The organism is Bacillus sp. NEAU-Y102 (genome assembly GCF_054788175.1).
Genome location: NZ_JBTWFK010000004.1, coordinates 56,860 through 114,530 on the forward strand (window position 1 = coordinate 56,860; position 57,671 = coordinate 114,530).

Genomic DNA, 57,671 nt, shown 5'->3' on the forward strand with positions numbered 1-57,671 from the left:
TATTGTAGGAAAAGATGAAATAAGCCAAGAGTTTTTACAGTTATTAGAGAAAAAAGCATCTAGCGGAGTAGAAGTGAAATTGTCAGTCGATCGGATAGGCGGATATAAGTTGAAGAAAAAGGTAATTAGCCGATTAAAGGAAAACGGTGTGAAGTTTACATTTAGTAAAAAACTGAAACTGAAAAATGTGTTCTATTCTTTGCATCAACGGAATCATAGACGCATTGTTACCATAGATGGAAAGATATCATACGTCGGTGGCTTTAATATCGGAAAGGAGTACCTTGGACAAGATCCGAAGTTTGGGCCATGGCGTGATTATCACGTGCGCATCCATGGTGATGGTGCAGCGGATATGGAAAGAAAGTTCGCCGAAGATTGGAAAGAAGATACAGGAGAAAAAATGCCTATACATGAAAGTATACCTACATTAGGGAATGTGAAATATCAATATTTATTTTCAAATGGAAAAGGCTTATGGGAAAAGTATGGGGCACTTTTAAAAAAGGCTAAAAAGTCTTTAATTATCGCTACACCATATTTTGTACCAAGTAAAGAAATGGTGAAAGAGTTAAAAGCTGCATTAAATCGTGGTGTTAATGTAAAAATTCTCGTGCCATTTAAAAGTGATGCCATATTGTTAAAACAAGCTGCCTATCCATATTTGAAAGATATGTTACATGCTGGAGCGGAGATTTATCAATATCGAAATGGATTCTTTCATGGGAAAGTAACAATCATTGATGGAGAAATTGTTGATATTGGGACAGCGAATTTTGATAATAGAAGTTTTTATTTAAATTGCGAGTCTAACTGTATCATATATGATAAAACAGTTGTTGATGAAGTATGGAGTCGATTACAGGTAGACTTTCATAAATCAAAACGATTTTCTGAAGAAGATTTTGAGAAAATTAGTGGATGGGATTGGTTTTTAGCAAGAATAGCGAATGTTTTAGCATCATATTTATAGCATATGGACAAAAGAGAAGGGAGGCGCTTTAATGGACTGTATGAAAGAATTAATGAGATATAGTTATATGCTAATATACAAGGTTGGAGAGTATGCTGGAAAGGTCAGAGACGAAGAATTAAAAAATCTATTACAGCACCATTTACCATATATGTTACAAGCATATAATGAACAAGTAAATTTTCAAGAAGGAGAGAATGTGCAGCATATAACCTGTGAAACAACGGAGTTTGGTTTGCATGAAATGGAAAAGGAAACAGTTAGTAAATATACAGGGGATATTCATATTGCAACCTGTTATATTGCGCACTTGAAACGATTAGCTTTAAAGTTTGCTCAAGTTGCAGTGGAAGTTGCTAATCCGGAGTTTCGCTCATTTTTGGAAAATTGTTTCTTGAAAATGAACCGTTACGCTTATAGTGTGTGGCAATATGTTATGAAGAAGGAATATAAGATTACACATCTATATGAAAATGAAAAGTTTGCATGAGAAACTAAGGCGGAATGGTATGCGCCTTAGTTTTTTTACGTCCATTGAGAGGGGAAAACTAGTTTTATTGTGTATCAATTGGAAATGAAATATATAAATTTAAATTAGGTTTTGTTATCAGAAAATTTACAAAAATTTACCGTATATTTACTGTTTTTCAATCTCTTCTTTAAAAATAGAGAGTAATATGAGGTTGTACATATTCTATCACAAGGGGGAAACGCAAATGAATAAATGGGTTAAATCATTAACTGCTATGGCACTTGCAAGTTCTTTATTAATGGTAGGTTGTAGTAAAGGTGAGGACAAGAAGAAAGAAGACGAAACAACAACACAACAAGAGGACAAAAAGGATAAAGAAACAAGCGGAACTGAGAAGTCTACGGATTCTAAAGAAAAGAAATAATGTAATAATAGAGCTTCCTCTTTTATATGAGGAAGCTTTTTTGTTGTAAATTGATTGAGATTATTGAAAAATAGAAAGAGAATGAAAGAGGGGGAAAACAAATGAAAGTATGTATATTGGGAGCAACAGGACGAGTAGGTTCAAATATAATTAATTTAGCATTAAAGGATTCAGCTGAAGTGACTGCATTAGCGCGTGATTTAAATAGAATAGAAATACAACATGAAAGGTTACGAGTGATAGAAGGTAATGTATTGAACGAAGAGGATATAAAGAAAGCGATAGAAGGAAGTGATATAGTAATTAGTGCACTTGGAACGGATCAAAATAGAACATTAGCGAAGAGTATGCCACAAATTATAAAGCAAATGGAAGAAGCAGGGGTTCATAAAATTATTACAGTAGGAACAGCCGGTATTTTACAAGCAAGAACAAATCCAAATTTATATCGCTTCCAATCAACGGAATCCAAAAGGAAAACGACAACAGCAGCAGAAGATCATTTGGCTGCATACAAGGTACTAAGTAATAGTAATAATTTATGTTGGACAGTTGTTTGTCCGACACATTTAATAGATGGTGAGGCGACAGAGGTATATCGAACTGAAAAAGATATATTGCCAGAAGGTGGATCAAAAATTACAGTGGGTGATACGGCACACTTTGCATGGGATCTATGTAAGAAAAACATATATGAAAATAGCCGAGTAGGTATTGCATATTAAAAAACCATCCCGAAGTCGGGATGGTTAAAAGATGATATAACATACGAAGATGATAATCATAATGATTTGGAGAATTGCTTTCGCTACTGTACTGCTTAAAAAACCAACTACAGTAGCGACTCCAACTAGAAAGGCATCTTTTGGCGCTTTTTTATGCACTAGTTCTGTTATAAATACTGATAAGAACGGTATGATAATAAGTCCGAATGGTGGGAAGAAAAACGATCCAACAATGATAGAAATCATTCCGACACGTTCGCCCCATTTAGAACTACCGTATTTTTTTAAGAAATATCCATTTGCAATAAAATCAGCAACGAAAATGAAAAGAGTGAAAATGACTTGAACAATCCAAAAAGAAGTTGTTAATTCTCCTCCATTTATACCGAAATGGTAAATCAAATATCCAGCCCAGACAGCTAGTATGCCAGGGATAATTGGATAAATAAAGGCGAGAAATGAAACAATGAAACAGGCAATGATACAAATTGTTAATAAAACAGTCACTTTATAGCTCCTTTTTAATATCTAGTTTATGTACAGCAACTTTTTTGACTTGATGTCCATCAAGTTCTAATACTTTAAATTGAAAACCAGCATATTCAATGGAATAGCCAGCTTCAATATTTAAGTCAACTGCTTGAGAGAGAATCCACCCTCCGATTGTATCTAAATCACTATCATCAATATGTAGGCCAAACATATCATTTACTTCAGAAATAAGTACCTTTCCATCTACAACAGTAAGCTTAGGTGTACGTTTTTCAATCATAGGTGGTTCATCCGCATCGAATTCATCTTGAATTTCTCCAATGATTTCTTCAAGAATATCTTCCATCGTTAAAAGTCCGGCAGTGCCACCATATTCATCCATAACGATTGCCATCTGAACGCGATTTTTTTGAAGGTGGACTAACGTTTTACGAATTGGAACTGTTTCAAATACAGTTAGAACAGGATGTATATAAGATTCAAGTGGTTTATAAATACCTTTCGTTTGATCATGGAATACTTCTTTCGTATTGATCATCCCAATGATATCATCTTTATCTTTTTCAATGATTGGATAGCGTGTATATTTCTCAGTAGCGACGATATCCATATTTTCTTCTAACGTATTTTCAGTAGATAAGCAAATCATTTCGGTACGAGGAACCATAATTTCTTTCGCAACTCGATCATCAAATTCAAAAATGTTATTTACATATTTATATTCGGTTTGGTTTATTTCACCGCTTTTAAAACTTTCACCTAAAATGAGTCGCAATTCCTCTTCAGAATGAGCAAGTTCATTTTCTTTCGCAGGTTCTAATCCGAGTAGTTTTGTGAAAAATATAGCTGCACTATTTAGTAGCCAAATGAATGGATACATAATTTTATCAAATAAAATAAGTGGTCTTGCAAATTTGAGTGTGATTGCTTCTGCTTTTTGAATTGCGAAAGACTTTGGAACTAACTCACCTAATACAACGTGGAAAAATGTAATAACACTAAAAGCAATAACAAAAGATAAAGTGTTAGCCATTGTTCCAGTAATATTAATTTTTTCAAAGAGCGGTCGTAGTATATGCTCCACAGTCGGTTCACCAAGCCAACCAAGCCCTAAAGAAGTGATCGTAATGCCGAGTTGACAAGCTGATAAATAAACATCTAAATTAGATAGGACACTTCTTGCAGCTAAAGCTTGTTTATTACCTTCATTTGCAAGTTGGTCAATTCGACTTTTACGTACTTTTACAACAGCGAATTCTGATGCGACGAAAAAGCCAGAAATAAGAATAAGTACAAATATGAGAAAAATATTTAATATGTCCAAGTGTGTTCTCTATTCCAAGGTTTGGAATAAAGATGTCACCTCCTGCAATTATGTTATACTTTTATAATAAATCCAAATGAAAAGAATAGTCAAAGGAAAAGGGTAAATATTGGTATGTTTCTGTAATAGTTTTTGAATTTGCTGTTATTTTGTCCGCTATACAAAAGGAATAACCCCTTACTTTTAGATTATAGAGGGTAATTTCAAATTAAGGTTTTGGAACACTTCTTGTTAAAGTATATGACTGTTGCTTGGAGTAGTTTGTGGTCCATAGTGTTTGAAGAAAAGAAAGTATGCTATATGGGATATAGAGTAGTAATAAGCCTATTGTAACAATTATGGGTGAATTTCCGCCAAATTGAACGATAAATTGCAACAGTCCATTTGCATGAAAAATGCATTCCATAAAAACGAACGAAAGAATAATGGAACTTAAAATTGATTTATGATTCGAAGTAAGCGCTAAAAACAATGTATCTACAAGAAAAGAATCATATTTTATTTCATATTCATTTGTGTTTTTTAAGAAAGGAATCCATTTTTTTACTGCTTGCATAACGATAATCATGGAAGTACTACATACGATGATAAAAGATGAGTAGTAAGGAAGGCTTATAAATTGTGCGACGTATAGAAGTAGTAATAAGACTGAACATTGTAATACTACAGTGCAAAAAGAGTAAGGAATCCAATTCAATACGGTAGTAAACTTTTTAAAGGAGTTAGGTAATTTGAAAAATAAATGGCCGATACCCAAACTTATGAAAAATCCGATCGCAAGGGTAAAAGTAAAACGAACAATCGATATAAAATATATTTCCCATATGTAAGGGAATAATGGTGTTGAATGATTAGAAGTATGTACCATTTGGTTTGCTGAGAAAAAGATAGATTCATGCATCCAATCAACCTTTGGAATTGATAATGAGGAAAGCTGTGCGAAGTTTTGAAAAATGCTAATAAATCCATTTTGATAAGAGTAATTGTGTGTAATAAAAAGAGCTGGAATTGGACTTATGGCAAAAATAACAATAACACCAATTATTAATTTGTATATATGTGAGCGTAATAAGGACATATAACCACCTACTCTTGGAATATTCAGAAAATTCTTATTCTTATTTTAGCCGTTTTTGGAGCAAGTTACAATATATTTTTCTTCATGTATGGGCATATGGATAATTTTAAATTGTATTTAGAAATCTATTTTATGTGTGGAATATAAAGCAGAAACTGGTATGTAACAGTACAAATACAAAAAGCGTGAACAGTTTTGCATTTTCACGCTTTTTGTGTGGAATGAAGAGAATGTAGGGAAATGTTGAAAGGATTAAATAGATTTTTAAAATTGGAAAGTGATACCATAAAATTAAACGATGTTTAACTGATACATTCTAGAGGGGGGAATGAAAACGTATCAACGAAAGAAAAGATTTTAAATACAACATTGGAATTAATTAAAAAAGAAGGTTTTGAAAAGGTAACGATAAGAAAAATTGCGGCATTGTCAGATATAAATATAGTGCTAGTAAATTACCATTTTGGTTCAAAAGAAAAGTTAATTAGTGAGACGATTAGAGTTTTATTAATTGGCTTTCAAGGCACTTTTTCTATTTTAGATAATATTACAGTGCCAGCAAAAGAAAGATTAAAAATATTTTTATTGGATTATGTACTAGTAATTCGGCAATATCCGGAGTTAGTTAGGAAGATTATTGCAATGGGAACTACGGCATTTACATCTCAATACGAATATGGGGATTTTTTGAAGAGGCTAGGTTTTAGTAAAGTGAAGAATATTTTGAGCGAAATAACGAATGAAACGGATCAGGAAATTTTAATGATGATGACAGTACAAATATTTGGATCTATTTTTCTTCCCACATTAATGATGCCAATTCTCGAATCAGGGGTAGATATAAAAGTACCATCTGTAGAAAAACAGATTGATTTCCTATTTGAACGCTATTTTTATAAAAATTGAGATAGTGGGTGATAGAGATGGCTAGTTTCTTTAGAAAGCATTGGTGTGATATAGGATTAGTGGTCGCTATTGTTGTCGTAGTTTGTTTAGTCGCGAATTTGGGAGAAATGAGTGAAATAAAAGTACTGTTATGGTTAAGTTTTGTGGCCATTTTAGTGCATCAATTTGAAGAGTATCGTTGGCCAGGTTATTTTGCTGGTCTATTTAATGTAGTTATATTTAAAAGTGATATACCAGATCGCTATCCATTAAATACGCAATCTGCTATGGTAATAAATATTTTGATTACGTATGTTTTTTATTTACTCCCGGTTTTCTTTCAAAATATAATATGGCTTGGGTTGGCACCTATTTTAATGGGATTTTTTCAATTCATATGGCATGGTATTTTTGCGAATATAAAAGCTAAAACAATATATAATCCGGGATTAGGTGCGGTTGTATTACTACATGTTCCAATTGGTTATGTATATATGAGATATATTCTTTTACACAATCTGGCTACAAATTTGGATTGGTTATTTGGGGTGATCTACTTTCTAATAGCTACCTATTTTTTAATTATAAAAGGAAATATATTAATGAAAAGTAAGGAGACAAATCATTACTTTTCTAAAAAGCAACTAGGTCCGTACAAATGATACATTGAAGTGATTTAGAATTCAGAGGAAGGGTTTTAGATGCTGAAGAAAGTGCAAGTGAAGGATTCATGAATAAATTATGACAAGAAAATGAATAATTTTCAGAAAAATAAAATAAATTATTTATTTTTTTCTGAAAATATAATATAGTTATGGCACAGAAAGTATTTTAACATAAGGAGGTTTTTTATGAGGATTAAAGGGAATTACGTGCCGAAAAGGGAAGTTTTACTGTGCTCAAGTTCGATTACGATAGGGGAAGCGTTAGAGCATTTAAATAAAACGGGGTATCGTTGTGTACCAGTTTTAGATGAAAAAAAAGAGAAATTTTTAGGGAATATATATAAAGTAGATATTTTAGAATATAAAGGATCGCTTGATGAGAGTGTGATACAATTATTAAACGATAAAGAAGGATTTGTGAGAGAAGATTCATCTTTCTTTAAAGTATTTTTTACAATAAAAAAATTGCCATATTTATCAGTAGTTGACGAAAAAGGGATTTTCCTTGGAATTTTAACGCATAAAAAAGTTTTTGAGTTATTAGAGGATGCATGGGGCGTTCACTCTAGTAAATACTCTGTCATGATTGGAACGCAAGACTATAATGGAGCAATTCAAAAGTTATCGACAGTTTTAAAGAAATACACTGGTATTCAAAGTTTGATGACTTTTGATAATGATGCCTTATTAGTTCGTAGAATTATGTTTACATTAGGAGAAGAGTTTAACGACGGTGAATTAGAGACATTATTGAAAGATTTAGAAGATCACGGATTTAGAGTTGTGTATGTGGAAGAGATGAAAAATCCACGTGAAGTTGAAACGATAGAGTAACATACAAAAGCCATCTAATTATCTTGGATGGCTTTTGTTATGTTACGTGTGTAAAGTTATTTGAAAATAACGATAGGATAATAGGAGAGATTGTAACAATATTTGTGTAAGAGAATAAAAATTGTAGATAATTTCGATTTTCAAAAAAATCAATTTGAAAATATGTTTTTATTTTGCAACTAAATATGTTACTATATGTGTGATAAAAACAAAGAGGTCTGACAACTATACTCCACGTAATAACACTCTAATGATTTGAAAATTCAAAAAAATCAAAATTCGAAAATAACAATTGTATTAATGATTAGAGTAAAAATAAGGGGAATGGAGAAATTATGGAGAAAGACACTGCTTTGTAAGGGGCATATTTTATCATCTTGAGCAGAGAGGAGGATGCATAGCATATTGTAAAATATAGAGATAAACAATGGAAAAGTGCTATGCAAATGAAGAGCATGAAGGGACGTTTAAGGCCAGGTGATACGGTAGCAATTGGTTTAATGCTATTTGCATTATTTTTAGGAGCAGGAAATTTAATTTTTCCGCCAGTTTTAGGTCAACAAGCAGGAGAGAATGTTTGGATTGCTACAATAGGATTCCTTGTAACGGGAGTCGGATTACCCCTACTAGCTGTAACAGCTGTCGCGTTTGTAGAGGGGGACTTGAAAGCGCTGTCTTCTAGAGTCCACCCTATATTTGCGTTTATTTTCCCATTGATTAGTTATTTAGCAATTGGACCATTTTTCGCAATTCCGCGTACTGGAGCTGTTTCGTTTGAAATGGGTATGAAGCCTTTTTTATCAGAGGCAATGGTTTCAGAGTGGTACATGCTATTTCTTTTCACGATAGTTTTCTTCGGAATAACGTGGTATTTATCATTAAATCCATCTAAATTAGTGGATTGGTTCGGAAAGTTTCTTACACCACTATTGGTATTAATTGTCGCTGTTATTGTCGGAAAGGCAATTATTGATCCAATTGGAGAGCCGGCTGCGCCGTTAGCTGCTTACAAAGAAAATGCTTTCTTTGGTGGATTTATTCAAGGATATTTAACGATGGATGCAATTAGTGCTCTCGTATTTGGAATTGTCGTTGTACAAGTTATTCGCTCTAAAGGGATAAAAGAGAGTAGTCAAATTGCAAAAATAACAGTCGTATCAGGTATTATTGCTGTACTTGGTTTAACGTTAATTTATTTATCACTTGCTTATCTTGGTTCAACAAGTACATCACTTGGTGTCTCAGAAAACGGTGGTCTTATTTTAACGAATGTTGTAAATGAGCTATATGGGACGAGTGGTAAAATTTTATTGGGGCTTGTTATTATACTCGCTTGTTTAACAACTTCTGTTGGGTTAACATCTGCGTGTGCGGGTTTCTTTACAAACTTATTCCCAAAACTTTCACATAAAACGATTGTAACAATGGTATGTGTATTTAGTTTAATTGTATCTAACCTAGGTTTAACACAATTAATCGCCGTAACATTACCTGTGTTAATGATCATTTATCCAGTTGCAATTGTATTAATCGTACTTTCGTATTTCCATAAGTGGATTGGGAAGCGTAATACAATTTATATTGGAGCTATTTTAGGTGCATTGTTAATTAGTTTCTTTAACGGTTTAGAAAGTGCGAACATTAAAATTGACGTGATTTCTAATGTACTACAAATGTTACCGTTATATAACGAAGGAATCGGATGGTTAATTCCATCATGTATTGGCGGGATTCTCGGTTTCTTCCTCTATAAATCAAATGAATCAAGTGAATTACAAAAGAAAGGTGCTTAGGCACCTTTCTTTTTTTGAAGGGGATTTTTATATTTTGTCTAAGTAATAATTGGGAGGAATGATAAAATGGCTAATTTTGAAGATTTTTTAAATTTGGATTTGCGAATTGGAACTGTAATACATGCAGAGGAATTTAAAGAAGCGAGAGTTCCAGCGATTAAACTAGAAATTGATTTTGGAGAAATTGGGATAAAGCAGTCAAGTGCTCAAATTACGAAAAGGTATAGTCCAGAAGGTTTAGTCGGTCAACAAATTGTTGCTGTTGTAAATTTTCCGCCAAAGCGTGTAGCTGGATTTAAATCGGAAGTGCTTGTGCTTGGCGGCGTTCCTGAAGCTGATGATGTTGTGTTGCTTCAGCCTAATATGGAATTGCCAAATGGAACAAAAATTAGCTAGGGTGAAGGCAGGGGCTAATATGGATATCGGACGAGAATATTTACAATGTGCGATTTCGAACTTTAAAGCAACAAAGAAGCAAGGGGAACGGGCACTTTCTCAATTATCATACGAACAAATACAATGGTCTTCTCATGAAGAAACAAATAGTATAGCGATTATTATAAAGCATCTGCATGGTAATATGCGTTCTAGATGGACGGATTTTTTAACATCTGATGGTGAAAAAGTTGATCGTGACCGAGATGGTGAATTTGAAGGAGGCTATTCTTCAAAGAAGGAAGCCCTTGCAGCGTGGCAAGAAGGATGGGAATACGTTTTTAATACGATGAATACGATATTGCCGGAACATCTATTGAAGACGGTATACATTCGTGGTGAAGCTCATACGGTCCTGCAAGCAATTGAAAGGCAAATTTCTCATTATGCATTGCATATTGGACAGATTATTTACATCGGTAAAATGTTAAAAGAAAATGAGTGGCTATGTTTAAGCATTCCTAAAGGACAGTCAACTCGTTATGTAGAGAAAAAACGTTCAACATAATAATAAGAAAGAAACCGATAAAAAATGGGGAAAAAGAAAGTCAGCCAAATAATAGATGGTTCTGTAATCATAAGAATACTGCCAAAAATAAGTCCATATACAATAAGAAAGAAATTGAAAAGTGTATTCACAGGGAGAAACCGTGAGATGAACACTTGCTGTCGTTTAAAACAATCACTGTGAAATAAATAAAAGCGGAAGCACCATGTGGCTGTAATAAGATCTTTCTTTCTTACAATTCTTTTTTTGCATGTATGACAGATAAATGGTGGTTGCATTTCATTACGCTCCATTTTTTATTTTCATAATAATGTGAGACAAAAGTAGGTACAAAGTGTATGTTCCTATATACGCTCCTGCAATAAGGAAAAATGGATTCAGTAAAATTCCATGAATGCTTGTCATGAAAACTAAATCTTGTATTAAAACATCGTATATATTAATGGAAATAATTGTACCGAGTACATACAGTGCCAAGTACGCAGAAATATGTAGCACAATAGAGACTTTTGGATGCTTAGCGGACAAATAAAAAATGAATGATAGAGCGATTGGTAATATTCCTATTAATAGCTTCAATTCATTTCACCTCATTAACAATATAGCCGAAATTTTAACGGTCTATTCTCTAGGGCTTGTACATAACTTGAAATAGAGAGGTGATAGTATGAATCGGGGCTTTTTTTTTATGAAGTTTACAAGCATGCGTAAGTTAGTTTTATTTGTTATTACTACAGTGCTAGCGACTTTTTTTCTTATTAGTATGATGGTAACCTCTATGAAAGAGACGAAGTCAACGTATTTATATAATTGGTTAAATGAGTTATCGATGAATGGTTACATGTATGTACTTGGAAAAGAGAATCATTATTTTACACAGGAGTATCGAAATTTGAATCAAGATTTTTCAATTTCTTCTTTTCTCTTTTCCATGGCTACAAATATTCGCTTTAATGATGTACGCAGTTTTGTCGGGAAAGAGCTCCCTGGGTTTGGTAAGTACGATACAGAAATTGTTATTGCGGGTGAGGGTACAAATTATTCTAACTTACCGATAGAGTCGAGTGTCCCTCTTGAAGAAGTAGTGAAGGAACGGACTAGTGGAACTGGACAAGCACCTAAACAAGATACGAGTAAAGAGAAAAAACAGCCGTCCCAAACGACCGGGAAAAGACAAGTTGCGTTTATTTATCATACACATAGCTGGGAATCCTATTTACCTTTACTTAACTTAACGAATGACCCGAATCCGAATAAAGCAACGAGTTCTGTATCGAATATTTCTATATTAGGAGACCGTTTCCGTGAACAACTAGAAGGTGAAGGAATTGGCGCCACTAACGATAAGAGTGATGTTGGTCAAAAGTTAATAAGTAAAGGTTTAAATAGTAATAGTTCGTATAAGATGTCACGAGAAATTGTGCAGCAAGCTATGGCTGGAAATAAAGATCTTCAATACTTTTTTGATTTGCATCGTGATAGTGCCCGAAAGAATGTAACGACAAAAACAATTGGAGATAAATCATATGCAAAGCTTGCATTTGTAGTAGGGAAAGGAAATAAAAACTATGAAAAAAACTTACAATTAGCGACAGCTTTACATGAGGCGATTAATAAGAAATATCCAGGAGTGAGTCGTGGGGTCATTCAAAAAGGGTTCCAGACAGGAAATGGAATCTATAATCAAGACCTATCAGGACAAGCGATATTAATAGAAGTTGGCGGTGTAGATAATACAGAGGAAGAATTGAATCGATCAATTGATGCACTTGCTAAAGCATTTGGTGAATATTTTTGGCAGGCAGAAAAAGTGAATGGATAAAGTGAAATTTAAATTGGTGAGAGACCTCACCTGATGAAGATGAGTTCACAGTATTTTTGAAAAAACGTAAGTGTAATGCTTGCGTTTTTTCTTTGTAATGATGAGACGTCACAGAATAGACATAATTTGTCGTTGTTATAGTAATATCGAAATTTGTCAATTTATAGTAGGAGATTTACAAAGGGATTTTCGGGAAAGTAGAGAAAATCTTTTTATAAGGAAAACTTTTTATTATGAAACTGGTAGGGTGATTGAAGTGATTAGGGAAATCGAAATAGAAGATGCAGCATCATTTTTGCAATTAAGTAAGCAATTAGATGAAGAAACGAAGTTTATGTTATATGAACCAGGAGAAAGAAAAACTACAGCTGAGCAACAAGAAAAAATGATCCATCGCTTTATAGAAAATGAATATGCAACAATATTTGTAGCAGTTGAAGATGAGAGGATAGTAGGTTTTATATTAGTGAATGGAAATAACATTCAAAGAAAGAGGCATGTAGCAACCATTGTAATTGGTATTTTGCAAGAGTATAACGGGCGAGGTATTGGGACGAGATTGTTTAAAGAGGTTGAGAAGTGGGCAAAATTACATGATGTATGGCGTTTAGAATTAACAGTAATGGCCCACAATACAAGAGCTCAGGCACTATATAAAAAAGCTGGATTTGAGAAAGAAGGTGTCAAAAAAGCTGCTCTTATTATCGATGGAAAGGGCATCGATGAGTATGAAATGGCCAAATTATTAAAATAAGAGGTCGTTATATGAAAAAAAGATGGGCACTACTTGGTATCATAGCTGCAATAATTATTGTTGGAGTAGCAGGAATCAATTATAAAATGTATAAGGATAAGCAGGCGCGGGAAGTAAGTGTAAATAGCATATTTCCGAAAGCAAAAGAAACGATTGCTAATATGGATGGGGATATTGCGGTAATTAATAATCCGAATTCAATGCTTGTACTTGTGAATAAAAGTAGGCGTTTACCAGATGGGTATAGACCGCCAGATTTAGTTATTCCGAAAGTGCGCTACTCTAGTGAAGGTGATCAAGAAAAGAAAAAGATGAGAAAAGAGGCAGCGAGGGCGCTTGAGGATATGTTTCAGCAGGCTGACAACGAGCGTATTTTCCTGTTTGCAGTTTCTGGATTTAGATCTTTTGATCGACAAAAAGCATTAAATACGATGTATAAAAAACAAGATGGAGAAGCAAAAACAGCAATGTCTAGCGCGGTTCCTGGTACAAGTGAGCATCAAACTGGACTAGCTATGGATATTACGTCTCAATCTGCTAAATTTCAGTTAGAGACGGTTTTTGGGGAAACGAAAGAAGGTCAGTGGCTTTCTGAAAATGCCCATAAATTTGGTTTTGTGATTCGATACACAAAAGCGAAAGAGACGATTACGGGCTATCGGTATGAACCATGGCACGTAAGGTATGTGGGAAATCCACAAGCTACATATTTGTATGATAATCAACTGACGCTTGAAGAAGTAACAGAGTGAACAATTGAGGGGAGAGGCGTACAATGACGATGTTATATAAGAAAAAAGTACATGCATATATTACAAGAGAAAAAGAGGGGGTTATGCAATTACTTGTTTTTAAACATCGTGATATACATGAAGCTGGTATTCAAGTGCCAGGGGGAACGGTTGATGAAGGTGAAACGTTAGAAGCGGCTATATTGCGTGAAGTACAGGAAGAATCCGGATTGCGTCATTTATGCATAGAGCGTTTTTTAGCAGATTACATTATACATATGAAAGAAAAACAGGAATATGAAAAACGCCACTTTTTCCATGTAACTTTACTAACAGATGTAAAGGATACTTGGGAACATATTGTAAGTGCTGGTGAGGAAGATAAAGGATTAGTATTTTGCTACGAATGGATTAATATTGCAAAATGCCCTGAATTAGCTGGGAAACAAGGTGAGTTTTTACATTTGTTAGATGAAGTATACGCACAGTAATGTAAGAGTCTGAAGCGAAGGTTAATCCGTTTCAGACTTTTTTTATTTTTCGGGAAATTAAAGGTGTTTAAATAAGGAAATTGAATTTCTTTAAAGGGATATTAATTTAGGATGTGTTGAGGTGAAAAAATGAAAAAGTAAGGGGTATACGCTAAAAAAGTTCATATAAGGGAGAATATAAATGGAAATTCAGTTTAATCCAATCTTAAAAAAGGAACTAACAATTCAAGATATTCAAAATGAAATGGAATCTGGAAAGTTAACTTCAAAAGAGCTAGTGATGTATTATCTCTATAGAATCGCAAAGTATGATCAAGACGGACCGAAAATCAATTCAATTTTAGAAATCAATCCAGATGCTATTTTTATTGCAGAAGCGTTAAATCATGAAAGAAAGACAAAGGGTGTAAGGGGTCCGCTACATGGTATACCTGTTTTGGTTAAGGATAATATTGAAACGAATGACTCCATGCATACAAGTGCAGGTACGATTGCTCTAGAACAAAATATAAGTAGTGAAGATGCATTTCTCGTTACTAAACTGCGAGAAGCAGGGGCCGTGATAATAGGAAAAACGAATATGACAGAATTAGCAAATGCAATGTCTTTTAAAATGTGGGCTGGATATAGTGCAAGAGGTGGTCAAACAATTAATCCATACGGAACGGGTAAGGATGGTATGTTTGTTGGGGGCTCAAGTACAGGCTCTGCGATAGCAGTTGCCGCTAACTTTACAGTAGTATCTATTGGGACAGAAACCGATGCTTCTATTTTGAGCCCCGCTGTTCAAAACTCTGTAGTTGGCATTAAACCGACTGTCGGTTTAATTAGTCGTAGAGGAATTATTCCATTCACTTATTCGCAAGATACAGCTGGACCATTTGCTAGAACAGTAACAGATGCCGCTATTTTACTAGGGAGCTTAACTGGAGTGGATGAGAAAGATGTAGCAACTCGTAAAAGTGAAGGTAGGGCATATCAGGATTATACATCTTACCTTGATGCTAATGGTTTAAATGGAGCGAAAATTGGTGTGTTTAACGACGCACCAAAAGATTATTACGAAAATGGTGAGTATGATGAAAAATTGTTTAAAGAAACGATCCAAGTATTACGTAATGAGGGAGCGGCAGTAGTAGAGAATATTGATATTCCTTCTTTTCATAGAGAATGGAGTTGGGGAGTTCCGCTTTATGAACTGAAGCATAGTTTAGATAACTATCTTTCTAAATTACCTTCTACTATTCCGGTACATTCTATTTCGGAGTTAATGGAGTTTAATGCAAACATAGCAGAAAGAGCTTTAAAATATGGACAAACTAAGTTAGAGAGAAGAAAAGATTTTCCTAATACGTTACGAAATCCAGAATATTTAAATGCGAGATTAGAAGATATATATTTTTCTCAAGAACAAGGCATTGATTTTGCATTGGAAAAATATAATCTTGATGCGATACTGTTTCCTTCCTATATAGGTTCTACTATATGTGCGAAAGCGGGTTATCCGTCTATAGCAATACCAGCAGGGTATATGGAAAGCGGGAGACCTTTTGGAATTACGATTGCAAGTACTGCCTTTAGTGAAGGGATATTAATTAAGCTAGCTTACGCTTTTGAACAGGCGACAAAACATAGAAAAATCCCGAACTTGTCATGAACAGAATAAACAAAAAGGAAAGGGAATTCCTGTCCTTTTTGCTGTGTTGACTACAGTGATAGATTATTCTACTCTGGTTTATAATATTTTAATAAACTGAAAGATAAACAAGCGGAACATAAAATAAGAATAGAAGCGATTATATAAATTGTACGGACACCGAACATATCAGTAATAATGCCAACGCTAAGCATAGAAAGACCAGAAGTTGTTGAAAGAAGGGCGCCATGTGCTGTATACATTTTTGATAATAAAGAAGGGGCGACACTTGATTGTAAAACTGTCGTTTGAGAAATATCTCTAATTTGATAACATGGTCCCATTAGAACACATAGAAAAAGCGCAATAAATCCGCTGCTCGTCATACCATATAAAAATGTAAGAATGCTAAACATAAGAGAGCCAATCGACATGGATCGTATTAAATTGTTTTGAATATAGGAACTCATTTTCCATGCTAATAGACCACCGATTAACGTACCAACATAATAACTTGTATTAATATATCCCCACCATTCTTCGCTTTTATGAAGAATAGACGTAACATATGCCATTGTAATAGCACCAATCCATATTGTCCCTGCGAAAGTTTCAATTAAGTCCATATATGTAACGGTACGGAGAGAAGGATTTTGAAATAAGAGTTTCCAACCTTCCGATAAAGCAGTACTTTTTGAAGAGGGAGGGTCTGCTATTCGTTCAGTATGTATGGTATGTAATGAAAAGTGTAATGCAATGCATCCAAAAATCATCAACATGTTATTAATCATGAGTGTAGATGTAGCGCCAATGAGAAGAACGATAACACTCGTAAATGAATAAGCGGCGGCTTGCGCAATTTGTGTTGAAAAGGAAAAGATACTATTTACTTTTACTAATTTTTCTTTTGGTGTAAGGCGCGGAAGAATGCTGTATAGTAATGGAGCACTCCATCCACTACATAATGAAATGAAAAAAATAAAAGTTAATAGAGCTATAATGTTTGTGGATAAGACCGGAAATAAAATCATTAATAATAGTAAAAAGACTGTTTTTAGCCATTGTAGCGTATATAACAACGTATAAGGTGGAAAACGATTTACTATAAGAGGTGCAGAGATGTTAGCAATTAGATTTGTGATAACTTGTAATAGTGGAAAAAGAGCAGTAATAGTAGCTGATTTAGTTGCTATATAAATATGAGTTGTAATAATCATTACATATACGATGTCAGCAAGAGTAATGCATATTTTGGAACCTAAGTAGTAAGTTAGTGACTGGTTTTTCAATAAGAATACCACCTCTAAAAAATAGTATTTAGTAATTAGAATAATTGTAGTTTAAAAATTAAAATTTTTAAAGAATTTCATTTTTTGTCACTTTTTGAAAGGAATTTTCATGTATAATGAAGAATATATTGATATAGTATTATATTAATAATCATTGTAACAGTGAATATGTACAATAGCTTGTAGCAAACGCCCAAGAGTAAGAAAGGGCGGATAAACCATTCTTTTCTTCATATACATATAGAAAATGAGAAAGAAAGTGAGGGTTGCATATGGCTGCTTGGGTAATTTGGTTTATAATAGCTGGTATTTTATTTATCGCAGAAATGTTGTCGATTACATTTTACATGCTTTGGCTTGGAATTGGAGCTGTTGTCGGAGGTCTTATTGCTTTGTTTGCTCCTGATGCACTACTGTTACAAGTTACTGTTGGTGCAATTGTAAGTTTAACTTTGACATTCTTTACGAAAAGAATTTCAAAAAACTTTCGAGAAGCAAAAGGTTTTACTGATACAGTAGATATGCTTGTTGGTAAAAAAGGGATTGTTATGCAAGCGATTACAAATGAAGCGAATGGTATTGTAAAGGTGGATGGAGATACTTGGACAGCTATTGCAGATTCTTCAATTGATGCTGGAGAAAAAGTCGTTGTTATAAAGAGGCATAGTACTATATTACAAGTGAAAAAGGAGAGTGAATAAATATGGTAGCATTAACGTTAACGATTATATTCGCACTAATTGTAGTTACATTTATCGCATTAACAATTAAAATTATTCCTCAGCAAAAAGTTGGGGTTGTTGAAAGATTTGGTAAGTTTCAACGTATCATGCACCCTGGGTTAAATATTTTAATACCAATTGTAGATCGTGTCCGTGTATATCATGACTTACGTATTCAACAAACGAATGTACCACCGCAAAAGGTAATTACGAAAGATAATGTTCAAGTAGAAATTGATACAATTATTTTCTATCAAATTGTTGAACCAGAACTTGCGACATATGGTATTTCAAACTATGAATATGGTGTTCGTAATATTACTTCAGCAACGATGCGTCAAATCATCGGTAAAATGGAACTAGATGAAACGTTATCTGGTCGTGAAAAAATTTCAACAGAAATCCGCTTAGCGCTTGATGAAGCAACAGAAAAATGGGGCGTACGTATTGAACGTGTCGAAGTTGTTGATATTAACCCGCCAAAAGATGTGCAAGCATCAATGGAAAAACAAATGAAGGCTGAGCGTAATAAACGTGCGATTATTTTAGAAGCTGAAGCAGCAAAACAAGATAAAGTTCTTCGCGCTGAAGGGGAAAAGCAAAGTAAAATCTTGATGGCTGAAGGGGATAAAGAAGCGCGTATTCGCGAAGCTGAAGGTTTAAAAGAAGCGAAAGAATTAGAAGCGCAAGGGGAAGCAAGAGCAATTGAAGAAATCGCAAAAGCAGAACAAAACCGTATTGAATTGCTTCGTGAAGCGAATATAGATGAACGTATACTTGCTTATAAATCATTCGAATCATTAGAAGAAGTTGCAAAAGGACCAGCAAATAAAGTCTTTATTCCGTCTAATGCAATTGAAACACTTGGTACTCTTGGGGCAATTGGAGAAATATTTAAAGAAAAACAAGCGAAGAAACTACCTTCAAATGATACAGGAAAAGAACAATAAAAGTGAGGAAGAGAAATGGGATACCATTTCTCTTTTTTTGTGCGTATATTCCGAAAAGCTTGTACATATCCATGTATAAAGAAGGTGATGCAGTGAAAAAGTATGCAACTCGAATACATGGGAAGAAACTAATTTCGTTACTCCTTTTATATGCGCTAACAGTAATTATAATAGCGTCGATTCTGACGTCACTTTTACATACAATGAAATCGAATTATGCAAATCAATGGTTTGGAAAAGTATCGATGCAAGGTTTTGTTCAAATGATAGAAAGTGAGAATCGCTATTATGGATTTGATTATTTTAAGCAGAATAAACGAGAGTCAGTTGGGAATTTAATGTTCTCTATTGCGACAGATTTGAAGATTAAAGATTTAAGAACATTTGTCGGTAAAGAAGTACCTGGTATGTCAAAGTATTATTCTAACATTATCGTAGCTGGGGAAGGGACAAACTTGACGAATATCCCAAATGAATCTAGTGTACCGATTGAAGAAGTAACGAAAGAGCGGAAAGTAGCAAAAGATAAAGTTACAGAAGCGGAAAAGAATAATCCGGTTCAGAAAAAGAACGGAGCGAAAAAAGGTGAGAGTGCAGTATATATTTATCATACACATAGCTGGGAATCCTTCTTTCCATTATTACCAGGGGCAACTGATCCATCTAGCCCAGATGTAAATGTGTCCTTACTAGGAAAACGTATGAAGGAACAACTTGAGGGGCAAGGAATTCCAGTAATTCACGATAAAACGAATATGGGTGATTTATTAGCGAGTAAAAAGTGGGTATGGTATCAGTCATATAAAGCGTCTCATGAATATGTAAAAGAAGCATTAGCACAAAATAATAAAATTGCGTTTCCGATTGATATACATCGTGATGACCAGCGTAAGAAAGTAACAACAAAAGTAATTAACGGGAAATCGTATGCAAGATTATATTTTATAATTGGGATGGAAAATGAAAGGCGTGCTGAAAATGAAAAAATTGCAAGAGCAATCAATAGTTATTTAGATGAAAACTACTACGGATTAAGTAGAGGGATTTTTCCAAAGTATAAAAAAGATGGAAATGGCGTTTATAACCAAGATTTATCGAAAAATGCGATGTTAATTGAAGTTGGTGGTGTTGATAATACGTTAGATGAATTATATAACACAATTGATGTGTTAACAGAAGCGTTTAGTAAATATTATTGGAATGATGCGGAAAAAGTGAATGGATGAGGGACGGGAGACCGTTCCTTTTTTATTTTGAAATCTTAAAATGTGATATAATGGAATTTTATGAATGTTAAATAAAGGGAGAGAGAAACATGCAAATACTACTAATACGCCACGGAGAATCAGAAGCTGATATTTTACATGTGCATGAAGGACGAGCTGATTTTGAGTTAACTGAAAAAGGGAGACAACAAGTACAAAAACTTGTACAGAAAGTGAAAAAAGATTTTGCACCAGATTTCATTTGGGCAAGCACATTAAAACGCGCTCGTGAAACGGGTGAAACATTAGCAGAAGTAATTGGTTGTCCAATTCAATTAGAAGAGGAATTAATGGAGTTTAATAATGGAATACAAGCTGGCTTATCATTTGAAGAAGCAAAGAAATATCCAGAACCAAAGTTTCTTCATGACCGTTTTGAAAACGGAGAGTCATTTATTGAGTTTCGAATGAGAATAGAAGGGATTTTTTCTAAAATTGTGACAGAGAATACATATGATCGAATTGCGATTGTTACCCATGGAGGCGTAATTAATAGTCTATTACGTGCATTTTTCAATATGCCAATTTCAATGGACTACTATTTCAAAATGGGAGATACGGGAATAAGTTTAATTGAAATTGAGGGTGAACAAAAAACGGTGCATTTCATTAATGATACGAATCATTTGGACGGGATGTAAAGACTTATGTACAAAGTTGCATTTTTTGATGTTGACGGTACGCTTTTAAGCGAGATTGATAGAAGTATGCACGAAAGTACAAAAGAAGCGGTACAAAGATTAATAGATAAGGGGATTCACGTAGTTGTTACAACAGGGAGACCATATAGTTTATGCTCACAATTTAAGGGGTTAGGCATAAATACGTATATTTCTGCAAATGGTGCACATATAAAATGTGGGGAAGAAGTTATACATAAATCAGTACTTTCAAGCGAAATCGTTCATGATATTTCAAATTTTGCTGAATTACATGGTCACAGTGTTTCTTACTTTACAGAAGAATTTGCAATGAATGATATTGCCTCCAAAGATGAACGTGTCATACGAGCGTTAAATGAAACTTTAAATTTAGAGCGGTATCCTGACAAAGTTAAAAACTTGTCAGATGAGATGTATTGCATATGTCTGTATGCCGATGAAGCAGAAGCTCAAAAATTCATTGAAAGATATCCAGCACTTACGTTTGACCGTTTTCATGGTTACGTTATAAATGTATTGGAAGATAGTAAAGTATCGAAGCTAACTGCAATTCAAAAAGTATTGGAACATTTAAATATTAGTAAATCAGAAGCCATTGCTTTTGGTGATGGTGGAAATGATATTGAGATGTTGCAGTATGTAGGGTTAGGAGTTGCGATGGGAAATGGTGGAGAGGAGTTGAAGAGAAGGGCTGATTTCGTGACAACGAAGGCGAGTGAAGGCGGAATTTCTTATGCCTTAAAGAAGTTACGCATTATTTAAAACTGATAGCTAGTCAGTGTGAAAAATCCTGTTTTAATAATAGGATTTTTTTGTTCAACAATGTGCTTGCAATAAAAGGAAAAATATGAGTATAATGAGAAAGTGATTAGGTAAGCTAATTATTTAACGAGAAAGGAGAGTGAAGATGAATGGATTCAAGAAAAGATTCTCTTCCTTTAGGGATTGAGCCGTACGCAGAGTTAATCAAAAAGACAGCATCAGCGGAAACGGATCCAATCGCAGCAAAACTTGGTTTGTTAATGTTATGGACGTCTGATAATGTTCTTGATGCTGTTGACGTAGATTTAGCTCCACTTGGTATTTCAGAGAGTAAATTAGATTTTTTACTATTGTTTATTTTGCGTGAAATGGAAGCGAATGGGGAAGAAGTGAACATGAGTCCTTCGGATATTGCGAGTCGATTAGGGATTACACGTGCTTCTGTCACTGGCTTATTAGATTGGATGGAGAAACGAGAGTTAATCGTAAGATTCCACCATTCTAAAGATCGAAGAAGATTAAAGGTGAAAATTACTCCGAAAGGAAAAGAACTAGTTACACATTCTTTACCAACTTTTTGGTTATCTTGCGCTTCGTTAGTTGATGGCTTTAATCAAGAAGAGCGTCAAGTTTTAGAAAAGCTATTAAATAAAATGCAAGCAACTATGCAGGTGAAATTAGGAGAAGGTAGGTAAATAAGTTGATTATGAAGATCAACTTATTTATTTGGACATATAATTAGCTTGCCTTATTATATGTTTAACTAAATTATATGTTTAACTAACTTTTTGCACGGTGATAATTTTTGCTATGTAATTAAAATAAATAAGAGTTAAAGGAATGCTATTTTAGTGATCTAGAGGTTTTAAACTAATAAAAATAAATGGTAATAAGGGAGAGAGTTTATGATGGAAATAGGAAAGGAAGTAAATAGTGAAAAGAATTATACAATAATGACAGCTGTATTATGTTGGTCGGGTATGGTAGTTATGTCTAGCCTATATGTAACAATACCTTTAATCTCTCTATTTTCAAACATTTTTAATACGTCATTAACACACTCGGCAGCTACAGGAAGTATATTTTCTGTTGGCTTTGCTATAGGGTGTTTGTTATTTGGGGCAATCTCTGATAAATATGGACGAAAAAAAGTGATTTTTATTGGATTGCTTGCACTGTCGATAGTTTCTTTTTGCTTAGGGTTTGTAGATAGTTTATTTTGGCTTGTTATTTTTAGAGGTATACAGGGGATAGCCGCAGCTACATTTTCTCCAGTAGCGTTAGCCTACGTTGTAGAAATGTTCCCAGTAGAAAAAAGGGTTACAACAATAGGGTTTGTTAGTACCGGTTTTTTAGTAGCTGGAATTGTAGGGCAGGTAATAAGTACTGCTGTTAGTCAGCATTTTGGATGGCATATGGTTTTCTTTCTTCTTAGCATTGTCTATATAAGTACTGCTATATGGGTTTATTATTCTCTTCCGAAAGGAGAGACGTCTCAATCCTATACTGATATTTTGGGACCAATTAAACAGATGGGTAAAGTTTTTACAAATAAAAGCTTAGTATTAAGCTATATAATTGCATTCGTTTTATTAATGGCTTTTGTTAATATGTATACTGTTTTAGGGAATTATTTGAGCTCTCCTACTTACAATTTAACTGCGGAACAAATCCTTTATTTTCGCTTAGCAGGGCTGTTTGGTATGTTGCTGTCACCACTTGCAGGTCGTTTAACAAAGAGGTTTGAAATAAGGAAAGTTCTTCAAGGAGGATTGTTGATTGCTATTTTTAGTCTAAGTTCAATGGGCTTTGTTTCGTATCTATTTCTACTTGTAATGATGAGTGTCTGTTTTGTAATAGGTATTGCTATATCCGTTCCGTCTTTAGTTTCTCTTGTAGGTCAATTAGGAGGGAAAGCAAGGGGAATAGCGGTATCTATTTATACTTTTATTTTATTTTTAGGTACTAGTATAGGGCCTATCATTTCTATTTATCTTATGAAAATAGGAGGTTATGCTCAAACATTTATTTTATTAGGAATGATACTTTTTATTGGTTTTGTAGCTTCTCTATTTATAATTAATGAATGAGTGGAAAATCACTCAAATAAAGGAATGCGAGGATCTTTTATATGCTCGCATAATAAAATATGAATTTGTCCACGATGATGATAAAAGTGTGCAACGATTTCAAGTAACCATTCAAAGCGCGAATAAGAAATCCCCCAATAGGCAGTCATAACTTCTGCTAATTCTATTTGGGAGTAGGAAAGAAATGTTTTAGAGAGAAGGTTGTATCCTTCAATCATCGTTTGTTGCATGTGAGCAACTGTTACGGGCGTATGTTCTATATAAAAGGTATGTAATTTTTTTCTGAAATACCATTTAAAATGAGTAAATCAGCATGACAAATAAGAGAAAGATGTGCATACATTTCAAATAATGATCGTTTTGAGTGAATCGGTTGTATTTTTAAATCGTTTTCACTATATTGGTTAAGCATATCAATAGAAGTATCAATAGCAACTTTTAGTTGATGTAATGCAGATTGAACAAACATTGTAATTCTCCTCGTCTCCGTATATAATAGTTTCTTGAGGATATTATATCATACTCAAAATTCCGAAAATTCTAGTAGTTTGACTAGCATAATGAAAAGTATTATATTGTAAAAGGTCATATGAAACGTGAAATAGAATGGAATGCAATTATTGAGTTAGGAGTTAGACCAATGAGTTTGAAATATGGAAGAGATACAATTGTAGAAATTGACTTAAATGCTGTAAAACATAATGTAAACGAATTTAAAAAACATGTAAATGATGAAAAAATTAAGATGATGGCTGCTGTAAAAGCGAATGGGTATGGCCATGGGGCAGTTGAAGTTGCCAAAGCTGCAATTGAAGCAGGAATAAATCAACTTGCAGTTGCATTTGTAGATGAAGCGATAGAATTAAGAGAAGCAGGAATTACTGTGCCGATTTTAATTTTAGGATACACACCAGTTGCGGCTGTAGAAGATGTAATTCAATATGACGTTATGATGACTGTTTATAGAGTAGAAGATTTACATGGTATAAATGAAATTGCAAACCGTCTTCAAAAGAAAGTACAAATTCAAGTGAAAATTGATACAGGAATGAGTCGTATCGGTTTACAAGAAGAAGAGGTTAAACCATTTTTAGAAGAATTAAACCGTATGGAGTATGTAGAGGTAGTAGGGATATTTACGCATTACTCTACGGCAGATGAAATCGATAAATCATATACGAATATGCAAACAAGTTTATTTGAAAAAGCTGTTAATACAGCGAGAGAATTAGGAATTCAAATACCATATATTCATAGTTCAAATAGTGCAGGATCAATGGAATTAAGTAACACATTTCAAAATATGGTACGCGTTGGAATAGGAGTATACGGTATGTATCCGTCAAAAGAAGTGGATCATACAATCGTTTCTTTACAGCCTGCGTTGTCGTTAAAATCAAAAGTAGCTCATATTAAACATGCGAAGAAGAATCGCGGTGTAAGTTATGGGAATACGTATGTAACAACTGGTGAAGAATGGATTGCGACTGTACCAATTGGTTATGCTGATGGTTATAATCGTCAATTATCTAATAAAGGCTATGCGTTAATTAACGGGATTCGAGTACCTGTTATCGGCCGTGTTTGTATGGATCAGTTAATGCTGGATGTTTCAAAAGCGATGCCAGTACAAGTAGGAGACGAAGTAGTATTCTACGGTAAACAAGGTGAAGAAAATATCGCAGTAGAAGAAATAGCGGATATGTTAGGTACAATAAACTATGAAGTTACATGTATGCTAGATAGAAGAATTCCGCGTGTCTATAAAGAAAATGACGAAACAACTGCAGTTGTAAATATATTAAGAAAAAACTGAATCATTTCGATTCAGTTTTTTTATTTTTGGCAAGTGAAAAATGCTCTATTTGTACCGTGGAATTGAATGTTCTTAAAACCTACGGATTCCAATGAAGAAATTATTTCTTCATTGGAATAACAAGCTTTTTCAAAAGAAAAGTCACTTCTTGTCCAATTATTATCTATGTCATGGTGAAATAGTATAAAGTTCATTTCTGCTTTTTTATTTTCATTATTATATGTAGAATCAATCGTACAAACATATTCTTTCTCTGAAATATGAAACGAAGCAATCCAGTTTTTAAGAAATCCTTTTTCCATATTCATATCAAATGCGAATATACCCTCGTTATGTAATACGGAGTAAACTTTCTGAAACACACTTTTTAGTTCATCTAAATTCATAATATGGTTTAAACTATCACCGGCAGAGATGACGTAGTGGAATTGCTCATTTATATTGAAATAGCGAGCGTCATCAACGATAAAGGTTGCATCTGGCGCATTTTTACGTGCATACTCAATCATTTGAGTAGAACCATCTATACCAGTTACTACAAAATTATGATCAAGTAGTTTCCTAGTAAGATGACCAGTCCCGCAACAAAGATCTAAAATATGAGAACGTGGTTGTGCATATTGTAAAACGAGTTGTTCAAAAGCTGGATAGGAGTGTTCAGAAAAATGTCCCCAATGTTTATTATAAATAGATGCGAAAATATCATAATTAGAATAAATAAGTTTTTTAGACATAAATATTCTCCTTGCTATTCATTAAATTATAATAATCATGCTTCATCATAATTTCAAAACCGCATTGTGTATAAAGCTTCAAAGCATTGTTATTCTTTGTTTCAACTTGTAATTCAATTGTTGTAGCACCATTTGTGAAGAGCTTATGTGTCATATAGTTTAAAATAGCTTTACCGTAGCCTTTACCTTGATAGGAAGGGTGGACAGCGAATCCTGATAATATAGTAGAATGATCTTGCTCAGTAACTGTAATCGTTCCTATCATTTTTTTATCGACAAGAGCACTGTAAACTTTATGAGAAGGTGAAGTCATCATTTTTTGTAACCATGTAGCCGTATTTTCTACTGAATCACCAAAAGCTTTACTAGAAATTTCAATAAGATCAAGAAGTGATTCTGAAGTTGCAAGAGTAAGCTGTATATTATTATCTGTTGTTTTTTGAAGTTCGTTTGTCTTGAACTCCATACTATATTCACTATATAAATATGGTAACTTCATATGTTTTACAAATTCATTCCCAGAAATAGAATCCCCATTGATAATAAGAAGAGCTTCATCTGTCTCTCTATTTTGTATTTCTTTCATTGCAGTTTGTAAAAGGATAGTTCCGAAACGTTGTTTTCTAAAATGAGGATGTACAAAGCCTATTAGTTCAAGCTTTGTTGGTCTTTCAAAATCATACATATTTAAAGCGCCAATTAATTGAGTGCCGTTATAAAGAAGAAAATCGTTTATATAATCTTCATTTCGATTTTTTAAAAAGTTGATATGTAAATCTGAAGAGTAATCAAGGTTGTCTTGTTGCCCGCAAATATAAGCCAAATCCTTCATTTGCTGTATTTCACTTTCTGTTACAGAACGCTTTTTCCGAATATCCATTGTATAATCCCTCTCATTCGTATTTAAAAATAGGATGGGTGACTTAACCATTTCTTTAATTCCACATTACCTTGCACAGATAACAGTCGGTATAAATAACGATAAGGCTGTCTATATTCTTCTAAGTGAGGAATAGACATAATTGTTTCGTAACCACTTTGAAAGGCATGTGCTTCTTTTTCGGTAAGTACATATTCTAGTCCGATAAAATCAAGCTCTCGCGGAGCAACAGCGTAAGCTTCAGTATCTACTAAACCCGTAATAGTTGTACCGTCAGATAAAAATTGAGTAGGATCCATATCAATTAAGACGAGTGTAGATTCCTTTGGTACGGACAGGGAAGAAAGTTGTGATTCAAAGGTAGGGAATGCATTTTGTATGCTTTCATCATCAGAATAAAACATATTCACAAGCTCTTTACTTACGTTTAAAATATGTGATTGGAATTCATCTAGTGGAACTTGGAACGTGCCTGACGGATTTCCTATGAAATCGGCTTTAAATTTATGTATTTCTGCAAGTCCTTTTCCTAGGCTGAATAAAATAGAATCTGGTTGCTCGATAAAAGATTGAACTGTGTTACCTACTAACTTTTCAACCACCACAAATTCACGGCCATTTAAAACATGTTTTTCTAATATTGTTGGGATAGGAAGATTCGTATGTTCTTGCAACAATGTATGTACCGTTTCTAAATGATGGACGTTCCTTGGATCAATTCCAAATAAATTTTTACATCCCCACCAAAAATCATTATTTGGTTCTTCATTCATTTTAGAAGCACGAACGATAACTTCTGTATCTTCTGTTTGAACGAGAAAAACATCACTTGCATGATCTTCATAACCTGGGTGCAAGGCTTGAACGGATAGAATAGGTGAATTGAATAGTTGTTGTAACATGAAAAGACCTCTTTTTCTGTAAATTCTATAAATTTATTATATAACAGGTGATGTGTTATGGGGATAAAGATAAAAAATTGAAATCATAGTTACATTTATAGTGAGAACTTATTAAAAATATTATATTTCTCCATTTTTGTGTGAATTGTCAAAAAAAACAGAGTGATAGTATTTGAATGTAAAGCTCGTATCTTTAAAGCTATGAAGAGTAAAAGTAGAATTAAGCATTCGTTTATAAGATTGTGAATCATAATAATGTAGACTATTGAAAATATTTCTCAATAATAAAATGAAGAGAAAAGCATGAAGAAGTAGAATGCATTCATTTATAATAGATTTAAATTAATTAATATAATTAATTGTTAATTTTATTATATTAAATGGATAGGAGAGAATATTATGGCAAATGTACTCGTAATAAATTTCCCTGGGGAAGGTCATATTAATCCGACTTTAGCTATTGTAAGTGAGTTAATTCAGCGAGGGGAAACAGTTGTTTCTTATTGTATTGAAGATTATAGAAAGAAGGTTGAAGCAACAGGTGCGGAATTCCGAGTGTTTGAGAATTTTCTCTCTCAAATTAATATTATGGAACGAGTAAATGAAGGTGGGAGCCCTTTGACGATGCTATCTCATATGATTGAAGCATCAGAGCGTATTGTTACTCAAATTGTAGAGGAAACAAAAGAGGAAAAATACGATTATTTAATATATGATAATCATTTTCCAGTAGGACGTATTATAGCGAATATTTTACAATTACCAAGCGTTTCATCTTGTACAACGTTTGCTGTTAATCAGTACATTAATTTTCATGATGGGCAAGAATCGAGACAAGTAGATGAAATGAATCCATTATATCAATCTTGTTTAGCGGGAATGGAAAGATGGAATAAGCAGTATGGAATGAAATGTAATAGTATGTATGATATTATGAACCATCCTGGTGATATTACGATTGTATATACTTCAAAAGAATATCAGCCGCGTTCAGATGTATTTGATGAATCGTATAAATTTGTAGGTCCATCAATTGCTACTCGAAAAGAAGTGGGGAGTTTTCCTACTGAAGATTTAAAAAATGAAAAAGTAATTTTCATTTCTATGGGAACAGTTTTTAATGAGCAACCTGCTCTGTATGAAAAGTGTTTTGAAGCGTTTAAAGATGTAGATGCGACAGTCGTATTAGTCGTTGGTAAGAAGATAAATATAAGTCAATTTGAAAATATCCCGAAAAACTTTAAGTTGTATAATTATGTCCCGCAATTAGAAGTTTTACAGCATGCTGATGTATTCGTGACACATGGTGGTATGAATAGTTCGAGTGAAGCGTTATATTACGGTGTTCCATTAGTTGTAATTCCGGTAACAGGAGATCAGCCATTCGTTGCAAAACGATTGACTGAAGTAGGGGCAGGCATAAGACTTAATCGTAACGAGTTAACTTCTGAATTGTTATGTGAGACTGTAAAGAAAGTAATGGATGATGTGACGTTTAAGGAAAATAGTCGTAAAGTGGGAGAGTCGCTTAGAAATGCTGGTGGATATCAAAGGGCAGTTGAGGAAATACTTGAATTAAAAATGAAGCCGTACGTAAAGATTAAATAGATGTTAAAAACACACTTACTTTTAATTGGTAAGTGTGTTTCTAGTATTACGCGCTAAATGTGTTACATAAAAATAGCGATAAAGGTGAAACTTTTGTGTATATAAACTGATATCTTTGTCTTAGCAGAAAAATTACGTTAAAATAATACTAAGAAAATATATAAGCTTTGGGGGTAATGAATGAAGAAAGTATTTGAATACGTATTATTAACAATTGGCTCAATTATAGTAGCAGGTTCATTAGAGCTTATTTTAGCACCTAATGGATTAGTAGATGGCGGGGTAACGGCTATTGCTATTATGGCAAATAAAGTTGCAGGATTGCCGCTTTATGGCGTTTTCTTAGGAATTAATATCCCAATTTTATTATTTACTGCAAAAGTAATGGGAAAGAAATTTTTTATCCGTACATCTTATGCGAATGTAGTTACAACACTCGGATTAATTTATTTAAAACCATTTCCAGCAATTACGACTTCTGAGTTATTAATTGTACTTTATGGTGGAGTGCTGTTCGGAATTGGTGTTGGGATTGTTGTTAAAATGGGTGGAGCAATTGACGGTTCGGAAATGTTAGCAGTTTGGATGAATAAACACTTTAATGTACCAATTAGTACATTTTTACTTGCAGTAAATGCAGTTATTTTCATCTTTGTTGCAATTTTATTTTCAATCGAACAAGCGATGTTCTCATTAGCAATTTTCTATATTGTTACGAAGATGATTGATTTTATATTAGATGGTATTAATCAAGGTAAGAGCGTTATGATTATTTCTGGTAAGAATAAAGAAATAGGCGATTTACTTATGAAAGAATTGCAACTATCTGTTACGTATCTACATGGAGAAGGTGGTTTTTTAGGGGAGCATAAGAGAATCATTTATTGCATTACAAACCGATTCATTTATCCGAAAATGAAAGATCTCGTTCTCTCTGTAGATCCAACCGCTATAATTGAAGCTTCCTATTCAACAGAAACGACTGGTGTGAAACGTCCGGGAAGGAAAGCTAGGTCAGGTGAGTAACTAGAAGAAGGCTGTCCAAAAAGTTATTTTGGAACAACCTTCTTTTTTATTTTGTTGAATTGTTAGTATGTTACAAGTTAAACCCACTGTTAACAAGTTTCCTTGCAACTAGGGAACCAAGCGTCTTTCAATAATGTAGCCAACGTCTCAATTTTATTTTCCGGAATACTACCAAAACCGAGTAATACATATGATTCCTTGCGTAAATCATTCATGAAATCATATGGAGAAAGTGGGTATAATTTAACGCTTTGTTTTTTAGCGGATTCAATCAGTTCATTTTCATTCATACTGTTATGTACACATAAAACAATATGAAGTCCGGACTGTTCGCCAAGAATTTGAACATTAGCCCCCATTTCTTTCATAATGGATTTTACTAACGCATGATGTTTTCTTTTATATAGTGTACGACTCCGATTAAGGTGACGTTCCCAATTCCCGCTTTGTATAAAGTTAGCAAAAGCAAGTTGTTGTATTGTAGCCACTGTTTGTTTAAAAATTCCATGCAGTTCTTGATATATTTTTAAAAGATGTGGTGGTAAAACAACATATCCCATTCGTAAAGAAGGTAAAAAAGATTTTGAGAAAGTCCCCATATAAATAACGCGTTCATTTGAATCAAGACTTTGTAAAGAAGGAATCGGCTTACCAGCGTAGCGAAACTCTCCGTCATAGTCATCTTCAATAATGTATCCATTGCAATCATTAGCCCACTTTAACAATTCTAATCTTCTAGGTAAAGGCATAATAATCCCAAGTGGAAATTGGTGTGATGGTGTAACGTATGCGACATTGGCATTTGTATTGTATAAGCTAGAAATATTAATCCCTTTTTCATCCAATGGTATGGGATGGATTTGTCTATCACAGCTTTTAATGATTGCGTGTATACGGTGAAATCCAGGGTTTTCAATGCCGTATTCTTTTGTAGGGCCAAGCAGTTGAAGTAGTAACCAGAGAAGTGGCTGCGTTCCGGCACCGATCACAATTTGATCAGGTGAAGAATGTACACCGCGAGAATGATATAAATATGTTGATATATGCTCTCGAAGAGCGAATTCACCTTGAGGGTCTTCTTTGGCAAATAGTGCATTTTCGTATGTAAGTATGGATTCTTGTAATGCCCGTTTCCAATTTGTAATCGGAAATTTATTTTGATCAATAAGCCCTTGGCTACAATCGTATTCGAATTTTTCGTCTATCAAATTGCTCGTCTTCTTTGCTGCATTTCGTTTTTTATTTGGGATAACGTCAATATCGAAATTTGCTACAAAAATACCACGTTTCGGTTTACTTTCTACATAACCTTCAGCTAATAATTGTTGATAAGCTGATTCAACAGTAATGCGGCTAATATTAAGTTGTGATGCTAAATTTCTGTGTGAGGGTAGACGTGTGCCAACAGAAATAGTCCCTTGTATAATTTCAGCTTTTATATATTCGTAAATTTGCAAGTAAATAGGTGTGTTACTTTGTAATTGCAATGGGATAGTAAAATCCATATAAAACTCTCCTTTAAAACTGACCTTATAAAAAATACTTAAACTGCCACTTAAGTAAAGGGCAGTCACTTTCTATAATAATGATATAACATTTAGAAAATTAAATAAATAGTTAAGGGAGAGTTAAAAATGAATGTTAAAGAAGTAGTAACAGAAGAGCAATTACATGAAGTATTACCTGTTTTACAGCAATTACGAACACAACTTTCAAAAGAGGAAACAGGCACTTTATTTCGAAATATGAAAGAAGAAAATTATAAACTATTCTCGCTGCGTAATGAAGATGATGAAGTTGTTAGCCTTGCAGGTGTAGCGATTTGTACGAACTTTTATAATAAGAAGCACGTTTTCGTATATGACCTTGTAACGGCAGACGCACATCGTTCAAAAGGACATGGAAATGTATTACTTTCGTATATAGAGAACTGGGGAAAGGAAAACGGATGTGAGTCTATCACCCTCACGTCAGCATTTTCAAGAATTGATGCTCATCGTTTTTATGAAAGAGAAGGGTATGATAAGGTGAGTTATTCTTTTCATAAAGAATTATAAATAAGAAGAAGAAGCTGTCTCGAAAAGTTGGGAACAGCTTCTTCTTATTATTATTATTATTTCTCAAGTTATTATTGAACCGTAAATAGGTTGTAAGTTATGGTATATGTATTTGAAAAGGTTATATAGTGTTATTGTATCGAATTGTTTTAAGTAATAATAAAGAGAATGATTGGAGCGCTTATACTTGAAAAAAATAAAGAAACTATCAATCCCTAATGATGCTAGAGTTATTGTCATATCGGATATTCATGGAGAATTAAATCTTTTAAAAGAAGCACTACATAAAGTTAACTTTAAAGATGAAGGTTATTTAATTATTAATGGAGATCTTTGCGAGAAAGGACGAGATAGCGTAGGTGTAGTAAACTACGTTATGAATCTTGTAAAGAACAATTCAAAGGTTCACGTTGTTGAAGGGAATTGTGAAGTTTTAGTTGATGCTCTTCTAAATGAAAATCCTCGTCTTATTAATTATTTATGTACGAGGAAGCATTCAATTTTTAATGAATGGCTAGAGCAATTGGATTTTTCAGTTCATGAAGGTACTTCAATTCGTGAAGTGAAAGAAGCATTGCTAAGTGAATTTTCACAAGAACTATATTGGCTAACGGAGTTGCCAACAGCGATTGAAACAGAAGATTATATTTTTGTGCATGCAGGGCTAGAAGATAGAGTAGATTGGAAAGAAACAGAGCGCAAAAATGCGATAGCAATGCCGGATTTTTTTTATAAATCACATAAAGCAAATAAGTATGTAATAGTTGGTCATTGGCCAGTCGTGAACTATTCTGAAGAAGCACCGTCTAACAATCCAGTTATTGATGAGGAGAAAAAAATTATTGCAATTGATGGAGGAAATGCAATTAAAGAAGCAGGACAATTAAATGCATTTATTATTCAGAGGAAACAAACGGGCGATACATTTTCTTATACATATGTAGACTATTTCCCACAGTATGAAGTAATAGCGGATTTTAATGCGAATTCAGAAATGCAGGGCGGAGTGACATATCCGTATTATTACATAGAGCCTATCGAGAAGATGCAAGATTACACCGTATGTAAGCAAAAGGAAACGAATAATTTGCTCACTGTAAAAAATGAATATATGAAACAACTTGAGTCAGGTGAATATACAGTGAAAACCGATATTTCTTGTGCGCAAATAAGCGTTAGGAAGGGAGATATCGTTTCTCTCATTGATGATAGCTGTTCAGGATATGATTTAATTAAAAAAGATGGCGTAGAGGGTTGGATAGAGAAAGGGATTTTGCTTGAGGTGAATAAAAAGGGAAATAATATATTGAGCTGAAATAGGAGGGGATAACCTCCTATTTTTTATTACCTATTTTACAATCACATATTTCAATTAACCTTTTAAATTAGTGGACTGCTTGCTGTCTTTAATAAGTAAATAAATCGTAGTCGGCAGAATGATAAGCGTCATTCCTAAAAGAATTGCTAGTATGCCATAACCACTATAGGGAGCAGAAACGATAAAAGGAAGTATCGCTAAAAAAATCCCTGCTATCATCATTGAAATACTACTAATATTTAAAGCTCTTTTTTCAAGGTGCTTATCATTCCATTCTAATGAAACGGTTGATTTAGTCGTATCAATTTTGGAACTGAAATAACCTATTAATATAAATAAAAGCCCTAATGCTAAAAATATGAAATGATCAAGAGGGAGTGAAAAGCCAAGAGCAATGAGGGCGATGACAATATCGACAAAAAATAAGAATAGTAATATTGTGTTGCCGATCCAATGGAGAAATTTCTGGTTACTCGCTGCTTTAGATAAAGCTAAAAATATAAAGAATAAGAAGAAATATAGAATAATATTTGTGGTAACAATAGTGAGAAATAAAGCAATACTAAATCGATTATTCACTGAATCACCAGCTTTCTAAATCAATAATTAGTATCTAATAACAAAATTATACAATATAATATATGATATTAGTTTTGATTTTTCTGAAAAAACATTATAATTATATATGAAATAAAGAGGAATGCAGGAGGGAATTATGCAAAACGTTGTATTAAAGGGGAAGAAAGTTACAATTCGTACAATAGAAGAATCGGATATAAAAACATTATGGAATATCATATTTAAAGAAGAAAGCCCAGAATGGAAGAAATGGGATGCGCCATATTTCCCGTTCTCAATGCAAGAATACTCTTCCTATAAAGAGAAGATGCAAAATCGTTTGAAAGAAGAACCACTGTCAAATTTAATTATAGAAAATAACGGTCAAATCATTGGGACAGTCGGGTTTTATTGGGAATATAAAATGACGCGTTGGTTAGAGATGGGAGTTGTGATTTATGAGCCAACATACTGGAATGGTGGATATGGTACAGAAGCATTGAAATTATATAGAGATTTGCTATTTGAAAAAATGGAGATTGGTAGAGTAGGAATCACGACTTGGTCTGGCAATGAACGAATGATGAAAGTAGCAGAGAAAATAGGAATGAGCTTAGAAGGTAGAATGCGAAAGTGTCGTTATTATAACGGAACATACTATGATTCTATTCGAATGGGCATGATTCGTGAAGAATGGGAAGCGCTATGTGTAACGAAGGGGTGAGAAAGATTGTACGCTATCATTGCTACATTTGATCGTGTGTTTACTAATAAAATTACAGAATTACAAAATAAATTAACAAATGTAATTGGAACAAATCAATTAGCTGGAGTAGAACCTCATATAACGATTGCGGATTATAATGAGTTGGATGTTAATTTGTATATTGAAAAATTAAAGGAATTTGTAGCTATTCAAGAAAACATGTCTGCAGTCACTTTTCCTTCTGTTGGAACTTTTCCTACTAACGGTACGGTTTTTCTAGCGCCGACTGTTACCGATGATTTATTGAGACTTCATCATTTTTATCATGATCATTTCAAAACTTTTCATGATAATTCAAATTCATATTATGTACCAGGAAAATGGGTTCTGCATTGCACGATTGCGAATCATTTGAATTCAACTCATTTTTTAAGTGTGATGGAGTATATATATGAGAATTTTGATGTTACAACAGCTTCGATTGAAAAGTTAAAATTAATTAAGGTCAATTATGAAAATGGTTCTGCCGTTTCTTCTAGTATATTAGCAGAATATAATTTAAAGAGAATGGAGACATCGAGATGACATATATAATTAGAGAAATGAAGCAAGAAGATATTCAGGCTGTACAATCAGTAGCGAAAATAGCTTGGCATGATACATATGAAGGCATTATCCCGAGAGAGATTCAAGATAGTTTTTTAGACGAGGCATATTCTGATGAAAAAATGAAATATCGCCTTAAAAATACACATTTATTCGTTGCGGAAGAAGAGGGAGAAGTAATAGGATTTGCGAACTTTTCACCTGTTAGACTACAAAACGAAGCAGAATTAGGGGCAATTTATTTGTTACCAGATCAGCAAGGAAAAGGGATCGGAAGTGCTTTATTACAAAGAGGGATTAAGGCATTAAATGGGATACGGAAATTGTACATACATGTAGAAGCTGCAAATGAAAAAGGAAAACGCTTTTATGAAGCGAAAGGTTTTGCTGAATTAGAGCAATTTGAAGAAGACTTTGAAGGACATATGATGCAGACAGTAAGGATGGTTTTATACGTATAAGGAGGACTAGTAATGAAAACTTTTGATTTTAGTGAAAAAGTAGGAAAGCACTTATCAGTATTTCAATCTAATTTCATCATGTCGAAAATAGTAAACCATCAAGGAAATGTACATATCGGTGCTATGCATTTACAAGCCAATGGAATAATCGGATGTCATGAAGCAGTTGTATCTCAACTGCTTCTTATTGTGGACGGAGTAGGATATGTGTGTGGGGCAAATAAGGAAAAGGTAAAGATAGAGGCGGGACAAGCTGTGTTTTGGGAGAAGGGAGAGCTTCATGAAACAAGTACAGAACAAGGATTAACGGCAATTGTTATGGAAGCGGAGAATCTTGAACAAGGGATAGTAATGCCTATTATTCAAGGGGAGTTGTGAAAAATGATAATTAAGGCGAATCAAGAAGATACCAATGAAATATTAAAATATGCGGCTCAATCGCTTTTTGAAGGGACGAGAGGGAATTGTCAATTAAGTACCGAGAAAGCGATTGAAATTACAAAGCCGATTGTAGAAAAAGGAGCATACTATTTAATCATTAAAGAAGAAAATAAAGTAATGGGATGGATATTAATAGGGGAAAATACAGACTATTTTTCTCGTGAAAAACTTGGATTTATATATGAATTGTACGTTTTCCCAGAATATCGCGGGAGAGGATTATCGCGAGAACTGATGGAAGCTGGTATTAAGGAATTAAAGGAGAAGTATTCAGAAATTAGGTTGAATGTATTTGCTGGGAATTTTGCAAAAGAGATGTACGAAGAGTTTGGGTTTGTTGAAAGGCAGGTAATTATGACTTTGAAGTGAGTATTATAGTCGGAATGGGAGAAGAGAAAATAATGATTTAGTGGCTACTTTATCGCTGGAATTTAAAGCCAATAAGTCTTTATAAATATATAAAATAGATGGTTTGCCTTTATTTTATAGTAGATTGATAGAGTATGCTTAAAAAATAAATAAATTACTATTATACAATATATCGTTATTATAGTAAAAGATAAATTTTGGAAAAATATCATTTTTTTGTTTAGAAATTTTTAAATTATTGATATAATCAATTTGTAGAATTGATTATTGGTTAATTTTACTATTTTTAAATTTTAAGGGGGATTTAATAATGGCAGGACAAATTCGTATGTCACCAGAGGAACTTAAATCGAAAGCTACTCGATATGGACAGGGTGCAAATCAAATTGAGGACATTTTACGTCAACTACAAAACTTACAAAATGAATTAAGAGGAGAATGGGAAGGTCGTGCTTTCGAAGGTTTTGACCAACAGTTCAATCAATTAAAGCCAAAAGTACAAAACTTCGCACAGTTATTACAAGAAATTAATATGCAGCTTAATAAAACTGCAGAAGCTGTTGCTAGACATGACGAAGATCTTTCTCGTAATTTCGGTCTACAATAAGACAGATAAAAAGAAATATATAATTTAGCCATGCAACCATACGTTGTATGGCTAAATTACTTTAAAACTAGAGTAAGATACGAAGTCTTTCATTAGATAGACTCGCAGTCGCAGGAGTGATAAGTTGTGAAAAAGTTCAAATGGAGCATCTTGTTGTTTATTATTTTAGCTCTTGTACTATCAACAGGGGTCTCCTATTTAGCATTAAATCAAAATGTTAAGAAAGCTAATGAGAATACTACACCAAAAATGACAGTTGCGTTGGTAAATGAAGATCAGGGCACTGTTTTTGAGGGCAATAAAATAGCGTTTGGAGATCAATTTGTTAAAAATGTAAATAAAAATACGAAACAAGAATGGTACGTAGTTAGTCGCGGGGTAGCAGAAAATGGATTGAAAAATAATAATTACAATATGATGATTGTTATTCCAAATGATTTTTCTAGGAAAGCAGTTGCGATTGATTCAGAGATTCCGGAGAAATTAACGTTAAACTACAAAGTAAATGCAACTGGGAATAAGGATTTGAAAGCTGAGGCAGAAAATACAGCTTCTGTTATTTTAGAAGATTTCAATAAGCAAATAATCGACGTTTATTTTGCGAGTATTATCGGTAAGCTACAAGGTGCACAAGATAATATAGGTAAAATAATTGAAAAAGGAAACGTTCAAACAACTATGTATAAAAAAGATATACATAGTCCGTTAGCAAATTACACAAATCAATTTAAAACAGTACAAGATTATACAGGTGTTTCTGTTAATAGTTTCAAAGGATTTCAGGATGTTTTAAAAGGTTTCGGTCAAGCGTTAGATGAAGGGAATAAATCTAACAGTACGTACTTAGATGGTTTTAATAACTTTCAAAAAATGCAAACTGATAACAATTTGTTAGCGAATAATTTCACAAATCAATTCAATCAATATATGAATGATATGAATACAGGCGATGCTTTAAAGCAATTAAGTGCATTGGAATCAGCTAATAAAAGTATTTCAAATCAATTTACGTTTTCAGAGAAAGAACCAAATATTTTAACTGATGCTTCAGCAGTTCAAAAATATTTAGCGGATGTAAAAAAACAAGTATCTGAATATGATACAGAACTTGCTGGAAAGTTAGAAAGTGATATTCAAGAGACGGTAATTAAGAAGTTAAAGCAATCTATGTCGAATGATGGAAAGCAAGAAATCTTCATAAATACATTAATGAAACAACCAGATGCTCGAATAAAGAAACAAATCGAGAATTTAATTGCGAAATTACCTAGTTTAAACATGGAAGAAATCGGTCAAAGTGATTTACCAGATGCAACGAAATTACAACTGCAAAATGTAATTCAATTTACAAAAAAATATAATAAAGAAAATAATTTTTATTATGATCCTGTAAATAAAATATCTTTAGGAAACGCAATTAAAGAAGTGAAGGATAGACTTTATACAGAGAGAATTACATTTAGTGATACTGCGAAAGTAATTAAAATGGAATCGCCGCAAATTTTGAAGATAAAGATTCCAGAAGAATTTAAATTAGATGGAAGTACAGAAGCTTTATATATTGATGATGTGGATCGTACAAGTGACTTTCTACAAAGCGAAGCAGGAGAAATTACAATAGCTCCTCGTAATGAAGGGGATATAAAGATTGATCTGCATGTGAAGTTAAAAGATCCAAACATCAATATAGATGTTTTCTCTCCTGTAATGTGGCAATGGGAATTGAGTGGGACTCATACAAAAGAAACTAGTCCTGAGAAAGAAGAACCTAATAAAGAAGAACCTAATAAAGAAGATAAAGGAACACAAACGGAAAATAGCAAGGTGGAAAATGTGGTTCATAAATCACAGTATGGCATAATGCCGTTAGTACACAATGCTAAAAAACCTATTATCAAAAAAATGGAAAACACAACAGGCAATAATGAAGGAAACCAAGGAGGCGGAACAGGGAAAGATAACGGAACTGAAGGAAACCAAGGAGGCGGAACAGGGAAAGATAACGGAACTGGAGGAAACCCAGGAGGCGGAACGGGAACAGGTAACGGAACTGGAGGAAACCCAGGAGGCGGAACCGGAGGAAACCCAGGAGGCGGAACGGGAACAGATAACGGAACTGGAGGAAACCCAGGAGGCGGAACGGGAACAGATAACGGAACTGGAGGAAACCCAGGAGGCGGAACGGGAACAGATAACGGAACTGGAGGAAACCCAGGAGGCGGAACGGGAACAGATAACGGAACCGGAGGAAACCCAGGAGGCGGAACGGGAACAGATAACGGAACTGGAGGAAACCCAGGAGGCGGAACGGGAACAGATAACGGAACTGGAGGAAACCCAGGAGGCGGAACGGGAACAGACAACGGAACCGGAGGAAACCCAGGAGGCGGAACGGGAACAGATAACGGAACCGGAGGAAATCCAGGAGGCGAAACGGGAACAGATAACGGTAAAGTTATTGAAAGTACAACGAATCAAGTTATACATCAAAAAACAGAAAAAATAACAGATATTACTTCTAGTGTATTAATAAAAGAAGCAGTAGATACAGTTGAAAGTTATCAAGGTTTAATGAGCCTTTACGAAATGTATTATGGGATTGATTTAAGAACGAAAGATGTAGGTCCTAAGTTAGAAGAGGGAAGTTTAGATGCAATTGCGACGGACCAATCTTTGTACTACGTATTAAATAAACAAAGCTTAATCGATTTAATTTCAAATCTTGTTTCATCAAGTATTACTACAGAAATAAAGCAAGATATGTCAGGTTTAAAACAAAAAATAAACTCTTATCAACAATCTATTACTAGTGCGGATCAAAATTCTATGCTACTAGCGGAGAAATTAAATGGAACGACGCAACAAGCAACTAGTATGAATGAAAATTTAGGAGAGTATGTAAAAGGTTTAGCGAAATGGCGTGAGAATAGCTTAAAGCTAGTTGAAGAGCAGCAAGTAGTAACAACAAATCATGCTGGTGAGCAAACGGCTGTTTTATCGTTAGATTCTGGTATTAAATCATTAATGATGCAAAGTCAGTCATTGGTCGAAAGTTCGAAGCATAGTTTAGCAACTTCAGACGATGTATATAAAACATTTGATCAAATTAATGGACAAGCAAAAGAAATTCAAGACAGCGGAACGACAATTGTTTCAAAAGCTGATTTATTATTAAATGACTTTACAAAGAAAATGGAAGATGATAAATCATTCTCCAAAAACTTTACGAAAATTTTAGCGAATAGTCGTATTGGAGATCGTCAAAATGAAATGCTATATGACTTTTTAGCTAGTCCAGTTCAAAAGCAAAATGATGGAGTAATTGTAGCAGGTAATGCTTTTACACCGTACTTAATTGTATTAACTTGTTTCATTGTTGCATTATTTACAGCATACGCAATTGCGAATCAAGAAAAGAAACGAATGCAATCGGATCATTTTGAAGAGAAATTCTCATTAATTGATATGAATGTACCAACTACAGTAGTAGCTTTCGGTATATCAATTGTGGAAGGAATTAGTATAGGTATCATTTCTGGGCGTCTTTTAAAGTTCGGTCAGGATCAAAGTTTACTATGGATTGCGTTCATCACATTTATTATGATGGCGTTTGTATTGGTCTCAACCTACTTATTACGACAAATAAAAATGGTAGGAATGTTTATACTATTAGTATTTTTAAGCATGTACCTATTTTTAACTGAGGCAGTTGGAAGTAAAGTAGATCAAATGTCTTCTGTCGGAAAGATACGTCAATTCTCACCGCTTCAGTATATAGAAAGTTTTCTAAATGATTTTATTAGTGGTAAAGATACTGGGAAAGTTATTTTTGTCGTATTGTTTGTAATTGCCATTATTGGATTGGTTAGTAATCTATTTGTATGGCATAAGAAATGGGAGGAAAAAGAAGTAAATGATCAAACAATGGAGCATAGTGGCTAAGTTATCATTTCTCTCTATCCTTTTACTGTTTGTCGCGCTACCGATAAGGAGCGCGGCTGACAGTTATCTTGGTGATGATGGGAAGATTAAGTTTAAAGTGGATCGACTTGAAGAAAGCGACCAAGAAAAAAATAAAAAGGAACATAAGGAAACAGAATTAGATAAAGCATCAATTGAGTTATTTAACCAAGATATAGAAGAAGAAATTGAGAAAAAGAAAAAGAAAGAACAAAAAGATATGGAAGCTCTGCGAGATTCTCTTTTTATAAAACAAAAAGAGAATAATAGTGTTAAAGATACGAAAAATAGTTTGTTTAGCAGTGAATACATTGTCAGAAAAAGTGCAGATGAAGTAGCGAGTAATGAAACAATGAATGAAGAGCCAATTAGTATAACAATAATATTATTATTTGGCGGCGGCATTCTACTTATTTGCATCGGTATTTATACGGTTCTTCGTAAAAGTTGGAGGTAAAGCGATGGCAATACAAACACATATTAATGTCACAGTAGATTTTAATAAATGGAATGGAAATACATACGATTTGCGTATTCCGAATCACCAATCTATTAAATATTTATTGAAAAACTTATTAGATACGCTAAAGATTGATAATCATGAAGGTTCACATTTTGTAATTAAAGTGAAAAATAAGTCAATTGTTTTAACAGATAATGATCGTTTAATTGATCACCAAATAACAGATGGAGATATTTTGCAAGTTTTATAAAGAATATTTTTTACTTTTAGTTATTTGAAAATAAGTTATTACGGGTTATAAAGAAAAGGAGAAGAGGATAAACATGACGGAAAAAATAATTCAAATTGATGCAATGAACTATCAATTTCAAATAGAAAAAGAAAATTGGAAATTGGAGATGACCAAATCTCAAACACGTATAAAAGACTTCCGTCAATTCGATATAATTACGGGCGTATCATCTGAATTTGTACCATTAACAATAGAAGAAGCGGATGATATGTTTACGTTTCTATATCAAGTAGATAAAAAATTATATAAGTGGGACAATCTTAGCCGTTTTGGAAGAAATGAGAAATTAAGACTACTTCGGAATGTTGCGCAGTTTCGTAAATATTTGAATAAACGAATCACGTTCTTTTTACATCCAGACAATATAGTTTTTAATGCTAATTTAATACCAAGTATTATACATAGAGGAATTCGAGATATTGTTCCACCAACCCCGTTATCAGAAGAACAATTTTTAACACAATATAAGTGTCTAATTATTGCTTTATTCTCCCAAAAACATAACTTTGATGATTTGTATGCTGGGTTACTAAAAGATGCAAAAGAAACAACATTTGAACAGACCGTTGCTCAAATGGAAAGCTTAGATGCATTACTGCAGTTTCTTGATGACAGCTTTGAGAAGGAACAAACAAAAACAGAAAAAAATATGCAGTTAGTACCTAAAAAAAGCTATAAATCATTTAAATACTTAGCTTTTTCCTTCATAGCGGCGACAGTTATTTTAGCTGCTCCTTTAATATATTTCACTTTTATAAAATTTCCTTATCAAAATAAATTGTTAGAAGCAAATGCAAGTTTCATAGCAACTGATTATGACAAAGTCATTACGCAATTGAATGAAGAGGAGTTTGAATCATTACCGATTGCATCTAAATACGAGTTAGCATTTGCATACATTACAGCTGAAAAACTAGGTGAAGCTCAAAAAAAATCGATTATGAAAAACATTAGTTTGAAAAGTGATGAAAAGTATTTGCTGTATTGGATGTATAACGGAAAAGGTAATTTTGATAAATCATTAGATTTAGCTAAGACACTTGATGATCCTCAGCTTATTATGTACGGCCTTGTTAAACAAATTGAATCACTGAAAAATAATCCGGATTTATCAGGGGAAGAACGTGATCAAAAGTTAAAAACATATGAGCAACAATTAGATGAATATAAAAAGAAATATGGCAATTCATCAAACGATAAAAATTTGTCGGACACAGAGAAAAAAGAGTAAGCACTTGATGAGACAGTTGAAAAGGAGCAGTGAACACGGATGGAGCAACTATTAGTATTGACTTATGGAGACAAAATATATAAGTGCACATTACATCCAAATGAGCAATCAATAGTGTCGATTGGAAAAGAGTGGACAAATGATATTACGAATCCAAGTTTAGAACAAGAAATAGAGTTAAAGTGGAATAATGAAGTAAATGCTTGGATGGTACAGGATCAATTAATAGAATTTAATAAGGAAATTGAGATTGAGAAAACAAGAGATGTGAGCTTGAAAATCTTTATATCTATTGTTGGCACAACTAAAGTGTTTGATATCGGAACGAAACATTCTCTTACAGTGAGTCAAAACGATTACGATGATATTTCTATTACCGGGACTAGTGTAGATTTAATGCTATCTCGCGAAACGTTGTACGATTCTTTTAAAGTGAACGTGTATGGCGGGGATGTATTTCATAATTATACGAAGTTAAAAGATAGCGTTATGTTGGAATCAGGAGACGTATTATATTTTGATGGTATTTTATTGGAGATTGGTAGTGAAGACATTCAAGTACTTTCTTCAGAAGATAAAGTGAAATCTGCGTTACCTATTTTAGTAGAATCAGAAACGAATTATCAAAGTGGTTATCCAGACTATCATCGTTCACCACGTATTATTTACCGTGAACCAGAAGAGAAAATGACAATTGCAAAGCCTTCAAGTATGCCGTCAAAACCGACTGAGCATTTAGCAAGAATCATTGCACCTTCACTTGTCATGATTGTCGTAACTGTATTACTTGCTATTTTCATGAAATATGGAATGTTTATTATCGCATCGATTGCGATGACATTAGTAACAATCATTGTTTCTGTCACATCGTATATTAAAAATTTGAAGCAATATAAAGTCGACATTGTTGAACGAGATAAAAGCTATAGAGAGTATATAAAACAAAAAACGAAAGATTTACATGCAGAAAGTGAAAAACAGCGTCACGCATTACATTATCACAATCCAAATGTAGAAGTAATACGTAATATGGCAGTTCAAGTAAATCCTCGAATTTATGAAAAAACAATGTTACATCATGATTTCTTAACATTTAGCGTTGGAACAGGACAAGCTAATACGAGTTTTGAAATTCAATTTAATGAAGAAGAATTTAGTCAAACGAAAGATGAATTAATTGATATAGCACGTGAACTAAGACAGCGTTATCTATCATTGGAAGATGTACCAGTTGTAACAGATTTAATGAATGGACCAGTCGGTTATATTGGTCAACGCTCTTTAGTGTTAGAGCAATTACAATTATTAGTTGCACAAACGGCTTTATTCCATAGTTATTATGACTTGCAGTTTATTACTATTTTTCCGGAAGAAGAAAAAGAAAAATGGGATTGGATGCGCTGGTTACCTCATGGAAGTGTTCGCGATATAAATGTACGTGGATTTGTATACCATGATCGTAGCCGTGATCAAGTGTTAAATAGTTTGTATCAAATATTGAAAGAACGAAAATTAAAACTAGATGAAAAAAGTTCTACTAATGAAAAAATGTACTTTGCACCGCACTATGTCGTTCTCATTACAGATGAAAAACTAATATTAGACCATGTTGTTATGGAATTCTTTAATGATGATCCGAGTCAATTAGGTGTATCACTTGTATTTGTACAAGATGTTATGCAAAGTTTACCGGAGCATGTGAAAACGGTAATAGACATAAGAGATGCAAAACAAGGGAACATCATCTTAGAGCAAGGAGAACTTGTTAACCGTCAATTTAAACTAAATCATGTGCCAAAAGGATTCAATTTAGAAGATATTTCACGGGCATTAGCACCATTAAATCATTTGCAAAACTTAAAAAATAGTATTCCAGAAAGCGTAACATTTTTAGAAATGTACGGCGTTGAAAAAGTAAAAGAACTGAATATCACAAGTCGTTGGGAGAAAAATGCAGCGCATAAATCTTTAGCTGTACCACTTGGACTACGTGGTAAAGAAGATATCGTAAACTTAAACTTACACGAAAAAGCACACGGACCACACGGATTAATAGCAGGTACAACCGGTTCAGGTAAATCCGAAATTATACAATCGTATATATTATCTCTAGCAGTAAATTTCCACCCGTACGAAGTAGCCTTTTTATTAATTGACTATAAAGGCGGCGGTATGGCGAATTTATTCAAAAACTTACCGCATTTATTAGGAACAATTACGAACTTAGATGGAGCGCAAAGCATGAGAGCGCTCGCATCAATTAAAGCTGAATTACAAAAAAGACAACGATTATTTGGTGAAAATGATGTAAACCATATTAATCAGTATCAAAAACTGTATAAAGAAGGCTTAGTAAGTGAGCCAATGCCACATCTATTTTTAATTAGTGATGAATTCGCGGAACTGAAGTCAGAACAACCAGAATTTATGAAAGAGTTAGTTTCAACAGCGCGTATCGGTCGTTCACTCGGAATCCATTTAATATTAGCTACGCAAAAACCGAGTGGTGTTGTAGATGATCAAATTTGGAGTAACTCGAAATTCAAACTAGCACTAAAAGTTCAAAATACGTCAGATAGTAATGAAATTTTAAAAACGCCAGATGCTGCTGAAATTACATTACCAGGACGTGCTTACTTACAAGTTGGGAATAATGAAATTTATGAACTATTCCAATCAGCTTGGAGCGGAGCAGACTATGTAGAAAACAAAGAGGATAAAGAACATTTAGACGCAACAATCTATGCAATAAATGATCTAGGACAATATGAAATATTAAGTGAAGATTTAAGTGGACTTGGTAGCAGTAAAGAAGTAATAAGCGTACCATCTGAACTGGATGCTGTTATTGACTACATTCACGATTACGCAGAAATAAATGAAATTAAAGCATTAGCAAGACCGTGGTTACCACCACTTCCAGAAAGCGTATATTTACAAGACTTACATGCTATTCAGTTCAAAGAAGCATGGACGAAAGAAAAGAAACCATTACAAGCAACAATTGGTCTACTAGATCAGCCTGAATTACAATCACAAACACCATTAACACTAGATATTAGTAAAGACGGACACGTAGCGGTCTTCTCAAGTCCAGGCTACGGAAAATCAACATTCTTACAATCAGTCATTATGGATGTAGCTCGTCAACATAGTCCGGAGCATTTGCATGTGTATTTATTAGACTTCGGAACAAATGGTTTAATGCCATTAAAATCTTTACCGCATGTGGCAGACATCATTACATTAGACCAAGTTGAAAAATGCGAGAAGTTTCTTCGTCGCATAGAAGACCTATTAAAAGATAGAAAGCAATTGCTAAGTAAATATGGCGTTGCGAGTCTTGAAATGTATGAGAGAGCTAGTAAAGAAGTATTACCAACAATATTAATTACATTAGATAACTATGATGCTGTTAGAGAAGCTGGATTTGTCGAAGATTTTGAACGCATTATTGCACAAATTGTACGTGAAGGGGCAGCGGTAGGAATTCATTTAATGCTTACAGCTACACGTCAAAATGCATTGAGAGTACAAGTAAATACAAATATTAAACTACAAATTGCTCTATATATGATAGATGAGGCAGAATCTAGAGCGATTGTAGGAAGAACAGAGTTGAAAATTGAAGAATTAGCAGGACGTGGTTTAGTTAAAATTGACGAACCAACAATCTTCCAAACAGCTTTACCGACAGATGGAGAAGATGTCCTTACTCGAATTGAAAATATACAAGCTGAAGGAAAAGAGATGGATTCCTTCTGGGATGGAGAAAGACCGAAAGCAATTCCTATGGTACCTGAAGTTCTAGAATACAAAGAATTTATTGCATGGCCAGAAACAAGAAAAATTATTGAAGCAGGCAAACTAACATTTGGTGTAGAAACAGAAAGCGTTACACCTCTCGAATTAGATTTAACGGAAGCGTCTAATATTGTTGTAGGGGGAATCAAGAAAGATGAAGTTGAAAATGTAGTTCATCAATTCCTTCAACAGTTAGCAGACAGTGGACACTTTGACCTAGGTTTAATTGATACAAGAACACGCAATTTCTCAAACTATAGAGAGAGCGCTGCTTTATATGTAGCTGAAAAAACAGGAATTGAGAAAACGATTAAACAAGTTACAAATGCTTATAAATCGAGAGAAGCGGCGTTTAAAGAGGAACAGGAAGCATCAAGTGAAACAGTGAACCCGGCAGAATTTATTAAGAAATTTAAGCCGATTGTAATCGTAATTGCAGATGTAAATGATATTTTAAGTAATTTAGAGGATAGCGATATATATAGTTTAGCGGAATTAATAACAAATGGTGCATTTATGGGCATCCACTTCGTAATTGGCTGTGATGTTGATTCAATTGACAGTCGATACGACTTAGTTTCAAAAACAATAAAAACGCAATCTCATGTTATTTTACTTAGAAAATCATCAGGCCAAATGGTCTTCGATGTATCTAATAAAGATTTAAGTAGTACAAAATTAAATCCATTTGAAGGGTATTTTGTTGAAAATCGTTTTGCTACTAGAATTAAAGTGCCAACTATTTAAGGGGGGATTTGCATGGGGATAGAGGAATTAAATAGTCAAAAATCTGGTTTATTAAGTAGTATAAGTTATCAACAAGGGCAATTGGCTGAATTACAAATGAAACTAAGAAGAGTAATAACGGCAAAAGGGAACTTTGTAAATAATCTTGAAGCAATTAGACAAAATCAAGAGCAGTTTAAGTCTTTAGAAATAAACGAAAGTAGTTGGAAAGGGCAAAGAGCAACTACTTTTAAAGAAACGTATGAACAACAAGTCATTTCGAATTTAGGGAAATTTATCGGAGAACTAGGAAGAGTGCAAGAAGACATCGATCAAGCCATACAGCGGCTTGAAAGAGAAATCGCTGCATGTGAGTCAAGTATTGCTTCTTTAAGTAGAAGTGTTTCAATGGTTGACGCTAGTATTCAAGTAGAAGTACAGAAGGCGGGGAAATGATAAATGGGGGAAATTAAATTAAATAAAGGGGTATTTGATGCGAAAGTAAGTGAATTGAAAAGTAGTGCTAGTGATTTAGGTAAGACTAAATTTAATGGTATGCAGTTACATCGTACGAATTTAAGTAAACTGAAAAAATATTGTGAAGCGATTGAAAAACTTTCTCAGAAAGTTCAGCGATATGAGAAATTGTTAGAAAATGATATAAGTAGAGTACAAGAAATTGGAGCAAAAATGGTAGAGAAAGATGCAAAACTTGGGCAAGAACTAAAAGTTGGTATACAGCAGCACTAGAAAAACATTCTACGTAAAAATGAAATAAGGGGAGAGAAACGTGGATAAAAATATTGAATTACAAGAAGTAAACGAATTACAAAAAAGATTTCAAACAAGTGCTGACGAACTAAATCAATATTTTGAAACTTTATTAGGGAAAATAGATGATTTGAACCAACTTAATTCTTTTCAAGGGAAAGCAGCAGATGAAATAAAGAGGTATTTTTCTAGAGTACATGGTACTACGATTGCTGGATTTCAAATTGCAGCGGAAGAGCTGAAAAATGAATTTCAAAAAGCAATAGAGAGTTTTAATAGTACAGTTGATAGTGATAGTGACACAAAGATTTATGGGAACTATTTAGATAATGTAAAGAAAAAAATTAATGGATACAGCAATGAATTTGATCGTTCTAATGAAGAAGCAAAACAAACTATATCGACTATAGCAGACATTGTCCCAACTCAGTATCCATCATCTTCAGGAATATCTGAAGGAATCCAAAAAAGTCAAAAGGAAATTAGTGATACGCTAGAAAAATTAGAAACGTATAATAGTCAGCAAAATGAACTTCAACATTTTAATGAAATGTTAAGTTCATTAGACAAGGGAATGAAAGAAATACAAGCAGCCAATGGAGATTTTTCTAGTAAGATAGTCGAAAAAATTATGGCTGGTGGATGGAATGGAAACTTAATAAATGGTATTTCGAATCATATGACGGCGTTTGATATACAACAAAAAGGAACAAAATTTTTAATAGCTGCCTTTGCTCGTATGTATTATGCTAAAAAGAATTATGATTTTAAAGCAATTTTTGATCCTGATTCTCGAAAAGGAAAAGGGAAGTTTACACTATCAACACGTCAAAAAGAAGATTTAGTGGAAGTATTCAAATTACTAAAGATGGATAGTAGTGATGATAGTATATTTCGTTACGTAAAAAATGGGCTTAAAATGGATGGTGTAGAAAATTCGAGAATCACGAATGAACAAGTAAGAAAAGCAAGAAAAGGAATTTATAAGTTACCGGAATTTCAAGATTTTCACAAATTTCATCAGGATCGGAGTCAAAATGGATTAACTACTGCAATTAAAGAAAGGGGATGGAGTTCGTTTAAAACGGAGTATGTAAAAGGGTTAAAGGATTTACATCCTGGAAAATGGAAAGAAGCCTTTAAAGAACTTGGGAAAACTGGTAAGTTTTTAAAAGGGGCCGCTATATTTGGAGCGGTTGTGTCAGTTGGAAATAACATTGCAGAGGCTCAAAAAAATGGATGGCAGCGAGAGGATATAGTTGATATAGCAACAGATTCAGCAGTAGATATTGGAGCAACTGCTGGAGCAGCAGCAGCTGGTGCAGTAGCGGGATCATTTTTCGTTCCGCCTGTTGGCACTGTTGTAGGAGCTGGGGTGGCAGTTGGTGCTACTTGGTTAATGAATTATAAATGGGGAGGAAAAGACAATGCAATCGATTATGCGAAAAATGGAGTTAAACAAATAACGAAAAAGATTTGGTCTTTATTTTGATAATTAAGTTATATAGCATAAAAGGAGTAATTTATTGATGTGGAATATAAAAGAAGAGGATTTATATGAGTTTCGAATGACATGTAAAAATCGCCTAAGTCCTGAAGGGGCTACAGGTTTTATGATGGGAGGAATACTCTTTAGTTCAATTGCTATATTTTCTATCGTACTAGGAGGTGGTTTGGATTACAGTGCACTTCTTTTTGATATGGCAATTGTAAAGTTGCAAGTTTTTTTATATTGCTTGCAAGTAATCTTTTTAATACTATATTTATTTCCAAAAGCTCGTTTTAAATTTCAAAAGTTACAGACCCTTGTGGTATTATTATATGCATTTCAAATGGCGACTATATTACTTACAGTCCTAGTTGTTTCTGAAATAGCTAATAATTCAATGGATCAAATTACATTAAGCTATGTAGGGTTATTATATTTTGGAGGGATAATTTTTCATATCGTTACAACTATAGATACTTTTAAGCAAGCAAGTGAAGGTGCATTTAGTACGGATGAGAGGTCGCGGTCATTTTTTAGTAGAACAAAAGGGAATATGATGACTGGTAGCTTTATATATGTATTAATACTTCTTATTTTGATTTATTTTCATAATGACTATACTTTCGATACATTTATGGGATATATAATAGGGAGTGTTTTATTGTACGCAGTAGCCTTAGGTGCAGCTGAATTTCAGCTTCTAGTGTACTGTAAATTTAAATTTAAATCATTTAATATGACGTGGGAAGAGAATGAGAGAAAACGTCAGAGATTTAGAAAATATAATAAAAAAAACAAATCAAAAAGTAGATAATAAAAGAAATGAATTTTTGCTATAGCATAAGTTGTTAATTTATGTGTATGAAATGAGAAGTTGCAAGTTTCTATTCGAATTAGAAAGAAATAAAGATAAGGGGAGTAGATGTTGTGAAAGTTCAATATAAAGCATTATCACTATTAAATTTAATTAGTATTACTCAAGTCGTCAAAAAAGAAGATTGGTTACTACCTGCTATTGCGCTGAGAAATCAAGTTATCCGTAATGGGATTTATGCAGTAGGACCGGTTCTTTTTAAATATAAACCACTTGAAAATGAACCAGCATATGGTGAATATACATATTGTGTTCCGGTAAATGAACGTGTGGAACTGGGGGGAGATTCTGCATATGAATACATTGATGGTTTAATAATTGAAGATGCTTTAAGTGTGCGTTTTACGGATGAAGATGGTGATATTGAAGATGTGTATAATTTAATACACGAGGTGGCAAATCAAAACCATATTAAATTAGATAGTAGTTTTTATCATGTATGCTTAGATGTATACGGTGATACTTGGTTAGATATTTACGCTCCTATTATAGAAGTAGGTGAAACCGTAAAATGATTATAGAAGGTCAAAGTATTGCATATACAAATGTTGTTTCAAAAGAATACTATATTCATTATACCTATATGAAAGATTCGATTGACGATTTTATGCTAGAAATAGAAAAAGCGAACTTAACAGCAAAAGGTCCACTATTTTATGCATTGAAAAATGTTCCTTCAGATGAAAATATGTATATTGAATTATTTATGCCGATATATGAGGATAAAGTTCCACCATTAGAAACAATGAAATTTAGAAGCTATTACTATGTAGATGACATGCTTGTGAAACGATTGACAGGAGATTATGAAACATTAACCGAGTATGCATATGCTGAGATGCTTCAGTATATGGAAGATAATGAACTTGATATGATTTCACCTATTTATCATATTTTTAGCGGTGATGAAGAGCTACAGTATGTTGAAATAAAAATTGCAGTGGATACACAATAATAATTTAGTGTACTTTTAATTCTGGAAATATGAAAAGTAAAAACCAGATTTTAGTTTCGTTTTATAGAAGAATAATATAAAGGTATTCTTGAATTAAGAGTTCTAATTGTTGTTTTTAGTAGGAAGGGAGTCTACATATGTGGCTATTTTCAAAAGAAAAAACTGTATATTTTCAACAAGAGTGTGAGGATAAAACTGGGGAATTAATTAAGCAGCAAATATTGGAGAAAGTATCAATAGATGATTGCATAATAGCTGCTGAAATGATTGATGTATTGTTTATATATCCTGAACTTGCAGAAGAACTTGCAAGGGTTTTATATATGAGTAATAAAGAATTATTCCGAACGGTTGCTATGTTCGTTGGCACATTTGAAATTTTTGTGCAAGTCTCAAACACAACGAAAGTTATTATCCAATGTATTCCGGTAGATGAAGAAATGGAAGAAGAAGTGTTTTCGGATATGAAAGTGATTGGTTTTAAATATAAGAAAAAGTCCACTGATGAAGAGATAGAAGAAATAGCAGAGTGGATGCTGGAATATAAAAAGATGTGTAAAAAAATAGCAGAGCACTATGAAATAGCTCAAAAAGAATCATTATTATAATGTAAGAATATCTGAGATTGATAAAACCTTCTCTTCTGGTTAGAATGAGGAGGTTTTTTATTCTAAGATTTATATGTAATTGATTGAATAATTCGACATGAGATTTTTCAGTTGGATCAATCAGAATGGGTAGTAGTTACGTTCTGCAGTTCGCTCTGTTCTTATGTCGAAAGGGAAAATTTACTCGAAAGTCAATTTGTAAAAAGGGGAAGGTGTTATTTTGAATAAGGATCGAAATGTTTTGGAAACAGAGAAAAGTTTTTTTGAAAGGAAAATAGTATCTATCTATAAAGTGTTAGAATTTATAATGAAATATACAATGATTCTAATAATAATAATGTCAATATTTGTGATAATTGCTGCTGTTTATTTTAAAATATATGAGGGTATAGGGGCGGGTGTATTCCTCGTAATCTCGTCATTATTTGCATATTTGGTATTTTTTAAGAAAAGTAAAAATGCCTAAATTAATAGCGGAAATAAAAATCCAAAAATCAACAATTATAATACGTTATTTGAAGAGGGGAAATTTTGTATATAGCATGAATATATAACAGCAGGAAAACCTTCTTTTTTCGTTAAAATGAGAAGGTTTTTATTTTTAATCTACATGATTTAAATGAATGTTGTTAAAGGTGGGGCACTTGAATGTGGAAAATAAAAGAAGAAGATTTAGATCAATTTAGGGTAATATGTAAACGTCGATTAAGCCCTGAGGGTGCTTTAGGTTTTATGATAGGGACAATAGTGTACGTTTCAGTTATGATGTTTTTTCTTATAGGTACTTTAGTAACGTTTGGTTGGGACTACTATACTACTTTATTTGAAAAAACAATTGTTCAAATTGAACTTGTGCTATATAGCTTGCAAATAATTTTTTTAATTCTATATTCATTTCCAAAAGCTAGATTCAAATTTCAAAAGTTACAAACGATTGTCGTATTATTATATGCATTTCAATTAGGTACAATATTATTCACGGCTTTAATTCTTCCTGGAATGTCGGATTATACAATCGACGGAATTACATTGGTATATGTAGGTTTCTTATTTATAGGAGCAGTAATTGTTCATATTGTGACAACGATTGATACGTTTAAACAGGCAAGTGAAGGTGCTTTTAGTATGAATGAAAGACCCGCTTCTTTTTTTAGTAAAACAAAAGGAGCTATGATGAAAGTAGCTTCAATATACGCATTAATCCTACTTGTTTTGATTTATTTTCATAATGATTATGCGTTTGATACTTTTACTGGATATGTAATAGGTACTGTTTTACTGTACACAGTAGCCGTTGGTGCAGCAGAATTCCAGCTATTGGTGTACTGTAGATTCAAATTTAAATCATTTCATATGACGTGGGAAGAGAATGAGAGAATGCGTGGGAGAATTCGAAAACAAAATAAGAAATTCAAAACGAAAAATAAATAATATATTAATAGAATTTTAGTGTACGAATAATAATTGAAACGTATAGAAGGTGAAAAACTGCATGTGGAATATAAAAGAAGAAGATTTAGATAAGTTTCGAATGACATGTAATGATCGTTTAAGTCCTGAGGGGGCTATGGTTTTCTTTATTGGAGGGATAGTTTATACTTCAGTATTTATGTTTTTTATTTTTATGGGGGGCTTGGAGTATTATAATACTTTCTTTGACAAAACAATTGTTAAAATTGAAATTGTTTTATATAGCTTACAATTCATCTTTTTAATTCTATATTCATTTCCAAAAGCACGTTATAAATTTCAAAAGTTACAAACGCTAGTTGTATTATTATATGCATTTCAATTAGGGACAATAACATTTACAGCGTTAGTTCTTCCTGGGATATCTGATTATTCAATTGACCAAATGACTTTAATTTGTGTAGGGTTATTATTTGTAGGAGCAGCTATCGTTCATATTGTGACAACAATTGATACATTTAAACAAGCGAGTGAAGGTGCGTTTAGTAAGGATGAAAGATCCATCTCATTTTTTAGTAAAAGAAAAGGAGATGTGATGAAGTGGGCTACAATATATGCGCTAATCCTGTTTATTTTGATATATTTTCATAATGGTTATGGAATTGATGTTTTAGTTCTTTATGCGGTAGGTATTGTTTTACTGTATACAGTAGCCATTGGAGCGGCAGAATTTCAACTATTGGTGTACTGTAGATTTAAATTCAAGTCATTTAATATGTCATGGGAAGAGAATGAGAGAATGCGAGGGAGAATTCGAAAGCGAAATACAAAATCCAAATCGAAAAGTAAATAAGAGTGAAATAGAATTGAAGTAAATGGAAATTATTTAAACTGTATAGAAGGTGAAATGTCAAGGTGTGGAATATAAAAGAAGAAGATTTAGATAAGTTTAGGATGACATGTAATGATCGTTTAAGTCCTGAGGGGGCTACAGGATTTATGTTTGGAGGAATACTATTTAGTTCAATAACCATTTTTTCTATTGTTTTATCAGCCGGGTGGGATTACTGCATGCTTCTCTTTAATATAGGAATTGTTAAGTTAGAAGTATTCTTATATATTATACAAATAATTCTTTTCGTCATTTATTCATTTCCGATAGCTCAATTTAAATTTCAAAAACTACAAACCCTTGTCGTATTATTATGTTCATTCCAATTGGCAACAATAGCTCCTATTGCTTTGACTGTTACTAAAATGGCTAATAATTCAATTGATTGGATTACAATACTGTATGCGGGTTTATTGCTTTTAGGAGCAGTAATTTTTCATATCGTAACAACAATAGATACATTTAAATTGGCAAGTGAAGGTGCGTTTAGTATGGATGAGAGGTCTGCTTCTTTCTTTAGTAAAACAAAAGGAAAGATGATGAAGTGGGCTACACTATACGCAGTAACTATTCTTATTTTGATATATTTTCATAACGATTATGGGTTTGATGATTTATTTATGTATGTAGTAGGGACCTTTTTAATGTATACGATAGCAATCGGTGCAGCTGAATTTCAGCTATTAGCATATTGCAGATTTAAATTTCCGTCATTTAATAAAACGTGGGAGCAACATAAAAGAGAGACTCCAAGATATCAAAAGAAAAATAAAAAAAGTAAATCGAAACGTAAGGCATAAAGAAAGTGTGTATTGTAAGTTTTGATGATGAAAAAGTAATAATTTATAGGAGAGTATTTGAACTACGAAAAGAAAATTTACTTATGTAAGGTGATAAAAGTGATTAGTAGGTTATCTAATTGAAAATATAGAGTGGGTAGTGTGATGATGAAATGAACAAAAAAAGGGTTTCTAAAATGATTACTATCATAATAGCAATCAGCCTATTACAAGCATGTAGTTTTTTTGAAAAAAAGATAGATTATGAGCCGTTTGTCAAAGCTTTGGATGAAGGTGACATGAAAAAGGTTATGTCTGCGAGTGATGATGGATATGCGTATGTGAAACAAAGAGGTATATATAGTACATATGAGCAAAAGGAAGATGGAGAGCACAGTAAAACAATTTATCAAACTTCGAAAGGTATATATAATACGAAAGATAAAAGTTTATATGGAAATACAACACAAGAAATTACCTCGAAAGTAGATAATAAAAATTATAGAGAAGAAGTTAATTATAGTACAAATATTAGTTATGAGAATGGACAGGTACAAAGTACGGATTCAAGTCTGGATGTTTCATACGTGAACTTAATTGTAGATCGTTTAAAAGGGATTGGGAAACTAAAGATGAAGCCAGGAGATGATATAAAAAAGTTTGGTCAGCCTAGTACTGTTGGATATAAACTAACTGAATCAGAGTTTCAAAGTATTATTAATGATAAGTTGAAAATACAATATGATGAATATGGTGGTGGATCGATCGCACTGCATATTGAGTTTACAAAGGGTTCAGAGCAGATATTGGAAGTAAGTATTGTAATGAATTATAATAAGAGAAATGAAGAAGGAAAGTTAGTAGAACACATATCACAAATACATACATATTTTGATAGTCACCAAGGTAATAACAAAGATGCGAAACAGGAATATATTGATTTTAAAGCAAAGTATAATGAGACGCAGTAATATTTAGAAGGGCATTTGTACGGAAAGATAATAGCGATATAAGTGTGATAAGTGTTTCATAAATATAGTGGAAAGAATTTGAGGATAAACGCCCCAATTGCTGGAGTAGATGCAACTGGGGCGTTTATCCCGCTTTAATGGGCAGTAAGACCCCCACCTCAAAATGCAGCGAAAGCAAAGAAGTTAGGTGGGGGATGGAGAAAACCCCCCACTGATTAAAGTTTCACTTTATCTGTCTAAATTTAGTTTGAATGCATACCATTTTTTAGTTAGAGTCCTCGCTCCTCAAGTAGTTTCTTCATAATAACGGTGTGAAGTTTTTGTGTAATCGGCTTTTATTGCTAAGTTACAACTATTTCCTCTTATAGAGTACTTCTTATTATCGATACATCGTCCACATTCCAATGTCTTTAAATCCTAGTCGTTTATAAATTCGTCCAGCAGCTGGATTGTTATAAAATAAACAAAGTGTTCGGCCTTCTTTCGTAAAGTCTTGGATCATTTTTTGTAATATGAGTGAAGCGTAGCCATTTCCGCGATAATTCGGGTGTGTACATACACCAACTACCATAGCG

Annotated in this window: 62 protein-coding genes and 1 pseudogene (2 of these 63 only partly in view); 50 read left to right on the forward strand and 13 right to left on the reverse strand. The window is 33.4% G+C overall.

Translation table 11 applies throughout. The features are described 5' to 3' along the window. The 4 genes from cls to ACYFX0_RS12120 form a co-directional block, all read left to right on the forward strand. A protein-coding gene (cls, locus tag ACYFX0_RS12105; protein ID WP_002083284.1) for a cardiolipin synthase crosses the window boundary here: on the forward strand, nt 1-973 show its 3' portion. The gene continues 212 nt to the left of window position 1, outside the view; the window shows 973 of its 1,185 coding nt (coding positions 213-1,185); its start codon lies beyond the left edge, outside the window; its stop codon occupies nt 971-973. Between the two features lie 31 nt (nt 974-1,004). After that, entirely contained in the window at nt 1,005-1,463 is a 459-nt protein-coding gene (locus tag ACYFX0_RS12110; protein ID WP_000340543.1) for a spore coat protein, read from the forward strand. A 226-nt stretch (nt 1,464-1,689) separates the two neighbouring features. Further along, nucleotides 1,690-1,869 (forward strand): hypothetical protein, encoded by a 180-nt coding sequence (locus tag ACYFX0_RS12115; RefSeq protein ID WP_001045962.1) that lies wholly within the window; start codon nt 1,690-1,692, stop codon nt 1,867-1,869. 101 nt (nt 1,870-1,970) lie between these two features. Beyond that, nucleotides 1,971-2,594 (forward strand): NAD(P)-dependent oxidoreductase, encoded by a 624-nt coding sequence (locus ACYFX0_RS12120; protein ID WP_000861641.1) that lies wholly within the window; start codon nt 1,971-1,973, stop codon nt 2,592-2,594. Between the two features lie 24 nt (nt 2,595-2,618). On the opposite strand, the gene ACYFX0_RS12125 is transcribed toward ACYFX0_RS12120, so the two are convergent. The 3 genes from ACYFX0_RS12125 to ACYFX0_RS12135 all read right to left on the reverse strand — a co-directional run bounded on the left by ACYFX0_RS12125 (nt 2,619) and on the right by ACYFX0_RS12135 (nt 5,488). After that, nucleotides 2,619-3,101, reverse strand: a complete 483-nt coding sequence (locus tag ACYFX0_RS12125) for a DUF456 domain-containing protein (RefSeq protein ID WP_322217825.1) — start codon at nt 3,099-3,101, stop codon at nt 2,619-2,621. 1 nt (nt 3,102) lies between these two features. Then, nucleotides 3,103-4,410 carry a hemolysin family protein gene (locus ACYFX0_RS12130; protein WP_000353734.1) on the reverse strand — a complete coding sequence of 436 codons (1,308 nt, stop codon included), beginning with the start codon at nt 4,408-4,410 and terminating at the stop codon, nt 3,103-3,105. A 208-nt stretch (nt 4,411-4,618) separates the two neighbouring features. Continuing rightward, entirely contained in the window at nt 4,619-5,488 is an 870-nt protein-coding gene (locus tag ACYFX0_RS12135) for a hypothetical protein (RefSeq protein ID WP_460270580.1), read from the reverse strand. A gap of 309 nt (nt 5,489-5,797) precedes the next feature. Here ACYFX0_RS12135 and ACYFX0_RS12140 point away from each other — a divergent pair, with 309 nt between their 5' ends. The 6 genes from ACYFX0_RS12140 (at nt 5,798) to ACYFX0_RS12165 (ending at nt 10,608) form a co-directional block, all read left to right on the forward strand. After that, on the forward strand, nt 5,798-6,394 hold the full coding sequence (locus tag ACYFX0_RS12140) for a TetR/AcrR family transcriptional regulator (protein ID WP_098829243.1): 597 nt from the start codon (nt 5,798-5,800) through the stop codon (nt 6,392-6,394). Nucleotides 6,395-6,411: 17 nt separating this feature from the next. Further along, complete coding sequence (locus ACYFX0_RS12145) at nt 6,412-7,035, forward strand: HXXEE domain-containing protein (protein WP_153599244.1); 624 nt, start codon at nt 6,412-6,414, stop codon at nt 7,033-7,035. Between the two features lie 189 nt (nt 7,036-7,224). Then, nucleotides 7,225-7,872 carry a cyclic di-AMP binding protein CbpA gene (cbpA, locus tag ACYFX0_RS12150; protein ID WP_001220522.1) on the forward strand — a complete coding sequence of 216 codons (648 nt, stop codon included), beginning with the start codon at nt 7,225-7,227 and terminating at the stop codon, nt 7,870-7,872. Nucleotides 7,873-8,327: 455 nt separating this feature from the next. Beyond that, nucleotides 8,328-9,665 carry a branched-chain amino acid transport system II carrier protein BrnQ4 gene (gene brnQ4 / locus ACYFX0_RS12155; protein WP_396135568.1) on the forward strand — a complete coding sequence of 446 codons (1,338 nt, stop codon included), beginning with the start codon at nt 8,328-8,330 and terminating at the stop codon, nt 9,663-9,665. Nucleotides 9,666-9,731: 66 nt separating this feature from the next. Further along, the gene (csaA, locus tag ACYFX0_RS12160; RefSeq protein WP_001263021.1) at nt 9,732-10,061 is read left to right on the forward strand and encodes a chaperone CsaA; all 330 of its coding nucleotides are present in this window, start codon (nt 9,732-9,734) and stop codon (nt 10,059-10,061) included. After that, nucleotides 10,042-10,608: a DUF1572 domain-containing protein gene (locus ACYFX0_RS12165; protein ID WP_106081290.1), complete on the forward strand. Its 567-nt coding sequence runs from the start codon at nt 10,042-10,044 to the stop codon at nt 10,606-10,608. The genes csaA and ACYFX0_RS12165 overlap by 20 nt, the downstream gene beginning before the upstream one ends. On the opposite strand, the gene ACYFX0_RS12170 is transcribed toward ACYFX0_RS12165, so the two are convergent. Continuing rightward, on the reverse strand, nt 10,581-10,886 hold the full coding sequence (locus ACYFX0_RS12170; protein WP_043333388.1) for a hypothetical protein: 306 nt from the start codon (nt 10,884-10,886) through the stop codon (nt 10,581-10,583). The two genes, ACYFX0_RS12165 and ACYFX0_RS12170, sit on opposite strands and share 28 nt — an antisense overlap. A gap of 4 nt (nt 10,887-10,890) precedes the next feature. After that, nucleotides 10,891-11,187, reverse strand: coding sequence for a hypothetical protein (locus ACYFX0_RS12175; protein ID WP_000770731.1), 297 nt, complete (start codon nt 11,185-11,187; stop codon nt 10,891-10,893). An 88-nt stretch (nt 11,188-11,275) separates the two neighbouring features. On the opposite strand from ACYFX0_RS12175, the gene spoIIP (ACYFX0_RS12180) reads away from it, so the two are divergent. From spoIIP (ACYFX0_RS12180) to ACYFX0_RS12200, 5 genes are all read left to right on the forward strand, one after another. After that, nucleotides 11,276-12,430: a stage II sporulation protein P gene (gene spoIIP / locus ACYFX0_RS12180; protein WP_001079284.1), complete on the forward strand. Its 1,155-nt coding sequence runs from the start codon at nt 11,276-11,278 to the stop codon at nt 12,428-12,430. A gap of 256 nt (nt 12,431-12,686) precedes the next feature. After that, nucleotides 12,687-13,184, forward strand: coding sequence for a GNAT family N-acetyltransferase (locus ACYFX0_RS12185; protein ID WP_000617571.1), 498 nt, complete (start codon nt 12,687-12,689; stop codon nt 13,182-13,184). An 11-nt stretch (nt 13,185-13,195) separates the two neighbouring features. Then, nucleotides 13,196-13,936 carry a M15 family metallopeptidase gene (locus ACYFX0_RS12190; RefSeq protein ID WP_000747643.1) on the forward strand — a complete coding sequence of 247 codons (741 nt, stop codon included), beginning with the start codon at nt 13,196-13,198 and terminating at the stop codon, nt 13,934-13,936. A gap of 23 nt (nt 13,937-13,959) precedes the next feature. Further along, nucleotides 13,960-14,406: an NUDIX hydrolase gene (locus ACYFX0_RS12195; RefSeq protein ID WP_000178282.1), complete on the forward strand. Its 447-nt coding sequence runs from the start codon at nt 13,960-13,962 to the stop codon at nt 14,404-14,406. A 181-nt stretch (nt 14,407-14,587) separates the two neighbouring features. Next, entirely contained in the window at nt 14,588-16,063 is a 1,476-nt protein-coding gene (locus tag ACYFX0_RS12200; RefSeq protein ID WP_460270583.1) for an amidase family protein, read from the forward strand. Nucleotides 16,064-16,131: 68 nt separating this feature from the next. On the opposite strand, the gene ACYFX0_RS12205 is transcribed toward ACYFX0_RS12200, so the two are convergent. Further along, a complete protein-coding gene (locus tag ACYFX0_RS12205; RefSeq protein ID WP_000795939.1) occupies nt 16,132-17,331 on the reverse strand; it encodes an MFS transporter in 1,200 nt (399 codons plus the stop codon). 272 nt (nt 17,332-17,603) lie between these two features. Here ACYFX0_RS12205 and ACYFX0_RS12210 point away from each other — a divergent pair, with 272 nt between their 5' ends. From ACYFX0_RS12210 to ACYFX0_RS12240, 7 genes are all read left to right on the forward strand, one after another. Further along, nucleotides 17,604-18,032 carry an NfeD family protein gene (locus tag ACYFX0_RS12210; RefSeq protein WP_000741974.1) on the forward strand — a complete coding sequence of 143 codons (429 nt, stop codon included), beginning with the start codon at nt 17,604-17,606 and terminating at the stop codon, nt 18,030-18,032. A gap of 2 nt (nt 18,033-18,034) precedes the next feature. Then, nucleotides 18,035-19,003, forward strand: coding sequence for an SPFH domain-containing protein (locus ACYFX0_RS12215; RefSeq protein WP_000226256.1), 969 nt, complete (start codon nt 18,035-18,037; stop codon nt 19,001-19,003). Between the two features lie 20 nt (nt 19,004-19,023). Beyond that, nucleotides 19,024-20,229 carry a stage II sporulation protein P gene (spoIIP, locus tag ACYFX0_RS12220; RefSeq protein ID WP_460270786.1) on the forward strand — a complete coding sequence of 402 codons (1,206 nt, stop codon included), beginning with the start codon at nt 19,024-19,026 and terminating at the stop codon, nt 20,227-20,229. 89 nt (nt 20,230-20,318) lie between these two features. Beyond that, a complete protein-coding gene (locus tag ACYFX0_RS12225; RefSeq protein WP_460270586.1) occupies nt 20,319-20,909 on the forward strand; it encodes a histidine phosphatase family protein in 591 nt (196 codons plus the stop codon). 6 nt (nt 20,910-20,915) lie between these two features. Further along, complete coding sequence (locus tag ACYFX0_RS12230; RefSeq protein WP_000278724.1) at nt 20,916-21,692, forward strand: Cof-type HAD-IIB family hydrolase; 777 nt, start codon at nt 20,916-20,918, stop codon at nt 21,690-21,692. Between the two features lie 149 nt (nt 21,693-21,841). Then, the gene (locus tag ACYFX0_RS12235; RefSeq protein WP_000378334.1) at nt 21,842-22,387 is read left to right on the forward strand and encodes a MarR family winged helix-turn-helix transcriptional regulator; all 546 of its coding nucleotides are present in this window, start codon (nt 21,842-21,844) and stop codon (nt 22,385-22,387) included. Between the two features lie 213 nt (nt 22,388-22,600). Continuing rightward, nucleotides 22,601-23,782, forward strand: a complete 1,182-nt coding sequence (locus tag ACYFX0_RS12240; RefSeq protein ID WP_033668968.1) for an MFS transporter — start codon at nt 22,601-22,603, stop codon at nt 23,780-23,782. An 8-nt stretch (nt 23,783-23,790) separates the two neighbouring features. Here the strand turns inward: ACYFX0_RS12240 and ACYFX0_RS12245 are convergent. Further along, nucleotides 23,791-24,251: pseudogene (locus tag ACYFX0_RS12245) on the reverse strand (DinB family protein). A gap of 171 nt (nt 24,252-24,422) precedes the next feature. Between ACYFX0_RS12245 and alr the strand changes: the two are divergent. Further along, complete coding sequence (gene alr, locus ACYFX0_RS12250) at nt 24,423-25,598, forward strand: alanine racemase (protein ID WP_014895227.1); 1,176 nt, start codon at nt 24,423-24,425, stop codon at nt 25,596-25,598. A gap of 20 nt (nt 25,599-25,618) precedes the next feature. Here alr and ACYFX0_RS12255 read toward each other — a convergent pair whose 3' ends face one another. From ACYFX0_RS12255 to ACYFX0_RS12265, 3 genes are read right to left on the reverse strand one after another with little or no spacing between them, the layout of a single operon-like run. Next, nucleotides 25,619-26,332 (reverse strand): class I SAM-dependent methyltransferase, encoded by a 714-nt coding sequence (locus tag ACYFX0_RS12255; RefSeq protein WP_460270589.1) that lies wholly within the window; start codon nt 26,330-26,332, stop codon nt 25,619-25,621. Continuing rightward, complete coding sequence (locus ACYFX0_RS12260; RefSeq protein WP_000354633.1) at nt 26,325-27,212, reverse strand: GNAT family N-acetyltransferase; 888 nt, start codon at nt 27,210-27,212, stop codon at nt 26,325-26,327. Before ACYFX0_RS12260 ends, ACYFX0_RS12255 begins: the two co-directional genes overlap by 8 nt. Nucleotides 27,213-27,235: 23 nt before the next feature. Then, nucleotides 27,236-28,114: a protein kinase family protein gene (locus ACYFX0_RS12265; RefSeq protein WP_000941370.1), complete on the reverse strand. Its 879-nt coding sequence runs from the start codon at nt 28,112-28,114 to the stop codon at nt 27,236-27,238. Between the two features lie 399 nt (nt 28,115-28,513). Here ACYFX0_RS12265 and ACYFX0_RS12270 point away from each other — a divergent pair, with 399 nt between their 5' ends. After that, a complete protein-coding gene (locus ACYFX0_RS12270) occupies nt 28,514-29,722 on the forward strand; it encodes a macrolide family glycosyltransferase (RefSeq protein WP_000024469.1) in 1,209 nt (402 codons plus the stop codon). A gap of 180 nt (nt 29,723-29,902) precedes the next feature. After that, nucleotides 29,903-30,748 carry a YitT family protein gene (locus tag ACYFX0_RS12275; protein ID WP_000755126.1) on the forward strand — a complete coding sequence of 282 codons (846 nt, stop codon included), beginning with the start codon at nt 29,903-29,905 and terminating at the stop codon, nt 30,746-30,748. Nucleotides 30,749-30,837: 89 nt separating this feature from the next. On the opposite strand, the gene pdxR is transcribed toward ACYFX0_RS12275, so the two are convergent. Then, complete coding sequence (gene pdxR, locus ACYFX0_RS12280) at nt 30,838-32,253, reverse strand: MocR-like pyridoxine biosynthesis transcription factor PdxR (protein ID WP_081143887.1); 1,416 nt, start codon at nt 32,251-32,253, stop codon at nt 30,838-30,840. 129 nt (nt 32,254-32,382) lie between these two features. Here pdxR and ACYFX0_RS12285 point away from each other — a divergent pair, with 129 nt between their 5' ends. Both ACYFX0_RS12285 and ACYFX0_RS12290 read left to right on the forward strand, forming a co-directional pair. Then, nucleotides 32,383-32,805 (forward strand): GNAT family N-acetyltransferase, encoded by a 423-nt coding sequence (locus ACYFX0_RS12285; RefSeq protein WP_001101124.1) that lies wholly within the window; start codon nt 32,383-32,385, stop codon nt 32,803-32,805. A gap of 187 nt (nt 32,806-32,992) precedes the next feature. After that, nucleotides 32,993-34,120, forward strand: coding sequence for a metallophosphoesterase (locus tag ACYFX0_RS12290; RefSeq protein ID WP_400576944.1), 1,128 nt, complete (start codon nt 32,993-32,995; stop codon nt 34,118-34,120). A 57-nt stretch (nt 34,121-34,177) separates the two neighbouring features. Here the strand turns inward: ACYFX0_RS12290 and ACYFX0_RS12295 are convergent, their stop codons facing one another. Further along, a complete protein-coding gene (locus tag ACYFX0_RS12295; protein WP_400576941.1) occupies nt 34,178-34,702 on the reverse strand; it encodes a hypothetical protein in 525 nt (174 codons plus the stop codon). Between the two features lie 136 nt (nt 34,703-34,838). Between ACYFX0_RS12295 and ACYFX0_RS12300 the strand changes: the two genes are divergently transcribed. From ACYFX0_RS12300 to ACYFX0_RS12410, 23 genes are all read left to right on the forward strand, one after another. Next, on the forward strand, nt 34,839-35,405 hold the full coding sequence (locus ACYFX0_RS12300; protein WP_001181851.1) for a GNAT family N-acetyltransferase: 567 nt from the start codon (nt 34,839-34,841) through the stop codon (nt 35,403-35,405). Nucleotides 35,406-35,411: 6 nt separating this feature from the next. Next, a complete protein-coding gene (locus tag ACYFX0_RS12305) occupies nt 35,412-35,972 on the forward strand; it encodes a 2'-5' RNA ligase family protein (RefSeq protein ID WP_460270594.1) in 561 nt (186 codons plus the stop codon). Beyond that, nucleotides 35,969-36,454 carry a GNAT family N-acetyltransferase gene (locus ACYFX0_RS12310; protein ID WP_000221053.1) on the forward strand — a complete coding sequence of 162 codons (486 nt, stop codon included), beginning with the start codon at nt 35,969-35,971 and terminating at the stop codon, nt 36,452-36,454. Before ACYFX0_RS12305 ends, ACYFX0_RS12310 begins: the two co-directional genes overlap by 4 nt. Before the next feature lie 12 nt (nt 36,455-36,466). Next, entirely contained in the window at nt 36,467-36,832 is a 366-nt protein-coding gene (locus tag ACYFX0_RS12315) for a cupin domain-containing protein (RefSeq protein WP_000846433.1), read from the forward strand. 3 nt (nt 36,833-36,835) lie between these two features. Then, entirely contained in the window at nt 36,836-37,264 is a 429-nt protein-coding gene (locus ACYFX0_RS12320; protein WP_000584237.1) for a GNAT family N-acetyltransferase, read from the forward strand. A 310-nt stretch (nt 37,265-37,574) separates the two neighbouring features. Continuing rightward, nucleotides 37,575-37,871 (forward strand): WXG100 family type VII secretion target, encoded by a 297-nt coding sequence (locus ACYFX0_RS12325; protein ID WP_000918601.1) that lies wholly within the window; start codon nt 37,575-37,577, stop codon nt 37,869-37,871. A gap of 126 nt (nt 37,872-37,997) precedes the next feature. Beyond that, nucleotides 37,998-41,813 (forward strand): type VII secretion protein EsaA, encoded by a 3,816-nt coding sequence (gene esaA / locus ACYFX0_RS12330; RefSeq protein WP_460270597.1) that lies wholly within the window; start codon nt 37,998-38,000, stop codon nt 41,811-41,813. Then, complete coding sequence (gene essA, locus ACYFX0_RS12335; protein ID WP_000595661.1) at nt 41,785-42,288, forward strand: type VII secretion protein EssA; 504 nt, start codon at nt 41,785-41,787, stop codon at nt 42,286-42,288. Before esaA ends, essA begins: the two co-directional genes overlap by 29 nt. 4 nt (nt 42,289-42,292) lie before the next feature. Next, the gene (locus ACYFX0_RS12340; protein WP_001007566.1) at nt 42,293-42,544 is read left to right on the forward strand and encodes an EsaB/YukD family protein; all 252 of its coding nucleotides are present in this window, start codon (nt 42,293-42,295) and stop codon (nt 42,542-42,544) included. 73 nt (nt 42,545-42,617) lie between these two features. Further along, nucleotides 42,618-43,817: a type VII secretion protein EssB gene (essB, locus tag ACYFX0_RS12345; RefSeq protein WP_460270600.1), complete on the forward strand. Its 1,200-nt coding sequence runs from the start codon at nt 42,618-42,620 to the stop codon at nt 43,815-43,817. A 39-nt stretch (nt 43,818-43,856) separates the two neighbouring features. Continuing rightward, nucleotides 43,857-48,368, forward strand: coding sequence for a type VII secretion protein EssC (essC, locus tag ACYFX0_RS12350; protein WP_460270602.1), 4,512 nt, complete (start codon nt 43,857-43,859; stop codon nt 48,366-48,368). Nucleotides 48,369-48,380: 12 nt separating this feature from the next. Next, a complete protein-coding gene (locus ACYFX0_RS12355; protein ID WP_071758078.1) occupies nt 48,381-48,803 on the forward strand; it encodes a YwqH-like family protein in 423 nt (140 codons plus the stop codon). A gap of 3 nt (nt 48,804-48,806) precedes the next feature. Further along, nucleotides 48,807-49,097, forward strand: a complete 291-nt coding sequence (locus ACYFX0_RS12360) for a TIGR04197 family type VII secretion effector (protein ID WP_000503894.1) — start codon at nt 48,807-48,809, stop codon at nt 49,095-49,097. 40 nt (nt 49,098-49,137) lie between these two features. Beyond that, complete coding sequence (locus tag ACYFX0_RS12365) at nt 49,138-50,610, forward strand: T7SS effector LXG polymorphic toxin (RefSeq protein WP_000360013.1); 1,473 nt, start codon at nt 49,138-49,140, stop codon at nt 50,608-50,610. Between the two features lie 37 nt (nt 50,611-50,647). Further along, on the forward strand, nt 50,648-51,421 hold the full coding sequence (locus ACYFX0_RS12370; RefSeq protein ID WP_098906409.1) for a hypothetical protein: 774 nt from the start codon (nt 50,648-50,650) through the stop codon (nt 51,419-51,421). A gap of 113 nt (nt 51,422-51,534) precedes the next feature. Next, nucleotides 51,535-51,996, forward strand: coding sequence for a DUF5085 family protein (locus ACYFX0_RS12375; RefSeq protein ID WP_000868166.1), 462 nt, complete (start codon nt 51,535-51,537; stop codon nt 51,994-51,996). Further along, nucleotides 51,993-52,436, forward strand: a complete 444-nt coding sequence (locus ACYFX0_RS12380; protein WP_000582721.1) for a DUF5085 family protein — start codon at nt 51,993-51,995, stop codon at nt 52,434-52,436. Before ACYFX0_RS12375 ends, ACYFX0_RS12380 begins: the two co-directional genes overlap by 4 nt. A 137-nt stretch (nt 52,437-52,573) precedes the next feature. Then, the gene (locus tag ACYFX0_RS12385; RefSeq protein WP_098906410.1) at nt 52,574-53,044 is read left to right on the forward strand and encodes a hypothetical protein; all 471 of its coding nucleotides are present in this window, start codon (nt 52,574-52,576) and stop codon (nt 53,042-53,044) included. A 220-nt stretch (nt 53,045-53,264) separates the two neighbouring features. Next, complete coding sequence (locus ACYFX0_RS12390; protein ID WP_242469794.1) at nt 53,265-53,510, forward strand: hypothetical protein; 246 nt, start codon at nt 53,265-53,267, stop codon at nt 53,508-53,510. 182 nt (nt 53,511-53,692) lie between these two features. After that, the gene (locus ACYFX0_RS12395; protein WP_199670283.1) at nt 53,693-54,475 is read left to right on the forward strand and encodes a hypothetical protein; all 783 of its coding nucleotides are present in this window, start codon (nt 53,693-53,695) and stop codon (nt 54,473-54,475) included. Nucleotides 54,476-54,536: 61 nt separating this feature from the next. Continuing rightward, nucleotides 54,537-55,307, forward strand: a complete 771-nt coding sequence (locus tag ACYFX0_RS12400; RefSeq protein ID WP_199670282.1) for a hypothetical protein — start codon at nt 54,537-54,539, stop codon at nt 55,305-55,307. Nucleotides 55,308-55,369: 62 nt separating this feature from the next. Next, complete coding sequence (locus ACYFX0_RS12405; protein WP_000267120.1) at nt 55,370-56,146, forward strand: hypothetical protein; 777 nt, start codon at nt 55,370-55,372, stop codon at nt 56,144-56,146. A gap of 176 nt (nt 56,147-56,322) precedes the next feature. Then, complete coding sequence (locus tag ACYFX0_RS12410; RefSeq protein ID WP_000628346.1) at nt 56,323-57,096, forward strand: DUF3952 domain-containing protein; 774 nt, start codon at nt 56,323-56,325, stop codon at nt 57,094-57,096. Nucleotides 57,097-57,475: 379 nt separating this feature from the next. On the opposite strand, the gene ACYFX0_RS12415 is transcribed toward ACYFX0_RS12410, so the two are convergent. After that, nucleotides 57,476-57,671, reverse strand: the final stretch of a protein-coding gene (locus ACYFX0_RS12415) for a GNAT family N-acetyltransferase (RefSeq protein WP_000984757.1). Its footprint extends 590 nt past the window's final position; only the last 196 of its 786 coding nucleotides appear in the window; its start codon lies beyond the right edge, outside the window — the gene reads right to left on this strand; its stop codon occupies nt 57,476-57,478.

Excerpts from the sequence above, each read along its gene's own strand:
- ACYFX0_RS12320 (WP_000584237.1), top strand. The coding sequence starts at position 36,836 with ATGATAATTAAGGCGAATCAAGAAGATACCAATGAAATATTAAAATAT.
- ACYFX0_RS12380 (WP_000582721.1), top strand. The coding sequence starts at position 51,993 with ATGATTATAGAAGGTCAAAGTATTGCATATACAAATGTTGTTTCAAAA.
- ACYFX0_RS12115 (WP_001045962.1), top strand. The coding sequence starts at position 1,690 with ATGAATAAATGGGTTAAATCATTAACTGCTATGGCACTTGCAAGTTCT.
- ACYFX0_RS12285 (WP_001101124.1), top strand. The coding sequence starts at position 32,383 with ATGAATGTTAAAGAAGTAGTAACAGAAGAGCAATTACATGAAGTATTA.
- ACYFX0_RS12300 (WP_001181851.1), top strand. The coding sequence starts at position 34,839 with ATGCAAAACGTTGTATTAAAGGGGAAGAAAGTTACAATTCGTACAATA.
- ACYFX0_RS12235 (WP_000378334.1), top strand. The coding sequence starts at position 21,842 with ATGGATTCAAGAAAAGATTCTCTTCCTTTAGGGATTGAGCCGTACGCA.
- ACYFX0_RS12215 (WP_000226256.1), top strand. The coding sequence starts at position 18,035 with ATGGTAGCATTAACGTTAACGATTATATTCGCACTAATTGTAGTTACA.
- ACYFX0_RS12400 (WP_199670282.1), top strand. The coding sequence starts at position 54,537 with ATGTGGAATATAAAAGAAGAAGATTTAGATAAGTTTCGAATGACATGT.
- spoIIP (WP_001079284.1), top strand. The coding sequence starts at position 11,276 with ATGAATCGGGGCTTTTTTTTTATGAAGTTTACAAGCATGCGTAAGTTA.
- pdxR (WP_081143887.1), bottom strand. The coding sequence starts at position 32,253 with ATGGATTTTACTATCCCATTGCAATTACAAAGTAACACACCTATTTAC.
- ACYFX0_RS12200 (WP_460270583.1), top strand. The coding sequence starts at position 14,588 with ATGGAAATTCAGTTTAATCCAATCTTAAAAAAGGAACTAACAATTCAA.
- ACYFX0_RS12340 (WP_001007566.1), top strand. The coding sequence starts at position 42,293 with ATGGCAATACAAACACATATTAATGTCACAGTAGATTTTAATAAATGG.
- ACYFX0_RS12385 (WP_098906410.1), top strand. The coding sequence starts at position 52,574 with ATGTGGCTATTTTCAAAAGAAAAAACTGTATATTTTCAACAAGAGTGT.
- ACYFX0_RS12210 (WP_000741974.1), top strand. The coding sequence starts at position 17,604 with ATGGCTGCTTGGGTAATTTGGTTTATAATAGCTGGTATTTTATTTATC.
- ACYFX0_RS12260 (WP_000354633.1), bottom strand. The coding sequence starts at position 27,212 with ATGGATATTCGGAAAAAGCGTTCTGTAACAGAAAGTGAAATACAGCAA.
- ACYFX0_RS12165 (WP_106081290.1), top strand. The coding sequence starts at position 10,042 with ATGGAACAAAAATTAGCTAGGGTGAAGGCAGGGGCTAATATGGATATC.
- cbpA (WP_001220522.1), top strand. The coding sequence starts at position 7,225 with ATGAGGATTAAAGGGAATTACGTGCCGAAAAGGGAAGTTTTACTGTGC.
- ACYFX0_RS12360 (WP_000503894.1), top strand. The coding sequence starts at position 48,807 with ATGGGGGAAATTAAATTAAATAAAGGGGTATTTGATGCGAAAGTAAGT.
- alr (WP_014895227.1), top strand. The coding sequence starts at position 24,423 with ATGAGTTTGAAATATGGAAGAGATACAATTGTAGAAATTGACTTAAAT.
- ACYFX0_RS12265 (WP_000941370.1), bottom strand. The coding sequence starts at position 28,114 with ATGTTACAACAACTATTCAATTCACCTATTCTATCCGTTCAAGCCTTG.
- ACYFX0_RS12275 (WP_000755126.1), top strand. The coding sequence starts at position 29,903 with ATGAAGAAAGTATTTGAATACGTATTATTAACAATTGGCTCAATTATA.
- ACYFX0_RS12230 (WP_000278724.1), top strand. The coding sequence starts at position 20,916 with ATGTACAAAGTTGCATTTTTTGATGTTGACGGTACGCTTTTAAGCGAG.
- ACYFX0_RS12225 (WP_460270586.1), top strand. The coding sequence starts at position 20,319 with ATGCAAATACTACTAATACGCCACGGAGAATCAGAAGCTGATATTTTA.
- ACYFX0_RS12325 (WP_000918601.1), top strand. The coding sequence starts at position 37,575 with ATGGCAGGACAAATTCGTATGTCACCAGAGGAACTTAAATCGAAAGCT.
- ACYFX0_RS12310 (WP_000221053.1), top strand. The coding sequence starts at position 35,969 with ATGACATATATAATTAGAGAAATGAAGCAAGAAGATATTCAGGCTGTA.
- ACYFX0_RS12135 (WP_460270580.1), bottom strand. The coding sequence starts at position 5,488 with ATGTCCTTATTACGCTCACATATATACAAATTAATAATTGGTGTTATT.
- ACYFX0_RS12395 (WP_199670283.1), top strand. The coding sequence starts at position 53,693 with ATGTGGAAAATAAAAGAAGAAGATTTAGATCAATTTAGGGTAATATGT.
- ACYFX0_RS12190 (WP_000747643.1), top strand. The coding sequence starts at position 13,196 with ATGAAAAAAAGATGGGCACTACTTGGTATCATAGCTGCAATAATTATT.
- ACYFX0_RS12355 (WP_071758078.1), top strand. The coding sequence starts at position 48,381 with ATGGGGATAGAGGAATTAAATAGTCAAAAATCTGGTTTATTAAGTAGT.
- ACYFX0_RS12195 (WP_000178282.1), top strand. The coding sequence starts at position 13,960 with ATGACGATGTTATATAAGAAAAAAGTACATGCATATATTACAAGAGAA.
- ACYFX0_RS12170 (WP_043333388.1), bottom strand. The coding sequence starts at position 10,886 with ATGCAACCACCATTTATCTGTCATACATGCAAAAAAAGAATTGTAAGA.
- ACYFX0_RS12410 (WP_000628346.1), top strand. The coding sequence starts at position 56,323 with ATGATTACTATCATAATAGCAATCAGCCTATTACAAGCATGTAGTTTT.
- brnQ4 (WP_396135568.1), top strand. The coding sequence starts at position 8,328 with ATGAAGGGACGTTTAAGGCCAGGTGATACGGTAGCAATTGGTTTAATG.
- ACYFX0_RS12270 (WP_000024469.1), top strand. The coding sequence starts at position 28,514 with ATGGCAAATGTACTCGTAATAAATTTCCCTGGGGAAGGTCATATTAAT.
- ACYFX0_RS12120 (WP_000861641.1), top strand. The coding sequence starts at position 1,971 with ATGAAAGTATGTATATTGGGAGCAACAGGACGAGTAGGTTCAAATATA.
- ACYFX0_RS12370 (WP_098906409.1), top strand. The coding sequence starts at position 50,648 with ATGTGGAATATAAAAGAAGAGGATTTATATGAGTTTCGAATGACATGT.
- essC (WP_460270602.1), top strand. The coding sequence starts at position 43,857 with ATGGAGCAACTATTAGTATTGACTTATGGAGACAAAATATATAAGTGC.
- ACYFX0_RS12240 (WP_033668968.1), top strand. The coding sequence starts at position 22,601 with ATGGAAATAGGAAAGGAAGTAAATAGTGAAAAGAATTATACAATAATG.
- csaA (WP_001263021.1), top strand. The coding sequence starts at position 9,732 with ATGGCTAATTTTGAAGATTTTTTAAATTTGGATTTGCGAATTGGAACT.
- ACYFX0_RS12315 (WP_000846433.1), top strand. The coding sequence starts at position 36,467 with ATGAAAACTTTTGATTTTAGTGAAAAAGTAGGAAAGCACTTATCAGTA.
- essB (WP_460270600.1), top strand. The coding sequence starts at position 42,618 with ATGACGGAAAAAATAATTCAAATTGATGCAATGAACTATCAATTTCAA.
- ACYFX0_RS12145 (WP_153599244.1), top strand. The coding sequence starts at position 6,412 with ATGGCTAGTTTCTTTAGAAAGCATTGGTGTGATATAGGATTAGTGGTC.
- ACYFX0_RS12110 (WP_000340543.1), top strand. The coding sequence starts at position 1,005 with ATGGACTGTATGAAAGAATTAATGAGATATAGTTATATGCTAATATAC.
- ACYFX0_RS12255 (WP_460270589.1), bottom strand. The coding sequence starts at position 26,332 with ATGTCTAAAAAACTTATTTATTCTAATTATGATATTTTCGCATCTATT.
- essA (WP_000595661.1), top strand. The coding sequence starts at position 41,785 with ATGATCAAACAATGGAGCATAGTGGCTAAGTTATCATTTCTCTCTATC.